29 protein-coding genes (1 of these 29 cut by a window edge) are annotated in these 48,774 nt (G+C 44.7%); 17 read left to right on the top strand and 12 right to left on the bottom strand.

The window, feature by feature from the left end; translation table 11 throughout:
• Together tkt and tal are read right to left on the bottom strand one after the other, a co-directional pair.
• Window positions 1–897, bottom strand: partial view of a transketolase gene (tkt, locus tag R7Z41_RS07310; RefSeq protein ID WP_042522667.1) — the start only. 1,095 nt of this gene lie to the left of the window's left edge; only the first 897 of its 1,992 coding nucleotides appear in the window; it begins with the start codon at window positions 895–897; its stop codon lies beyond the left edge, outside the window.
• A 125-nt stretch (window positions 898–1,022) separates the two neighbouring features.
• On the bottom strand, window positions 1,023–1,973 hold the full coding sequence (gene tal, locus R7Z41_RS07315) for a transaldolase (RefSeq protein WP_005373488.1): 951 nt from the start codon (window positions 1,971–1,973) through the stop codon (window positions 1,023–1,025).
• 466 nt (window positions 1,974–2,439) lie between these two features.
• Between tal and R7Z41_RS07320 the strand changes: the two genes are divergently transcribed.
• Window positions 2,440–3,441, top strand: coding sequence for a sugar-binding transcriptional regulator (locus R7Z41_RS07320; RefSeq protein WP_005387670.1), 1,002 nt, complete (start codon window positions 2,440–2,442; stop codon window positions 3,439–3,441).
• Window positions 3,442–3,606: 165 nt separating this feature from the next.
• Here the strand turns inward: R7Z41_RS07320 and R7Z41_RS07325 are convergent, their stop codons facing one another.
• The 5 genes from R7Z41_RS07325 to moeA all read right to left on the bottom strand — a co-directional run bounded on the left by R7Z41_RS07325 (window position 3,607) and on the right by moeA (window position 9,360).
• Window positions 3,607–4,437, bottom strand: a complete 831-nt coding sequence (locus tag R7Z41_RS07325; RefSeq protein WP_054701847.1) for a sulfurtransferase — start codon at window positions 4,435–4,437, stop codon at window positions 3,607–3,609.
• A 140-nt stretch (window positions 4,438–4,577) separates the two neighbouring features.
• Complete coding sequence (locus tag R7Z41_RS07330; RefSeq protein WP_054701851.1) at window positions 4,578–5,072, bottom strand: hypothetical protein; 495 nt, start codon at window positions 5,070–5,072, stop codon at window positions 4,578–4,580.
• A 12-nt stretch (window positions 5,073–5,084) separates the two neighbouring features.
• Window positions 5,085–7,190 (bottom strand): LruC domain-containing protein, encoded by a 2,106-nt coding sequence (locus R7Z41_RS07335; RefSeq protein WP_206970304.1) that lies wholly within the window; start codon window positions 7,188–7,190, stop codon window positions 5,085–5,087.
• A 175-nt stretch (window positions 7,191–7,365) separates the two neighbouring features.
• On the bottom strand, window positions 7,366–8,115 hold the full coding sequence (gene moeB / locus R7Z41_RS07340; RefSeq protein WP_047101236.1) for a molybdopterin-synthase adenylyltransferase MoeB: 750 nt from the start codon (window positions 8,113–8,115) through the stop codon (window positions 7,366–7,368).
• A gap of 9 nt (window positions 8,116–8,124) precedes the next feature.
• Window positions 8,125–9,360, bottom strand: a complete 1,236-nt coding sequence (gene moeA, locus R7Z41_RS07345) for a molybdopterin molybdotransferase MoeA (protein WP_047101238.1) — start codon at window positions 9,358–9,360, stop codon at window positions 8,125–8,127.
• Between the two features lie 287 nt (window positions 9,361–9,647).
• On the opposite strand from moeA, the gene folE reads away from it, so the two are divergent.
• A complete protein-coding gene (gene folE, locus R7Z41_RS07350) occupies window positions 9,648–10,301 on the top strand; it encodes a GTP cyclohydrolase I FolE (RefSeq protein WP_005373478.1) in 654 nt (217 codons plus the stop codon).
• Window positions 10,302–10,345: 44 nt separating this feature from the next.
• On the opposite strand, the gene R7Z41_RS07355 is transcribed toward folE, so the two are convergent.
• Both R7Z41_RS07355 and clcA read right to left on the bottom strand, forming a co-directional pair.
• A complete protein-coding gene (locus R7Z41_RS07355; RefSeq protein ID WP_005373475.1) occupies window positions 10,346–11,293 on the bottom strand; it encodes a TDT family transporter in 948 nt (315 codons plus the stop codon).
• Window positions 11,294–11,554: 261 nt separating this feature from the next.
• The gene (gene clcA, locus R7Z41_RS07360; protein ID WP_005373473.1) at window positions 11,555–12,958 is read right to left on the bottom strand and encodes a H(+)/Cl(-) exchange transporter ClcA; all 1,404 of its coding nucleotides are present in this window, start codon (window positions 12,956–12,958) and stop codon (window positions 11,555–11,557) included.
• A gap of 470 nt (window positions 12,959–13,428) precedes the next feature.
• Here clcA and R7Z41_RS07365 point away from each other — a divergent pair, with 470 nt between their 5' ends.
• Window positions 13,429–14,043: a hypothetical protein gene (locus R7Z41_RS07365; protein WP_080996737.1), complete on the top strand. Its 615-nt coding sequence runs from the start codon at window positions 13,429–13,431 to the stop codon at window positions 14,041–14,043.
• Here the strand turns inward: R7Z41_RS07365 and R7Z41_RS07370 are convergent.
• Window positions 14,024–14,437, bottom strand: a complete 414-nt coding sequence (locus R7Z41_RS07370; RefSeq protein ID WP_005387686.1) for a helix-turn-helix domain-containing protein — start codon at window positions 14,435–14,437, stop codon at window positions 14,024–14,026. The two genes, R7Z41_RS07365 and R7Z41_RS07370, sit on opposite strands and share 20 nt — an antisense overlap.
• Window positions 14,438–14,532: 95 nt before the next feature.
• On the opposite strand from R7Z41_RS07370, the gene R7Z41_RS07375 reads away from it, so the two are divergent.
• The 5 genes from R7Z41_RS07375 (at window position 14,533) to R7Z41_RS07395 (ending at window position 20,357) form a co-directional block, all read left to right on the top strand.
• Complete coding sequence (locus R7Z41_RS07375; protein ID WP_225477472.1) at window positions 14,533–15,441, top strand: aldo/keto reductase family oxidoreductase; 909 nt, start codon at window positions 14,533–14,535, stop codon at window positions 15,439–15,441.
• A 367-nt stretch (window positions 15,442–15,808) separates the two neighbouring features.
• A complete protein-coding gene (locus tag R7Z41_RS07380) occupies window positions 15,809–16,813 on the top strand; it encodes a response regulator (RefSeq protein WP_005373466.1) in 1,005 nt (334 codons plus the stop codon).
• On the top strand, window positions 16,813–17,250 hold the full coding sequence (locus R7Z41_RS07385) for a PAS domain-containing protein (protein ID WP_005373463.1): 438 nt from the start codon (window positions 16,813–16,815) through the stop codon (window positions 17,248–17,250). Before R7Z41_RS07380 ends, R7Z41_RS07385 begins: the two co-directional genes overlap by 1 nt.
• 86 nt (window positions 17,251–17,336) lie before the next feature.
• Entirely contained in the window at window positions 17,337–18,878 is a 1,542-nt protein-coding gene (locus R7Z41_RS07390; RefSeq protein ID WP_225477470.1) for an NAD(P)H-hydrate dehydratase, read from the top strand.
• 435 nt (window positions 18,879–19,313) lie between these two features.
• Entirely contained in the window at window positions 19,314–20,357 is a 1,044-nt protein-coding gene (locus tag R7Z41_RS07395; RefSeq protein WP_005373458.1) for a GMP reductase, read from the top strand.
• 618 nt (window positions 20,358–20,975) lie between these two features.
• Here the strand turns inward: R7Z41_RS07395 and R7Z41_RS07400 are convergent.
• Entirely contained in the window at window positions 20,976–23,120 is a 2,145-nt protein-coding gene (locus R7Z41_RS07400; RefSeq protein WP_206970295.1) for a TonB-dependent receptor, read from the bottom strand.
• A 142-nt stretch (window positions 23,121–23,262) separates the two neighbouring features.
• Between R7Z41_RS07400 and R7Z41_RS07405 the strand changes: the two genes are divergently transcribed.
• From R7Z41_RS07405 to R7Z41_RS07425, 5 genes are read left to right on the top strand one after another with little or no spacing between them, the layout of a single operon-like run.
• Window positions 23,263–24,222 carry an ABC transporter substrate-binding protein gene (locus R7Z41_RS07405; RefSeq protein ID WP_206970292.1) on the top strand — a complete coding sequence of 320 codons (960 nt, stop codon included), beginning with the start codon at window positions 23,263–23,265 and terminating at the stop codon, window positions 24,220–24,222.
• A complete protein-coding gene (locus R7Z41_RS07410; protein WP_206970289.1) occupies window positions 24,206–25,189 on the top strand; it encodes a FecCD family ABC transporter permease in 984 nt (327 codons plus the stop codon). Before R7Z41_RS07405 ends, R7Z41_RS07410 begins: the two co-directional genes overlap by 17 nt.
• Window positions 25,189–26,151 carry a FecCD family ABC transporter permease gene (locus R7Z41_RS07415; protein ID WP_206970277.1) on the top strand — a complete coding sequence of 321 codons (963 nt, stop codon included), beginning with the start codon at window positions 25,189–25,191 and terminating at the stop codon, window positions 26,149–26,151. Before R7Z41_RS07410 ends, R7Z41_RS07415 begins: the two co-directional genes overlap by 1 nt.
• Entirely contained in the window at window positions 26,151–26,954 is an 804-nt protein-coding gene (locus R7Z41_RS07420; RefSeq protein WP_206970273.1) for an ABC transporter ATP-binding protein, read from the top strand. The genes R7Z41_RS07415 and R7Z41_RS07420 overlap by 1 nt, the downstream gene beginning before the upstream one ends.
• Window positions 26,954–27,814 (top strand): (2Fe-2S)-binding protein, encoded by an 861-nt coding sequence (locus tag R7Z41_RS07425; RefSeq protein ID WP_206970268.1) that lies wholly within the window; start codon window positions 26,954–26,956, stop codon window positions 27,812–27,814. The genes R7Z41_RS07420 and R7Z41_RS07425 overlap by 1 nt, the downstream gene beginning before the upstream one ends.
• A 153-nt stretch (window positions 27,815–27,967) precedes the next feature.
• On the opposite strand, the gene R7Z41_RS07430 is transcribed toward R7Z41_RS07425, so the two are convergent.
• A complete protein-coding gene (locus R7Z41_RS07430; protein ID WP_065275203.1) occupies window positions 27,968–28,942 on the bottom strand; it encodes a peptidoglycan DD-metalloendopeptidase family protein in 975 nt (324 codons plus the stop codon).
• Window positions 28,943–29,195: 253 nt separating this feature from the next.
• Between R7Z41_RS07430 and R7Z41_RS07435 the strand changes: the two genes are divergently transcribed.
• From R7Z41_RS07435 to R7Z41_RS07450, 4 genes are all read left to right on the top strand, one after another.
• Window positions 29,196–40,310 (top strand): tandem large repeat, encoded by an 11,115-nt coding sequence (locus R7Z41_RS07435; RefSeq protein WP_318136344.1) that lies wholly within the window; start codon window positions 29,196–29,198, stop codon window positions 40,308–40,310.
• Window positions 40,311–41,077: 767 nt separating this feature from the next.
• Window positions 41,078–42,796 (top strand): hypothetical protein, encoded by a 1,719-nt coding sequence (locus R7Z41_RS07440; protein WP_206970266.1) that lies wholly within the window; start codon window positions 41,078–41,080, stop codon window positions 42,794–42,796.
• A gap of 1 nt (window position 42,797) precedes the next feature.
• Entirely contained in the window at window positions 42,798–44,033 is a 1,236-nt protein-coding gene (locus R7Z41_RS07445) for a TolB family protein (RefSeq protein ID WP_038893414.1), read from the top strand.
• Entirely contained in the window at window positions 44,026–48,717 is a 4,692-nt protein-coding gene (locus R7Z41_RS07450; protein WP_206970264.1) for an OmpA family protein, read from the top strand. Before R7Z41_RS07445 ends, R7Z41_RS07450 begins: the two co-directional genes overlap by 8 nt.
• The last annotated feature ends 57 nt before the right edge of the window (window positions 48,718–48,774 follow it).

Raw genomic sequence — 48,774 nt, forward strand, 5'->3', positions numbered from 1 at the left:
TGCGCCTGTTTCTTTCGCTGACCATTCTGCGTAGACTTCTTGCGGAATTTCAAAAGGACCGTGCTCCCAACCTAGTTCTTTGCGTGTTGCTGCAATTTCTTCAGCGCCTAGTGGCGCACCGTGACAATCGTGTGAACCAGATTTGTTTGGTGAACCAAAACCGATGATAGTCTTAGTACAGATAAGTGTAGGACGTGGATCCGCTTTCGCCGCTTCAATTGCTGCGTTGATTGCGTCAGCATCGTGACCATCGACTGCAGGGATTACGTGCCAACCGTAAGCTTCGAAACGCTTAGGTGTGTCGTCAGAGAACCAACCTTCAACGTGACCGTCGATAGAGATGCCGTTGTCATCCCAGAATGCAATCAGCTTGCCTAGACCTAGAGTACCTGCAAGAGAACATGCCTCGTGCGAAATACCTTCCATCAGACAGCCGTCGCCCATGAACACGTAAGTGAAGTGGTCAACGATGTCGTGGCCTTCTTTGTTGAATTGCGCTGCTAGCGCTTTTTCAGCTAGAGCCATACCAACCGCGTTAGTGATGCCTTGACCTAGCGGACCCGTTGTGGTCTCGATACCTGGCGCGTAACCGTACTCTGGGTGACCAGGAGTTTTAGAGTGAAGCTGACGGAAGTTTTTCAGATCGTCGATAGACAACTCGTAACCTGCAAGGTGCAGTAGAGAGTAAATCAGCATTGAGCCGTGGCCGTTAGACAGTACGAAACGGTCGCGGTCTGCCCACTCAGGGTTTGATGGGTTGTGGTTTAGATGAGAGCGCCAAAGAACTTCAGCGATGTCAGCCATACCCATAGGTGCACCTGGGTGACCAGAGTTAGCTTGTTGAACACCATCCATGCTTAGCGCACGGATTGCATTTGCTAGATGTTTACGATCCATAGTGATTACTTCTCGATATTTGATTTAAATAGAGGGAACTCGCCGAAACAAGTTCAAATAGAATTTTTTGAAAATAGTGCTGATGGTAAAAGCGAGTAGACGGGCTACTCGCTTTTGGTAAGCAATTAAAGCTTAGCTTCGATCATCGCTTCTAGTTTGCCTTGGTCAACGGCGAAGTTGCGGATACCTTCAGCCAGCTTCTCAACAGCCATTGGGTCTTGGTTATGTTCCCATAGGAATTCAGCGTGAGTCATTGGTGCTGGACGCTCAGCTGCGCCTTTAGAATCAACTAGTTTCTCAACTACTTCACCTTCAGCTGCTTCTAGTTCTGCAAGTAGAGCAGGAGCGATAGTTAGACGGTCACAACCAGCTAGTTCTAAGATCTCACCGATATTACGGAAGCTTGCGCCCATAACTACAGTTTTGTAGCCGTATTCTTTGTAGTAGTTGTAGATCTTAGTTACAGATAGTACGCCTGGATCTTCTTGAGCTTCGAAGTCACGGCCTTCTTTCGCTTTGTACCAGTCCATGATACGACCAACGAATGGCGAGATTAGGAATACACCCGCTTCTGCACAAGCACGTGCTTGAGCGAACGAGAATAGAAGCGTTAGGTTACAGTTGATGCCTTCTTTTTCTAGGATCTCAGCTGCGCGAATGCCTTCCCAAGTTGAAGCCAGTTTGATAAGGATACGGTCGTTAGTGATGCCAGCATCGTTGTACATTTTCACTAGTTGACGAGCTTTCGCTACGCTGCCTTCCATATCGTAAGATAGACGAGCGTCTACTTCTGTAGAGATACGACCTGGGATAGTTTTTAGGATTTCTTTACCGATGTTTACTGCAAGCATGTCACAAGTATCTTGAACTTGTTGAGCTTTGTCGTTGCTCTGTGCTTTAGCGTATTCGATTGAAGCATCGATTAGAGGTGCGTACTCTGCGATTTGAGCGGCTTTAAGGATAAGAGAAGGGTTAGTCGTTGCGTCTTCTGGCTGATACTTTTTAATTGCATCAATCTCGCCAGTGTCTGCTACTACAGTCGTTAGTTTACGAAGTTGCTCTAACTTGTTGCTCATAATCGATCATCCTATTTAAATGGGCTTAAGCGTGATTTTTGTTATCACAGCTTGTGCATTTGCAAGCGAGTTAGCTAACCGTCTCATCGCATTTAATGAGACATCTGCTCAGCCAACTACGGAAAATTTCGTTACCGAACAAATGCTATGAACATTTGATCGATAGCTGAGTAAATGATGTGTCCATATTTATCCTATCTATGCTGAAAGTCAATCGCTGAAATGGACTTATAGTGAACTTCATCAACGTTTTTTTACTGTGTGTTTAGTGGTTAACCCAAATAAACGTTTGCCCTTATTGTTCAAAGCTTGAGCGTTGTACGCTAGGGTAAAAAATTGTAGTGAGAAAATGTTATTGCGATGAGCAAATGTAGCGTTTAAATTGATAAATAACATATGCTAAGTCAATGAGCATATGTTCACTTATTGCATACAATATCGATCCTCTTAAAGGGCGAGAGAAACCATGAGCAGTTCTAATCAAGATATTTCCATTGAAAACACGGATTTGTTGACAGAGATTTCCGTCGCGTATTATCAAGACGGTGCGACTCAGGAAGAGATATCGAGAAAATTTGCCATATCACGCGCAAAGGTTGGGCGAATGCTCAAGCAGGCGCGTGATGAAGGCATTGTTGAAATTACCGTTAAATATCATCCGGTGTTCAGCGCCAAGATCGAACAACGTTTGATCGAGCGATTCGGCGTTAAGCGCGCGCTTGTTGCTCTTGATCAACCGAATGAAGAAGCGCAACGACTACAGGTATCGGGATTGGTGTCCAATTATCTCACTAGCACGCTCAAAAACGGCATGGTGGTGACGGTCGGACAAGGGCGCAACGTGTCGTCTGTCGCTCACCATATTGGTGTTATTACGCCGCGTGACTGTAAATTTGTGTGTGGTATTGGTGGTATTCACCCGCGTGGCGGTATGTATAACGCCGACCATATTTGTCGTCAGTTGGCGAAGAAATATGGGGGGACCTCTGAAACCCTTTATGCGCCGGCATACGCAGAAAATAGAGAACAGAAGTTGGCCTTCATGCAAAATGCAACCGTGAAACAAACGCTCGACCTAGCACGTAAAGCCGATGTTGCTTTGGTTGGTATTGGTGACATGAGCGAAAACAGTTACATGGTCGACTTAGGTTGGTTTACGCCTGATGAAGTGGTTCAGTCGAGACTTCAACAAGGTGTGGTAGGGGATTTTGCAGGTTATGACTTCTTTGATATTCACGGTAATGTAGCGAACACGGTAATGAGTGACCGAGTAATTGGACTTGGTATTGAAGAGTTTCGGCCGATCTCGGAAGTTATTGCGATCGCAGCTGAGAACAGCAAGCCACTCGCTCTACTCGGAGCATTAAGAACTGGAGCGATAGACGTGATCGCCACGAGCGTTAGCAACGCATTAACCGTGCTCAACTTAGATGAGCAAATGCACGGTAACGCGACATCTGAACGCTAACGGAAATAGTCGGCTTTTGATGTAGTCAGGCTATGAGGAGGGACAAATCACTCATAGCCAGTTTCTATTTCGAAATGACAAGTTTGGTTTAGAAGCTGCGTTTAGTTTATTGGAACACATCATCTTTAGATAAACGTAAGATACTTTGTTAAACAGACACTTGTCTTAACACTCGATAGGTAGAGAGTGGTCTGCACCCCATTCGGTCCAAGAACCGTCGTACACCGACAGGTTGTCCAGACCAATTTGATACGCCGCGAGTAATAAAATGCATGCGGTTACACCGGAACCGCAACTAAAAATAATCGAATTGTCACTATCTATCGTTAGTGCGCTAAATATCTGTTGCAACTCTGAATTTGGTTTAATGTGACCGTTGGTCAAGAGTTCTTGAAACGGTAAGCAAACCGAATTTGGAATGTGCCCACTACGTAGACCTTCTCGTGGCTCAGGCACTTCACCAAGGAAGCGAGCTTTGGCTCTGGCATCGATGATATTGGCACTTTTATTGGTTGAATGAGCAAGAACATCTTGTGCACTCAAAAAGGCATTTTGGTTGAGCTTGCCCGCAAAGTTGCCTTCTTCGCTTGGTTGCGATAGGGCACTTTCGACAGGAAATCCGGCTTCAATCCAAGCAGGAAGACCGCCGTTTAAGACTCGAACATTATCATGTCCCATAGCTTTGAACATCCACCAAGCTCTTGGCGCGGCTAAAGTGCCAGAGTTGTCGTAAACCACAATCAAATCTTCGTTGTTCAAACCGAGTTGTTTCGCATTTTGGTTGAAGCCTTCTTCTGTTGGCATCATATGCGGCAGAGAAGAACCGGGTAAGCAAAAGTCATTGTCGTAATCAAAGCGTAAAGTATTTGGAATCCACTTATCTTGAATCTTTTTGCCTTCAGAAGGGATTTGAAACGCAATACTAGCGTCGAGGAGCTTGACGTTAGGTTGGCCGAGAAGGCTATTGAGTTCATCAGTACTAATCAGTGCTTGCATTGTCTTTAGTTTGCTAGGTGGATAATCTTACTGTTTTACAACAAAAAAATCGCATGTTCAAAAGAACGATGCGATTTTTAAGCTTGAGATTGAAGATTTATGATGAAAGGTCGCTTTCGCTATGCCTTCAATCTATCTAGTTACATGGTCCAAGTGTTGTCTCCAGAAGTAATCACTTTCTGAATTGGGTCACTGCCGTCATAGAACCAAATTTCAACAAGTAGGCTACCTTGGCTATCAGAAACATTAAAGTCGACGTTTGCTGTACCGTTGTTGAGTGGAACCGATGCGACTTTGCTTGGATATTTTGCATCGTAGTTACCTGAACTGTTCTCGACAAACTCTTTGTACACGCTTAGGTGTGCACGTTGTGAAGAGAAACCACTGATGTCTACATTGAGCGTACCCTCCGTCACTGGGTTGTAGCTAAAGCCATCCGGTACTACTAGGTCCTGCATGGTTGCATTTTCTACAGTTACGGTAGTCTCTTCTACGGTTATTTCTTCCTGCTGGGTTGTGTCTTCCTCTGCAACGGTGGTTTGGGTTGGTGAAGGTGGTGTACTGTTACCACCTCCGCCGCCACCGCCACAAGCTGTTAGTGCTAATCCCATGATGATTGTGATAAGTGCTTTCATAATGTTATCTCCCTATGGAATGTAGCATTTGTTAGGTGTTGGAGCGGTGTGCCAATCTGTGCTTCGTTCGCCACCAGACTCAGCCCAAGTTTGGAATTGAGGGTATGCATCGACCATGTCTACACGCTCTAGCGGCCAATCCCAATCTTCTACTATCAACAGTGCCCAAGGTAAGTTGTTTGCTGTTTTGAAGTACACACCTTGCGCAGGGTCACTTGCATCGACGCCGACACCGAAGAGGTTTTGGTCATCAAACTGTTCTGTTGGTGCTTGGTCTGCTAAGTGAACTTCCCATTTACGACCTGGTTGGAAGGTAATCCCGTCGCCATGGTAAGTCCCCGGCGTTGCGAAGATGAACGGGTCGTATGGCATGGCTTGAATGGCTGAACGGTCAGATCCTTCAGTGAAGTACACATTCAAGGTAAAGGTGAGTGAAACGTTATCATCACAGCCAGACTCGGTACGGAAGTAGCTACAGCTGCTAGCCGCGTGTGTGCTTAAGTCTTCACTGATGATGAAAATGGCTTCATCAGAAATACTTTCCAAACCATTAGATGCTTGTTCTACACCATTGAAGGATAGCGTTGTTAATCCGTTTTCAATCGAGCTTCTCAATACACCCGGTAGTCGGATTGCGAAGCCATTTTTGTAACTTGCGCCGTAGGCCGCTAGGTCACCTGTAATCTGGATATTCTCAACATGACCAGCAAGACTGGTTTCAGTGATGCGGAATTTCACGACCACATCGTTCATGTCGTAGTCTGCGGTGTATGGCCAATTATCTTCATAAGCCACGGTGGCGTAATCTTCTGCACTCGGGAAATATTCCACTGAGTAGCCATTACCAGTGATGGTAATTGGGTAATCTTCCACCTCACCAGATGTCGAACCACCATCGTAGTTTAATCCGGTTTGTTGGCTAAAGCGGAATCGACTCCAGCTTGAACCTTCCGTTGCAGCGGTTGAAACGACAAACGGTAGGGGATTATTACCCGCAGACAGTAATTGGTCAGTAAAGACTTGTTCGCCTTCATCATCAAAGTCACCATCGCGGTTCCAGTCAAACCATGCTGATAGGTAGCCAGAAGTAGAAGCCGTCACATTCACAATTGAACTTAAGCCTGGGTCAAGTGCGGATACAAAACCAACACCATCTTCATCAGCGGTGCCAACAGAGTTGTCGTTTGCCTGACCGTCTGCATCACCATCTGGAGCAACAGAACCAAGCCAAGTTACACCGTCCACTTCGTGGCGAGGACCGTTTGACGCAAGCGTGGTGTGATAGCTGTCTGGAGCATCACCAAAATCAATTGGCTCGTCTTCGTCAATCACGGGAGCATTTGCACAACGTGCACCGTCATTTTGGCTTGAGCTTGGACCGTTGGATACAAACTCAACCGCAGGAACGATACCTGCTGCGATATTGGCTGCGTTACCTTCCGAAAGGTCAACGCGATAGATTTTGCCATCTTGGTTACGTGACACGTAGTAGTTGCCGTTTACATCGAAGTAGCCAGCACCAAATGTGCCTTTCTCACCTGTGTCACCTATCGCAGTTGCGCTACCGTTTGATGGGTTGAACTGATATAGCACACCAGAGTTGTTGTCGATGCCGTAAAGGGAGCCATCACCTGGATGGAATGCAAAGTCGGTTAGGTTCACTGTCGCTGTTGAGCTAATTTTCACGATGCTCAATGTCGCATTTGGATCAGAATCGAGCGGAGAAAGGTCAATGGAGAAAAGTCCTTTGCCTTTGCGGTACAAGTAGTAGACGTGGTTGTAAACGTCACCTACGTAAAACGTGTGGTCGGTAGGAAGGCCCGAAACATCAAGCGTCTCTGCTTGGAAGTCTTTACCAAGACGAACAATCTTTTTGTTTGTGGTGTCGTAGCCGTAGATATAACGGTCAGTGAAGTTAAAGCCTACACCGTTGATGCCCGAAGCCAAACCTGTGTCGTCCTCTAAAAGAGTCGTAGAGCCTGTAACCAAATTGACGCCATAGATTTGAACCGGGGTTGATTGGAACAGGTATGCTTGGCTTGGGCACGTATCAAATGGCGCCGCTTGTGCGTAAGCGCTCGCTATTAGAGACCCAAGTAGTAGTGATGTCCTTTTCATAATTCGCCCTCTCATTGGTTCGTGATATATGCAATGAAAGGAATGTGCCAAGTTTTAAGTTGTTGAATTTTATTGATTTAATATTTGTAAGAAGAAGGGTTGTAAATCTGATTGTCAAAATGAGAAAAAGCCCAACATCGAGTTGGGCTTTTTGGGAATGATTAGAGGTTTAGAACTAACTACAAACCGGACAGGTGGGCATTTTCATCAGATTCATTTCTCGCCAAGACATGCTGAGCGCGTCCAAAATCAGAATTTTGCCTTTCTTTGGTTGGCCGTAATCAGCAATCACTTTGATCGCTTCCATCGCCTGTACTGCGCCAACAATACCCACAACAGGAGCCATGACTCCGGCTTCGACACAACTTAACGCACCGCTGCCGAAGAGGGCACTTAAGCACTGGTAACATGGTTGCGCTGGGTCATCATAAGTAAACACGCTCACTTGGCCTTCCATACGAATAGCCGCGCCTGAAATTAGCGGTGTTTTGGTCGCAAAACATAGGCGGTTAAGTTGATTGCGCGTATCGACGTTATCTGATGCATCGACAACAATTGTGTGCTTTTCGATCAAGCTTTTTAGCTCTGTATCATCAAGACGTTTTTCGATGGTATCTACGATAATGTACGGGTTAAGTTCGCGTAGTGCATCAGCAGCCGATTCGACCTTCTTACGACCAATATCCGCATCGTGGTGCAGAACTTGGCGCTGAAGATTAGACAACTCGACGATATCATCATCAATCAGCGTAACTTTACCGACACCAGCAGTGGCCAAATATTGGCTTGATGCACAGCCTAAACCGCCAGCACCAAGCATCAATACTGATGCTTGTTTGAGTGCTTCTTGTCCTTCAAAGTCAAACTGACGAAGAATGATTTGGCGGTTGTAACGCAGCATTTCCTGATCGGAAAGAATATCCACAACGACTTCCTAGTAAAGGGTTGAGTTGAATAGTTGAATCTGAACCGTTTCGCCCACTTCAACTCGGCCGCGTTCACGTTCCAATACAACAAAGCAGTTCGCTAGGCTCATTGAGCGGAACGCACCAGAGCTTTGGTTGCCCGTTGTTTCAACCACAAACTTGCCATCTTCCAATGTGTAGATACCACGTTGGTAATCGGTACGACCTGGCGCTTTCTTAAAGGCGGTTTTAGTTGCTGCTGGAATAGATTCGGGTGCTTTCCATTCTGTATGGCCTGCAAGTTTTGCCAGCATTGGTTGAACAAGCACATACATAGTCAGAACTGCAGAAACCGGGTTACCCGGCAGGCCACAGAACCAAGCAGTGCTTAGCTTACCAAACGCGAAAGGTTTACCCGGCTTGATTGCTAGCTTCCAGAAACCGATTTCACCAAGTTCTTCAAGAATGTCTTTGGTGTAATCCGCTTCGCCCACACTGACACCGCCTGAGGTCACGACCACATCTGCCAATGTTTGCGCTTGTTCAAAGGTTGCTTTTAGAGTCTCTGGGCAATCTGGAATGATGCCCAGATCAACGGCTTCACAACCGAAGTTCTCGATAAGCGGTTTAATACCGTAACGGTTGCTGTCGTAGATCTGACCTTCGTCTAGCGGTTCGCCCAGTGGTTTAAGCTCGTCACCAGTAGAGAAGAACGCAACTTTTGGCTTACGTACTACAGTCACATGGCTGACACCAAGAGACGCAATCATCGGAATATCGCGAGGTGTCAAACGTGCACCTTTTGCCAGTACGATATCGCCTTGTTTGATGTCGTCACCCGTTGGGCGGATGTTGTTTTGCGGCTTCACGTCAGTTTGGTTGAACTGAATGCCAGCATCCGTCACTTCTGTGTTTTCTTGCATGATAACGGCATTACAACCCTGTGGGATTTTTGCGCCAGTCATGATGCGAACACAGGTACCTTGAGGCCATTCACCTTCAAAAGGTTGTCCTGCAAATGATTTACCTGCCAGAGGCAATACAGAAGATGACTCAAGATCTTGAATGCGAATAGCGTAGCCATCCATTGCTGAGTTATCGAATGGCGGTACGTGGATAGGAGACAAGATATCTTCTGCCAGTACAAAACCGAGTGCTTCAGCAAGTGGAAGAGAAAGCGTTGTTTGGATAGGTTTGATTCGCGATAACATTTTGTCCATCGCTTCTTCAATTGGCATCAAGCCAGGTGCGTCGCAGCAGCCCATTGAGAAAATCCTGTGTTCTTTTGTTTTGTGGCAACTTTACCATAAAAGGGGACTGAGTAAGAATGTCCACCTATAAAATATGGGTGTAATTATTCAAAAATCCGAGTATCCTTGTCAGCCATCCAAAAGGGGTAAAAAACCTGCGGAGCTCAAGAAAATCAGCTCAGTACCTTCATCTGATGTGACTTGGTGTAAAGACACGAACTGAGCAACTCAAAGCGAAAAGTATGAATGCAATTTTGATTGGGTTTGTACGAAGGCTGAAGTAAAACAAAAGAGGAAGTGGAATGTCAGGTCTTAGCGAGTCAGCGAAGTTAGTAAAAGAAGCGCTAGAGCAACGCGGTTTGGAAACGCCAATGCGTCCAAACAACGTAAGTCGTGAAGAGAAGAAAGAGAAGATCGAACACCACATGCGTGAGATCTTAGGTCTACTTCAACTTGACCTCACTGACGATAGCCTAGAAGAAACCCCTCACCGCATTGCTAAGATGTACGTTGACGAAATCTTCTCTGGTCTGGATTACTCCAACTTTCCTAAAATCACGGTGATTGAGAACAAGATGAACGTGAGCGAGATGGTTCGCGTGAAGGACATCACGGTGACCAGCACTTGTGAACACCACCTTGTGACCATTGATGGCAAGGCTGCAGTGGCTTACATTCCACGTGGCAAGATCATTGGCCTATCAAAGATCAACCGTATCGTTCGCTTCTTTGCCCAGCGTCCACAAGTTCAAGAGCGTATGACTCAGCAAATTCTTGTTGCACTTCAAACGTTGCTTGAGTCCGATGATGTGGCAGTGACGATTGACGCAACACACTACTGCGTGAAATCTCGCGGTGTGATGGATGCAACCAGCGAAACCACGACAACAGCATTGGGCGGTATCTTCAAAAGCAACCCAGCAACGCGTGCCGAGTTTCTGCACGGTTTACGTTAGGTAACCAAGCACTATTCTAAGAGGATGGCAAACGCCATCCTTTTTTATGCTTGTTTAGAAAATGACTTCATGATTTCTGGCCAATACATTTTGACGTAACCTGCCGATACCCAAACAACCAATACAGTCGCGATACTGAGCTCTAGAAAACCAAAGTCGTGTAGCCAGTGCCAGTGAGGGTGCGATTCGGCAAAAAAAGAGGTTAAGCGATGCATTGCGATGGCGCTGATCACGGAAGGAAAGGTTACTGCCGCGATAGAAGGTTGAAACTTCAAGCGAAGTAAGCGGAAGTAACATAAGTAGATCAATAACGTCATAGTGATGGCGATCCCGGCCAATGCGCCTGTCAGTATCGGATCTGGTAAGGGAAAGTTCACCAAGTATGCTGCTAATGACAAGTTTACCGGCGCGGCCATAATCGCGAGGGTCGGTCTTGCTCGCCTTGGTAGAGAGCCGAAAAACACTAAACGATACAACACGAGTGGCAGCATGAAGAAATAAATGCCGATGCACATCATCGCTAACGTTTCGGAGAATAAGTTGTGACCTAGTTGAGAACCGGCTAGTGAACTACTGATCAGCCCCACCGGATAAAGAAACCAACTCGGTACGATATTGGACATTTTAAAGTTCATTAGCTGAAAGCTAAAAAACAGCACCATCATAGTAAAATGCAGCAAAAGCGCCATAAACCAAAGTGGATAAGCGATGATAGGCGCTACAGCGGCAAGATAATCTGCAAGGATCAGTAACGCCATACTCATTGGTGCCATTAAACTACCACTCAGCGGGTGACGAATGTCGACCATGAATAATCGTGGATTAGCGGCATATTTTATGAGTACAGGGGCGAGTAAAAGTGCGCCGAGTGACGCCAAAAATGGGCGTATCGGTTCACCAATCTCAGGAACATAGAGTGCCCAAGCTTGCCCTAAACCTATCATACCTAGTGCCAACGCGGCTTGAGACGGCGGGACACTATAAAACTGCACAAGTCTTCTCCAGTTCAAATCTACTCCATTTGATTTTTGCCTGAATGAAACGAAACATGACGATTTGGATGAAATGCTCTATTTAAGTAGCGAATACTAACAAGTATGGAGAGGGGTTTCTCATGAAAGGTGGTGAGCAAATATCAGAGAATGATAATTTTGTGAGTTTGGTATCGAATATTTGGGAAAAGATGTAAAAATGCAGAGTTTATCGCTCCAAACCCTTCGATAGTCTGGAGCGAAGTGATAACAAAGAGAATGTTATGTTGATTGATTCTCCGGTAGATCCTGTTGGCGTAACTTTTCGTTTTTGATTGTGCGATGCAGCAGCTGGCTGTAAATAGGTTGTCCACCCAACAATTGAGCAATAATCACAGCGCCCAAACAAGTAATGATCAATGGCAGGATTAAGTAGTAGTTATTCGTCATTTCAATCACTAACAGAATACCTGTAATCGGTGCACGTACCGTTGCTGCAAACAGGGCACCCATGCCCGCAATCGCAAATACACCAGGCTCGATATCAAGCGCAGGGAGTAAGACATCAGCACTTGCTCCGAACGCATAGCCAAATAAGGTTCCCAGAGCAAGCATAGGTGCAAAGATGCCTCCCGGCGCACCAGAACCAAAACAGAGCAGGGTTGTAATTACACGACCAAAGAAAAGCAAAACTAAAATGGATACCGAGTAGTTACCGTTAGTAATGTCAGGAATAAGGCCGATACCACCACCAGTTAGTTGGGGTACGTACAAAAGAAGCAAGCCAAACACGCCTCCCAGTAACGAACCTACAATCAAGTAGCGCTTACGATCGTTTTTGTGAATTGCGACAAAACTGTCTTGTGCCACGGTAATCAGTTTATTGAAGATCACGCCAAACACGCCAAACAATGCGCCAAGCAATAAAAACAGCCATAGGGTTTGAAGCTCTGGCGACTGGTATTGCGGCATAGTGATAACGGCGTCTTGCCCGTTGATGGCGCGAAACACTATGTTCGCCATAATGGCAGAAATGATCACTGCGCGAATTGAGATCAAAGAGTAGCGAAACTGAGGTCGCATTTCCTCCACAACGAACATAATGCCTGCGAGTGGGGCATTAAAAGCCGCAGCCAAACCGCCAGCAGCACCAGAAGCGAGCAGGGAGTGGCGGGTATCGTCATCCTTTACCCGGAATATATCGGTCACCATTCGACCTACAGCACCACCCATTTGAACGGTTGGGCCTTCACGACCCAGCACCATACCTGAGCCAAGTGCGCCCATGCCGCCGAAGAATTTTACTGGTAGAACTCGCCACCAGCGCACTGGACGAATATTATCCATTGCCCCTTCGATTTCAGGAATACCAGAACCTGCCGCTTCTGGCGCAAAGCGGTGCACAAGAAAATAGCCAATAAAAGCTAAAAGTGCGCTAATGAGAACCGCTGCCAGCCACAACGGTAGAACATTACCAATTTCGCTTCTTAACCATTCTGTTCGTGTTTCAGAAACGAAATGAACGGCAAGCTCGAAATACGTACCGACAAAACCAGCCAACGTACCCACAATGGCGGCCATAATGAGAACAGAAAATGGTGTTGACCCTCGAGAGACAAACTGGTTAATCGCATCTTTCGGTACGTGCGCCAACACAGATTTCACAATTCTCTCGCGTTTGGTCATTAACAAGCTCTCCTGTTGCTGGGGGAAGGGACGAAAGAAAGTATACGCTTCGCAGAGTCTAGACCTAATCAATAAAGATGCAATTTAGCTTTTCACTATTGAGTGTTCGAAGTGTCGCGATATTATTCATTCACTCAGATTGTGCTATTGCTCTCATAATTTAGGATAAAAAACTTGTTTTTTGAGAAAAATGAACCATGCTTTAATTGTAAAGCAACATGACTGCTTCAGAAGGAGGGATGTGAGGTTTTACACACAATTTGGATGGATTCAAACCCTACGGTAAGTCCTCGTTTTATGTTCGGGATGCATCAATAGACATCGCCGATTCGCACACTCACGATTGAGTAACGAGGTAGAGGCGCACGAACATGTGCGCCTTCTTAATTTCTGCGTTATAACTTTCATCACCATAACTTTCATCGCCACCTGCCACTATTTTTCTCTTGAACATTTTCTTGCAGTTAGTAATGTCTTGGTTCGATGTCAACCAACTAGAGCAGTGCATGCGCTTTTATCTTCGACTCTTACTTTCTTTATGTTGTTGTTCGGTAACGTTTCCGGCACTTTCAACGCCGAGCTGGTGGCAAGACACGTTGTCAGCAATGCCATATTCCAATTTAAAAGAACGTATAGAAAAAAGTGGAAGCTGGTATGGTTGCGAAGTGCAGTTGCGAGACAACTCAACGTTTATCAACGCATTTTGTTTGGATGATTTTTCGTACTACCAGCAGCACTTGTATGGTGAAGTGATTTTGAGAAGAGAAAGTGCTCAGTTCTCGTTTCTTACTGAATACGAGTGGCAGCGTCTGAATGACTTACTTCTCAACTTAAGAAAGGATGGGTTAGTTTTACGCAGAGTCACTATCGGAAAAGAGCAATATGATGTCGTTGAAGCTCTGGAAAAGAAATCTTCCGAGCTTGTCGATAAAGAAGTTATTTTGTTGATGAACCGCTATCCACAAGAAACGATTCGAAGTTTGCTTTGGGTAAAACCGGACGAGTTTCTGACGCCATCACCGTCCTTAAATGTGCACTTGCGCAGTGATGGCGAAATTATCGAGGTCAAAGTGACTCGTTTTTAGATTCTTTATGGAGAGATAGGAAGGTCGCCATTGCTGATTCATCCAAAAAACCATCCGATTTTTTGTGAGCGCGCAGGTATTGATATCCTGCAATTAGCTTGCGGTGTAGCTCTTCTGCATCGTCTGACAACGGCTGATTCATAACGTGTTGAAAGGCAAGTTTGTACGCATCCATATCCACGACTTCAGCACGGCGATATAAATAACCGCATCCCGTTGCTAACCATTCGAGAGAGCAATTGGCGCGCATTGCAATTTGATTTGCTTTAGTTAGGCTAGGTTCACTGCCTTTAAGGTATTTGCGTATTAAAGCTTCAGACACATCGACGCGTCGAGCGAACCCGCTGATGCTTTCTTCTCCGATCAGGGTGGCTAGGCGTTGGGCAAAAGACATATTTCGTACTCCAGTTCGAATTGCGAAAGTTTACCCGTTGAGCCGGTACGAAAACAAGACTACGATGAATGCAGATCAATTGAAGGAGAAAACCCATGGTTGCAAAAGTAGTAACTGCACCAAAAGGCCCAGAGTTCTCAGAGCTGGTTCAAGGATATTGGCGTGCAGTTGAGTGGGGAATGACGGCTCAAGAGCGTTTGTCATTCCTCAAGCAACACATTGAGTTAGGCATTACGACAGTCGATCACGCCGACATCTACGGTAATTACGAGTGTGAGGCGTTGTTTGGTGAAGCGCTAGCTTTAGACAAGAGTGTTCGTGAACAAATTCAGATCGTGACGAAATGCGACATCAATTTGTGTGGCGATAAAACGCCAGAGCGTAAGATCAATCACTACGACACGAGCTCAGCACATATCTACCAATCGGTGAATAGCTCGCTAGAACGTTTGAATGTGGATGAAATCGACGTACTTTTAATTCATCGTCCTGACGTGTTAACGGATGCAGACGAGGTTGCAGAAGCATTTTCTGAGCTTCACAAAGTCGGCAAAGTGAAGCACTTTGGTGTGTCTAACTTCACTCCACGCCAGTTTGAACTGCTGCAATCTCGCTTAGGTAAGCCGTTGGTTACTAACCAAGTGGAAATCAACCCACTTAACTTTGAGGTTGCTCACGATGGAACGCTTGATCAAATGCAAATGTTGCGCACGCGACCAATGGCTTGGTCTTGCCTCGGTGGTGGTTCAATTTTTAGCGGTGAAACTGAGCAAGCTGTTCGTGTCCGTAACGAATTAGAAGCAATTCGTGAAGAAGTGGGCGCAGCGAGTATTGACCAAGTAATTTATGCCTGGGTACGTCGTTTGCCATCTAACCCTATTCCAATCATTGGTTCTGGTAAAATCGAGCGTGTGCAAACTGCAGTTAATGCATTGAACATCGAACTTACTCGAGAGCAATGGTATCGCGTATGGGTGGCTTCTAAAGGCCATGGTGTGCCATAGAATTGATATCTTATCGATGAAATTATTATTAAAGGCATCCTCTAGCAGGGTGCCTTTTTAGTTTTAGCGCGTTACTGTTTACCCATTATGGAAATGGAAAGAATGAAATTCGAGCAAAAATGGGCTTTGGATGTTAGCTGCAACTTTTTGCTTACTTTGGGTGGAGGAGTTTTACCCATGTTTGTTTTATGTCACTAAACAGCGAATGTGATGCTTGCTTTTTAGTCATTTTGTTCACTCATTCATTCATATTGCGTATGCTTATTGAATAATAAAGAAATAAAAAACTCGTCAGTTTTCTCGTATTACATGCTGTAACAATCTGTTAGACTCCGGCGCAGATTGTGGAATATAAAAAGGTGATTGAATGTCTTTTCCCGTACTCATCTGTGATGATTCAGCGTTAGCACGCAAACAGATGGCGAGATCACTACCAGCCACATTGAATGCCGATATTACGTTTGCTATCCACGGAAAAAACGCGCTAGAAGAACTCGAAAAAAACGAGTTTAAATTGATGTTTCTTGATTTGACCATGCCAGAAATGGATGGCTTTGAAACACTAGAGCACATGCAACGGTTGGGGGATAAAACTCCGGTGGTTGTTGTGTCGGGGGATATCCAACCTAAAGCGAAAGAGCGCGTGTTCGCACTGGGTGCAAAAGCGTTTATTCAAAAACCGATCGCCAAAGATGAACTCAAGAAGGCGCTTAAAGAGTTGGTCGAGCCAGAACCTCGTCCTCAAATTATCACGCCTGTCTCTATTGAGTTACCGATTTTACGTCGTCGCGATATTTACATGGAAGTGGCTAACGTTTCAATTGGTCGAGCAGCCGATGCATTGGCGCGTCACTTTGATGTGTTTGTGCAACTACCTCTGCCGAACGTCAATATCTTTGAAGTGAGCGAACTTCACATGGCCCTACGCGACTTGGCGTCGCATGACAACGTATCGGGTGTTTGTCAGGGATTTTGTGGCGAAGGTATTGCTGGCGAAGCGCTAGTGATTTTGAGTGATTCAAGCGTATCTGATCTCAAAAAGTTGATGAAAGTACCAGCAGACAGCGAAGAGCTAGAAGAGCTTGAGCTGCTAATGGATATTTCTAATATTTTGGTGGGGTCGTTCTTAAATGGTTTAGGCGAGCAGTCTGAAGTCCGATTCTTCCAAAGTCCACCGGTACTCCTTGGTCAGCACATCTCAATTGACTCGATCATTGAATCTACAACTGGAGCATTCAGCCGCACGATGACATTCGAAGTGAGCTACAACATTGAAGGAACGTCGATTCGTTGTGACTTGTTGTTTATGTTTGTGGACGAATCCTTGCCGCTGCTTGATAACAAACTGTCTTATCTAATGGAGGAGTTCTAATGTTGAATATGCCAGCAGAGTTTGAACAATTCCATTGGATGGTGGATATGGTACAAAACGTTGACATGGGCTTAGTGGTCATTGATCGAGATTACAATGTACAGGTCTGGAATGGGTTTATGACTCATCACAGTGGTTTGCAGTCTCATGATGCGATAGGTCGTTCTATATTTGATATCTTCCCTGAAATCCCACAGGAGTGGTTTAAATTAAAAACAAAACCAGTGTATGACCTAGGCTGTCGCAGCTTCATCACATGGCGACAACGACCTTACTTATTCTGCTGTCGCAATGTTCGACCAGTTACGCAGCAAGCGGAGTTTATGTACCAGAATGTTACGTTGAACCCAATGCGCACACCGACTGGAAAAATCAACTCGTTGTTTTTGTCTATACAAGATGCGACGGCTGAAGCTCTGATGTCTCAGAATCAATAGCGATAAAAAACTTTCTCAAAAGCCAAGGTCCGCCTTGGCTTTTTTGTATACTTATAATTGTGTTTCCCAATGCGTAGAACGTGAACATGGACTTTAATCTCGCCCTAAAACTCTACACCGCAGAGCAAGTAAAAAACGGTGAAACGCTGGCTGCGCAAATGGCTGGTGTTTCTATGTATAGCTTAATGCAACGCGCTGGTATGGCCGTGTATGAGCGCTTTTTACATCTGTATCCTAAATCAAAAAATATCTTAGTGATTTGCGGTAAAGGGAATAACGGTGGCGATGGTTACGTATTTGCATCTCTTGCGAAACAAGCTCAACTCAATGTACATGTTTTCCAAATTGGTGATGTATCTGCGCTAAAAGGTGATGCTTTGCGCGCATACCAAGATTGGCAGTCAATCGACGGTGTTAACAATGATTGGGATGAATGGAATACCGCATTGTTAGAGGCAGATGTGATCATTGATGCCATGTTAGGTACTGGTTTAAGCGGTGAGGTTCGTTCGGAGTATCGTCGCTATATTGACCAAATTAATCAAATTCATACCCCTGTGATTGCAGTCGACGTTCCTTCTGGTCTGTGTGCTAATACAGGTGCAGTTTTAGGTGATGCTATTCGTGCCGAGCATACAGTAACCTTCATTGGGGTTAAGCAAGGCTTATGCACTGGACAAGCGAGAGATCGCGTTGGCGAGCTCTACTTTTGTGGTTTAGGCGTCAATACTAAGTTTGATACTATCGAAGTAGAAAGTGCATTAGGTATTGATCATCAGGTTGTTTCAAGATTAATGCCCAAGCCAAATCCAACGGTCCATAAAGGTGACAACGGGAAGTTGCTTTGTGTTGGTGGCAACCAAGGGATGTCTGGGGCGATTCGTTTATGTTCCTCCGCAGCGATTAGAACCGGAGCGGGTTTAACTGCCGCAATTACTCACACGAGTAGCCTTATTCCACTGCAGGTTGGTTGCCCAGAAGTAATGAGCCAGAGCATCACCACTAACTTGCTCAGGGATACTGAGAACGACTTAACTAAACGCATACGCTGGGCTGACGTATTAGTGTTTGGTCCTGGCTTTGGAGATGATGAGTGGGCTTATCAAGCCTATCAATATCTGGCTCAAGAGCAGAAACCTAAAGTTGTTGATGCTGATGGCCTCAATATTCTAGCGATGCTGAGCCAGCGATGCGATGGCACTCTAGTGTGCGACAACCATCGAGTGATCACGCCGCATCCTGGAGAGGCAGCTCGACTACTAAATGTAACCATTCAACAAATAGAAAGTGACCGATACTCTGCTGCAAGACAACTGCAAGAGCGTTATGGCGGTGTAGTGGTTTTAAAAGGCGCGGGGACGCTTATTTACGATGGAACGAGAATGTACGTCTGTCTAGCGGGTAACGCCGGAATGGCGACGGGGGGAATGGGAGATGTGTTATCTGGAGTCATTGGTGCATTACTAGCCAAAGGTTTACCAATTTCTGTTGCCGCACGTTTAGGTGTGGTACTTCACAGTCATGCTGCTGATATAAACGTGAGTCAGAATGGTCAAATTGGTCTTTTGGCAAGTGATGTCGTTAGCACTCTTCGTACCGCTATCACCCAAGAGCTCTATCGAGTTTAATTAGATTTCATGCATTGCTGAGAAAATTCGTCGATTTTTTTGAGTACTTTTTTCGAATTAGCAGGGCATCTTAGTATTAGGTGATTGAGTTTTAGGCAGATTTGAGAGGTGATGCGTTTTCATTTTAAAGGGATGACGCAAAGGTTTGCGCAAGAGGTTAACTTAAACGTTTTCTTAAGTTGTTGATAATTATAAATAATGAGAAAAAATAACGACTTGAGGAGTGTTTTTGATATGCGATTATCAAGATGGTATCACAAAAAAAATTCAAATATCAGACTTGTAGGAAATAAATCACAGCCTATAATGCTGAAAACCGGAGCGTCTGCCAACGCTCCGGTTTTTTTGTGTCCGAAGAACAGTGAACTCGTCTGCCAACGAAATCACTACGCACTCTGAGATGACACATATACATATGAATCAAGGAATTACACAATGCGTATCGAACAAGAACTTAAGTTAGGTTTTAAAGATGTACTGTTTCGCCCGAAACGTTCTACCCTTAAGAGCCGTTCTCAAGTAAATTTAACCCGCGATTTTACATTCAAGCATAGTGGTCGTCAATGGTCTGGTGTGCCAGTAATCGCAGCAAACATGGATTCGGTTGGTAGCTTTGCAATGGCTAAAGCCCTGGCTGAGCATGGTGTAATGACCGCTGTTCACAAACATTACACGGTAGAAGATTGGGCTGAGTTTGCTAAATCAGCAGATAAAGTAACCATGAATAACGTTATGGTGTCTACTGGGACATCTGACGCAGACTTCCAAAAAACCAAAGACATCATGGCACTTTCAGATGAATTTATTTTCATTTGTATCGACATTGCAAATGGTTACTCAGAGCATTTGGTCGAGTATGTTGAACGCGTGCGAGCTGAGTTCCCAGACAAGGTCATTTCTGCAGGCAACGTGGTTACTGGTGATATGTGTGAAGAGCTAATCCTAGCTGGTGCAGACATCGTTAAAGTGGGTATCGGCCCAGGCTCTGTATGTACAACTCGTGTAAAAACGGGTGTTGGTTACCCGCAGCTTTCTGCAATCATCGAGTGTGGTGATGCAGCGCACGGCCTTGGTGGCATGATCGTCGGTGACGGTGGCTGTTCTTGTGCGGGTGACGTAGCGAAAGCATTCGGTGGTGGCGCGGACTTCGTAATGCTAGGTGGGATGCTAGCGGGTCACGAAGAGTCAGGCGGCGAAGTGATCGAGAAAGACGGCGAGAAGTTCATGAAATTCTATGGCATGTCGTCGAAGAGCGCGATGGATAAGCACTCAGGTGGTGTCGCTGGCTACCGTGCGGCTGAAGGTAAAACCGTATTATTGCCATACCGTGGTAGCGTTCACGGCACTATTCAAGACATCCTTGGAGGCGTTCGCTCAACATGTACATACGTAGGTGCAGCAAAGCTTAAAGAGCTAACCAAGCGTACTACATTCATCCGCGTTCAAGAACAAGAGAACAACGTGTTCGGTAAAGAGTAAATCGACTGAATGTAACAAGTGTAAAAGCAACCATATATTGATATTTGGTGCAACCATAATTTGATATTGCCTCTTCATAAGTCTATTGCTTTTTAAGTTTATGACATTTTTGAAGGGGCTATTTTATATCTGCTTTAGGATGAAATACCTAGCTAAGTGAGTTTGTTTAACACTTCTATCATGGCGTAGGTTTTTCCAACTTGAGCATTGTAATTTCTCAAACTTAACTAAGCGGCAATGAAAATACATGCTTAACCATAGGAGCCATCGTAATCGCTAAGTCATTAAATAGGCGAGGTCTTCCAGGTTGGTTCCCTTGCTTGATTTGCTTCCATAGCTGAACAGTCTCTTAATTAAAAATGTCCGTTAACAGCGGGTGATTAAAGCTTGGTTGTTGTGTTTCCAATTGGTTGTTCTGTAGCGAGACTGGCTATTAGCCTAAGTATATGAGTGAACTTAGCTGCTCAGCTCATGGGTTGAAGATTTAGTTGCCTGATTTAGGAAACAAAGCTAGTACCCGGCACTAGTTTGAATTTTAAGGTAATAAATCACGAATATAACAGTAGAAGTGAAAGACATGCGCTTAATCTGATTAAGCGCATTTTCTGTGTTTTAAGTTTAGTATTTCACTTCGTAGTTCAAGTGGAAGCGACGACCCGGTGCGTTGTAGTAACGTGAGTTGTTACGCTCTGATTGCGCGTACGCCGTCATGTAGTCTTCGTTGAATAGGTTTTCAACAGCGAAGCTTAACGTACCGAACGGAAGATCGTAGTCCACACCAGCGTTTGCAACGAAGTAGCTGTCTACTGCGTATTTCGCGCCAGAAGTGATTTCATCTTCTTTATCACGGTTGCCTGAGTAAACCAGCGTCATGTTGTAGCGACCGAATTCGTAAGCGTCGTAACTGATAACAGACGTTACTTTCAATGGTGCGATACGCGTGCCGTCTAGTGGTTCCCAACCGCTGTCTTCGTTAAGTTTACGCTCACCTTCTTGCCAAGAGATCGTGCTGTCTGTACGAAGGTTAGCAAGAATGCTGTAACCAAGCGTTGCTTCCGCACCCCAAACTTTTTCTGGTGCACGAGTACTTTCTAGCGCATCGCCGGCTTCGTTTACGTTCAGTGTCGAACCTAGGTCAGATTCGCTGTAGAACGCTGCAAGAGAGTAGTCCGCTCCACCAAGGAAACCGCGCACACCCACTTCGTAGTTGTCAGTAGTAATTGGCTTGATAGCACCTTCAACTGTTGAGCTGTTGCCAGAACGAATGTCACGTAGTGCTTCGTTCGTTGACATACCTTGCGCGAAAGATGCAAACAGCTGGTGGTTGTCGGTCAGATCGTGTGTCACACCAATGTTGAATAGGAACTTGTCAAAGTACGGATCACCGCCTTGAACTTGATCACCTGCATTGTTGTGCGTGTTACCTACCGTGAAATCATCCACGCTTAGGCGAACGTACTCGTAACGGATACCGTAAGAAAGAACCGTGTTATCGCTTACATCAGTAATGAACTGTGCGAATGGTGCGATAGCAAATTGCTCTACATCCGGTGTGTTGTTGTAGAAACCGACGCTGTTTGGCTGTTTGAACGACTGTTGTTCAACGTCCATACCCCAAGTCACGAATGCCCAATCAATTTGGCTAGAGATGTTGGCTTTCACGCCGAAACGATCAAAATCTGTCTCGTTGTGGCCGTATAGCGTTTGACCAAAGGTTGGAGAATTTGGGTTCTTGTCTTTCATCGCAAGCGTGAACGTCTCAGTATCTTGAGCCATCCAGTAACCCGTTACGTCGAGCATACCTAGGCTAAAGCCCAGATCTTGGTAACGTGCTTGGTAGTTAGCGAACGTACGTGTCACGTCATTTGGTTTCGCGCCATCTTTGCCTGCAACGCCGTTGTTGTAACCTGGGCCACAGTGAACCGCTTCTGCAGGTTTGCCGTTAGCTGCATCGCCATTCGCTGCACACCAGCCGTCGTTGTCAGTAATGTTACGAACGCCAACAGTCAAAGTCAGTGAACGATTTTCGTCGATGTTACGGTTCCAAACGCCGTTTACGTTTAGGTTGTCCATGTCATCTTCGTTGTTTACCGAAGGTAGGCGGTCACCGTTAGCATCGTAGCTGCCGCCACGTTGCTCGTAACCCAGACCTAAACGCCATTGATCTTTCTTATCACCGCCAGTCGCTTCTTGGTAAACGTTCCAAGTGAACGCATCGCTACCAAACTCTTGGAAGCTTGTGCCAACTTTAGTGCGATATTCTACTGCGCCTTCTTCTGGCATTTTGGTGATCACGTTGATGATACCGCCCTGTGCGCCAAGGCCGTATACCGCAGAACCACCGCGGATAACTTCGATACGCTCAACGTTTTGCGGATCAATCGCCGACAACTCTTGGCCAAAATCTAGGAAGCTGTTGTTTTGTGCAACACCGTCAATCAATAGCAGAACGCGACGACCACGGATTTGGTTTTGACCTTTGCTGCTCAGGTTACCGTGAACAGAAGTCCCCATACCTGGAACCAAGGTTGAAAGCACATCGTTGATGCTGCGGCTTTGGTTCAATTGAGATTGAAGTTGTGCTTGGTCGATAACGGTCACAGAGCGAGGAACGTCGTTAAGCAGCTGTTGAGAACGGCTTGCGGTAACAACCATTGTTTCCATTGCTTGGACTTGGTCGTTACTTTCCGCTGAAACGCCGAAAGGTGAAAGAGTAATTGCACTTACCACTGCAATATTTAGCTTAGATAGTTTGAGTTTCATAACTTCCTGCAACTAAAAGTTGTCTTTTATAAACTTGTTAATAAATTGATTTAGCTAGCGATTATTGAGCACTTTGTAATTACGTGGTAGTCTAGCACGCAAAGAAGTAATGTAAATATCAATAATTATCATTTGTAATTTAATGGGCAATTTTACAGCAGTCGTTATCATTTCAATAATTAGCCAAATGCTGTCTATTCAGCTTGCTTATGCAAGTAGGTTAAGCGCATCAGTTGTCGATGATCTAGACCATACTATTTCGACGTCGAATGTGACCCATTTCCCGCGTGTTGCAAGCGTGTCTACTTTTGGTGCAGAGCTAGTAATAGCAATGGATGAGAAGCCTGTTGGTGTATCCGATTATCCTGGTGGATTTCCTCCTTATCTTTCTGCTTTAAATGACGTGCCAAGTCTTGGTAATCGTTCAAGAACCAGCTTTGAAGCTTTGTACGATGCGAAGCCAGATTTGGTTGTTGGTTTGGGGCGAATGTTAGAGCCTTACTATCAGCGCTTCGTCGAAATCGCACCGCCTCTCGGTTTTGATTTGATTACTTTAGAAGACAGTTTTTCTGCGGTAGAGCGTGCAAGCATGGCAATGGGGCGAGAAGAGCAAGGGAAATCACTAAATATGTGTTTTCAGACTTTTCTTGATGAAATGCAATCAAAGCTCGGTAATAGACAGTTTTCTGGTTTATTTCTTACAAGTGCAGGCGTCACTCCGCGAGCATACTACTCACACTTTATGTCCGTTGCTCTTATGGAAAAATTGAATATCCGAAGTGCGAATGGTGACTCGCCGTACGCGACGAAAACGCCTTTTTCTGGGCAAGTGGGTCTTGAGTGGTTGGTGAAACTCGATCCCGATGTGATTTTTATGTACCAGAACGCCGAGCCACAATTTACCGAATCGAAAATTTGGCAAAGCCTAAAAGCGGTGAAGAACAATCGAGTTTACTTGGTTGATATGACATGGCGAGAGCCAGAAGGGCCACTTTCACGAATTTGGGTCGCGATGGATATCGCCCACAAAGTGTATCCCGATCTTTTCCCTGCGCCTTCTGTTGAACGAGTTTATGAGGTGATCAATGGCTCATGTTCTTAGGATAACCAAACCAAGTGCGGTGATGGTTCGCAGTTTGGCGACGGCTTTGCTGCTAACAGTGGTTTATGCGTCTTTGTCGAGTGGCATTTACCATTTTGATGCGCAGCAAATCATGGCGTTTTTGATTTCTGATTCAAGCAACCAAGCATCTTTAGTGTTTTGGGAACTACGTTTACCTCGCACCTTAATCGCACTCTTGGGTGGGGCGGCGTTGGCGGTATCCGGCTCGCTCATGCAAGACATCGTTCGCAACCCGTTAGCGTCTCCAAACCTGACCGGTGTGATGTCTGGCGCTGCGCTTAGCGTGTTAACGGCGACCATGTTCTTGCTGTCATTGCCAACGTTGTTTTGGGGGATTGTAGGTGGTTTGCTTGGCGGTGCCATTACCTTATCCATTAGTTGGAAACAGGGCGTCACACCAGCGCGTTTGGCGTTAGCTGGCATTTCCGTGAGTGCGTTTTGCCAAGCAGCGGTGACCTACATTCTTCTGTCGGATCGCGTAGACAGTGAGTCACTGTTTTTCTGGTTAACGGGCAGTAACGCAGGCGCGAATTGGTCGGTGTTTACGCCGCTTGTTTATACCGTCATTCCTGCGTTTATATTGCTTGCGGTGACACATCGACAGCGTGGTTACTTACTGCTGGATGACACCGTTGCTCGTGGTCTAGGTATCGCGATTAACCGTTATAGATTGGCGTTTGGTTTTGTCTCTGTCGTGCTTACTGCGGTTGCGGTTGGTGCATTTGGTCCTGTCGGTTTTGTTGGCCTTGTTGCCCCTCATCTCGCTCGCATGATGGGGTTGGGACTTGGCGGTGCAGCTTTGATTGGTGCGGCACTCGTTACCGCAGCAGATCTCCTTTCTCGAACCCTGCTTATGCCGTTGGAAATTCCGATTGGCGTCATTACCGCGACTTTAGGTGCGCCTTGGTTTCTTATGTTGATTGTTCGTGAGCTGAGAGGGAAATAATGAAAACGCGTTTCTTATTCCCTTGCTTGGCTTTGCTGGTGTTCGCTCCTGCACTGTTTATCGCTTCTAACCCAGAGCTTAGACAAGCAGGTGAACTGTTTATTACTCGCGGTACTTACCACCCATTTTGGTCGCTAACGTTACCAAGATTTTTGCTGGCGATTATGGCGGGTATGATGCTGGCAGTATCCGGCTTATTGCTGCAAACCACCCTCAAAAACCCGTTGGCAGACAGCGGTATTTTAGGGGTGAACGCTGGTGCTTCTCTTGGTGCTGTTTGTGCGATTTTGTTGCCCGCTTGGTTTAATTGGAATATCACCACAGAAAGCGCGTTGCTGCTGTTTTCAATGGCGGGTGGTTTGCTCAGTGCGATTCCTGTTTTGATCGTTAGCCGAATCGGAAATACCAGTCTCACTCTACTCACAGGTGTAGCGATCACGGCGATTCTTGGCGCGTTGAGTTCGGCGCTGATCTTCACTATTGGTCAGGGTAAAACCGACATCGCATTGCAATGGATGGCGGGTGGTATGTATGGACGAGGTTGGGAGCAAGTAAGTTATCTTCTGCCTTGGTTCTTGGCCTGTTTAGCGTTCATTGTTTTGGTGTATTTGCCATTGAAATGGGTACGCTACGATGACGCGATTTTGCGTGGCATTGGTATCAACGGTGCTCTGCTGCGTTTGGGGATTCTTTTAGGTACGGTATTTATTACTGCACCTGCCGTTTCAGCGGTTGGGCCGATTGGTTTTGTGGGATTGGTGATTCCGCACATTGCACGTTTGCTCAGTGCGAATGAGCCTTTGCGAACCATGTTCACGACGTTGATTTTCGGCGCTGGCTTCCTCGCGCTTTCAGATGTTTTAGCCAAACACTTACTGTTCCCAACCGAAATTCCAGCGGGCGTGATTACCGCACTGCTTGGTGTGCCATTTTTCCTCTTCTTGTTAAGGAAACACTCATAATGACCCTATCTTCAAAAGGGCTTGAAGGGCAATCGCTCACCTCAGGCTACAACGATACGATGATCTTGAGCGATGTGAACATCCGTCTTCAAGAAGGTAAGGTGACGGCGTTCATTGGCCCAAATGGGTGCGGTAAAAGTACGCTGATGAAGACCTTAACCGGTGCGATAAAAGCGAAAAAAGGCGACGTGACTTTTAAAGGCAAAGCACTTAACCAATGGAAGCTTAAAGATCTCGCTAAGCACATTGCGATTCTGCCTCAACATCCTAAGGCACCAGAAGGTGTCTTGGTCGAGCACCTTGTTGCGCTTGGTCGTGCTGCTCATCGCAAGTGGTATCAGGGCAACAGTGAGCGTGACCAAGAAGTGATTATTGAGTCGCTTGCTTCTGTCGGGTTGGCTGGTTACGAAAAGCGTGTAGTGAGTACGTTGTCGGGCGGTGAGCGTCAGCGCGTTTGGCTGGCGATGTGTTTGGCGCAAGAAGCTCAGTGGTTATTGCTGGATGAACCAACCAGTTATCTCGATTTAGGTCACCAACTCGAGTTACTTGAAGTGCTCGATAAGTTGAACAAGGAACGCAACTTAACCATCGTTTATGTTCTCCATGAACTCAGCCAAGCTGCGCAGTTCTGTGATGAACTGGTACTAATGAAAAAAGGTCAGATCTTAAAACAGGGGGCGCCTTTGGACGTGCTTACTCAATCGACCCTTGAATCGGTGTTTAAAGTGGAAGGAAAAATGGAAGTCATTGATGGCTACGTTTACTGTTTACCAAAAGCTTATGTTCGTGAGGAAGTGCGTTAATGGAAAACCTGTTTAATCAGTTTCGTACTTTAGTGTCTTTGCCTGAGAATGTTAAAACGCTGAGTGTCAGCGAGCAGCAAGCCATCTTGAATCGACACGAACCTTTCTTCCGCTTACGTTTTGCTGAACAGCCGAAAGGCATTAAAGCCAGTGAATGGTTTGAGCGTGAGTTTCCTGCTGTTGTGCAAGATTACGCAGATTCTATTGAGGCGAAATTGCCATTTGCCGTGCCGATTTGGCAGAAAGTGTTCAACGCGATTTTGCTGACGTCGCTGGTTGGTCACCGTGTGGTGTTTGATCGTGTGTTGCAGCTAACACTCGATGACCTGTATCTGAGCATTGGTGAAGACCATCGTGTCGCAAGCATTGAAGTGTCGAGTGCAATCCCTTTCTTTGCTCTTGAGGCTGGCAACGAAAACGCGATGCAAGTGGAGTCAGAACTGGCTTTAGATGAGAAACTTGCGCAAGTCATTACGACGCTCTCGGAGCCATTGGTGCCGTTGTACAAAAAGCAGAAAGTTAGCCCGAAAGTGTTTTGGGGGAATGCCTTGTACGCGTGTGATTTGGCGTTTTCTAAACTTGCGCATCAACCATTAGCCAATGACAGGTTAGATCTAGACGTGCAAGCGGCATCAAAGTGGCAGCAAAACCTATTTAACGCGGTAACACCAAAAGGCGGTGAGTTAAACACGGTAAAAAAGGTGACCTTTAATGGCTTTCAAAAGCTCTACGTGAGACGAGAAACGTGCTGTCTGAAATACAAAATTGAAGGCAAAGAGAAGTGCTCAACCTGTAACTTGCACGATTCAGAAATCCAAGAAAACATCATGCGTATGAACATGCTTGGGTTATTTCAGTAAAATCGATAAATTATCATTTTTTATTGACCACATGTAATTTCAGTAAAAGTCGCTTATTTGAAAAGGTTTTATGTGATTTAGAGCAAAGTTATGGTCTACTGTAGTTGCGGATAAATGGCAGTAGGAAGAATACACGAATCGAAGTGACTGTTGTTACCTATTTGACTGCTCATACCGTTGCCATTCCGCTGTTAACTCTGCTTTTTCTTTTCTCGCTGCAATCAGCATTTCTATATTTACGTCAGCGTTTGGGTGCCTTTGAATGTATCGCTCGTAATCAATTGGAATACCATTGATGTGCAGTTCAAGGTGTAAATGCGGCCCTGTTGTTCTTCCTGTGTTACCCGTTTTCCCTATCACTTGTCCTCGGCTGATCTTCTCACCAACATGGACGTTGCGCTGAGATAAGTGTAGGTAGCGTGATACAGAGCCATTTGTGTGGCGGATATTAATGTAGTTGCCGGCAAAACGGTTGTAGCGGGACTTTAAAACGATGCCATCAGCAATACTACGAATCGGTGTACCTACAGGTGTGGCATAATCAGTGCCTAAGTGCGGAGTCGTTATATTGGTCACTGGATGTGTTCGCTTTAAGTCATAGTCAGAGCTCACTCTGTAGTTTTTATCAAAGGGTGAAGAAAACATGAACTGATTATTTATCGACACACCATGCTCATCAAATACGTTACCGTGACCATCATTGATAATAAATAAATCAGTTTTACTGCCTAAATAGTAAAAAGAACTAATGTAAGTTTCGTTTTTACTATTTAATTTAGTTCTTAAGATAAAGTTATCACCTCTTTTAATAGAGTCAATAATATTAAACTTGCTTTTGATATGTGCTAATAGCAAGTTGATCTCTTTTTGACTCACTCCTGATTTTAATAATGAAGCGACAAAAGAGTATTCAACAACACCGATAGTGATTTTTTGCCTACGAGTATTCTTATTAATTGGTGGCTGCACATTCTCACTTTCGAATTCTAAAGGCTTGATGGTAGGTAGCCTATCCACAGGAGTGAGGAAGTAGTGAGAAAGCGATACGCTAATCAATATGATTAACGCAGTAGTGATAAGGGCTACGGTAGGAGCTTGCACACTCCTTTTTATTATTAAAATAGTCATTAGTTTTGTTGGTTTATCAATACTGACAGTTGTGCGTAGAGTATAATATTTTAAATAAAAACTAGCATTAAAGCATGAGTAATTCCTCTGTTTTCACTAAGTTAATAATTATAGGATGTAAAAATAATTTTAATAATTCAGTCAAAGTGACGGTTGGCTTGGTGTTTATGCCTATTTTGTTGGTGTTAATGTCACGTTGAGAAAATATTTTTCAATAATATAATCTCGGGAAAATATATTTTGCCAAATTACTATGTTCGCTAAAAATACGCTGAAATTAACATTAGGTCTTACGCTTACATCTCTTTTATTGAGTGCATGTGGTGGTGGTGATGGAGGAGACAACACACCGCCAGCTAGAAGCAAAGGAAGCATTTCCGGTATGGTGTTTGACGCCCCAGTCAATGGCGCCAAGATTGAGGTTTTCGAGTTCAAAAATGGAAACTTAGGTCGGAAGTTGGCTAACACAACGTCTGATGCCTTCGGAAACTATCTGCTAGAGTTTGAATCTTCGTCAATGCCTCTTTTTGTTGTTGCAAAAGAGGGGAGTTATACCGATCCGTTTACAAATGAAACGGTATCTGTGAGTAATGCGAAGACACTTAAATTTGAAGGTGTTGTGAACTTTAAAGAGGGGAGTGAGCAAAAGTTAATGCTTACTCCGCTGTCGAACTTGGCAGCAGGCTTGGCAAAGTACAAAATTTCCCAGGGGGCCACAGATGAGAGTGCCTTTTCAACTGCTTTGGATAGTATCAATAGCATGTATGGTTTTGACGTAAACGAGACCAAACCTATTGATATTACCAAAGGTGGGCAAAGCAGTTTTGCTAGTACTGGGCATCAATACGGCGCTTTATTAACAGCATACTCGTCTTACTCTTACGATCTTATAAAAAAATACGGCAACAGCGATAACGTCTACACTTCGATGCACTTCGCTGACATCCAATATCGGGATGTTATTGCAGATGGTGTTCTTGATGGTCTTGAAGTGAGCAAGACTTCAGGAGCAGTGACTCCCCTCAGCTTTGGACAGAAAAAGATAAACAGCGACGTTTACACACGTGACTTATCTCAGCACGTTTTGATCGTGGTAAACGACCCAAGTATCAATATTTCAGGTACTGATGCTGCCGACTATGTCGACTTTAGTAAGAAGCTTAATGACTTAGGTACATATGGCAGTACAGATGGCGTCATTCCACCGCGAGATGGGACGGAGATTGATACCACAGCGCCTATCGTGACACGCATTGACCGTGATGTACTTGCTGGCACCGATAAAGTTGATCTAAAAATTGTTGATGATATTGGTGTAGAAGACGTATCCGCCTTTATTCAGTATCAGATTAATGGCTCTTGGTCTGGTGAATTTCAATGTAACGACATACAAGATTTTGGAAGCACATTCTGTTCGGTTGAATTTGATGATTTTGAAGTTGGCCTTCGAGAGACCAACGTTAAAGTTAACATTAATACCAAAGAGATCGATAGTGTAGATATGAACCCTGCCACAGGGCTCTCAAACGTAACAGCAGCACGGTTAGTCTTGTATACAGCGGATGTACTGGGTAATGAGTTAATTCCAGGCAGCCATTCGGGTCTTCATATCAACTTTGAATGGGATAACGATGCGCCTGTTATCGATATTACATCGGCGAGTGCAATTAATAACCAACTTAAAGAATACGTTCTGAAAGGAGTTGTAAAAGAAAGCTCGCAAGAGATTAGTTCGGTCAGTATTTCATTTAAAGATGGCTTACATGAGGGCGTCACATGTTCTCCTGTCACTGTAGAGTCTGGAAATGCTTGTGAGTTTAGTAAGGCTTACCCAACTGATGAATTCCTATCTACGACGGTCTTTGAGGTTCGAGCGAAGGATAGCAAAGGCAATACGGGCTCTGCGCAGCATGCAGTAAGTCGTGACGATCAAGCGCCAGCACAGACGATAACCTATCCTGAAGGTACGTCAATGACGTACGTAAATGTGGGTTTAGATGGTGAACGAACCACTTACGATGGTATCTACTCTCAAGATACGTACACCCCAGACAATGTTCAAGCAAGCCGCGATTTCCTGAAGATTGACTATGCGTACGCAAGTTTAGGGATTCAGAACTCATTAAAAGGGATAGATTTTAGTAACTTCAACGCTAATTTATTGAAAGAGAATAAAATCCCTTATGTTCGTGTGAAAGTTTCAGACGTAAATACCGATACGGTTTTAGGCTCCAACGCTAATAAGCTAAAGCTCGTCGTCAAGTACTACGTAAGCCAAAACAACGATAACAACTACTCACTTCAGCAAGTTATTGACACAACCGCATCAGATGACGATTACATCGCGAAAATTCCGCACGAAACGGTGTTAGATAGCAATGGGCGAGTTGAGGATGTCATTTATTACATTCCGTTTGTAAGAGATATTTTGGGTGACAGCTTTAAATCGGTATCAGAAAACAGTAGTCAAAAGTTAGTCATTCAAACCGTCGATGAGTCTGATAACGAAAGCACTCCAAGAGAAGTATATTTTAGAAGTAGCTTTGACCTACCAACGATAAAAGTGGTGACACCATTTATTGGTGCGCGAGCTCAACTTGAAGGGTTGAGCCCAAGTGGTGAATTCACTTCACTTGCAAGTTGTACCACTATCCAGCAACTGGAAAGTGACCAGTCCATGGCTCTTGACGTAGCGAGCTGTGAAACCACAACTGACGTAGTGAATTATGATTTCATGCGTGTTCGTTTAATTGGTATCGAAGGCAGTGAGCCATACTATTACCAATGGAAAAGAGCTCCAGGGACCAAGAAAGTAACGGTTGACTTAAACAAGGCCAATATTGGTGTGTATTTTAAGCTCAAAGGTTCTCAAACTTACTATATTACTGAACTATCGACATATCAGACTGGTTTGTTTGATTTCCAGTGGGATCAAGTGACAGCGGGAGAGAAAACTTCAGAACGTGCGATTCAAATTCTCGATGAGGTGCGCTACGCGTTATCAGGTACGAATAACAACTCATTCTTTGGGTTTGACCCAACGGTTGTGTCTTATGCAACCAATGAAATGCTTACGACTAAAGCGATTCCAGACAAGCCATCAAATGACTATCTACACCGATTCCTTGTTGAAGCAATTGATAGTATTGCCGAGAGAATGCCAAGAAATAACTCATTAGATTTTGCATCTGCTATTTACGATGATTTTAGCTACGATGGAAAAGCAAATGGTGTAGGGGCAGGAGGAAGTCAAGTTACGCTCGATTCTTACACGTTTGGCGCCGAAACTTACCGAAAAGATCTGGCGCAATCCTATTATGAAATCATGGCGAGCAAATACGGTATTGAGACCAATATCGCGCAGCTCTATGCTGATGATATTTCGATGGCTAATCCTGACTTAAATGGTAAGAACATTTTTGATACAGAGGGTAGCAGTATCGATACCTTGCCTCCGCAGCCAAAATTAACCATTGAAAGCGGTAGAGAGACGATGGTTGGTAATAGGCTTTATATCGCTGGCGAGGTTGTTTCTAAAATTGTCCTAGACGATCCTTCTGGTATTGTAGGAACCGACGCTCACGGCCCGAAGTTTAGCACGATGTGGTATCAAGCCAATGAGCCAAATATTGAAATACCACTGGACATCAACATCGTAGAAAACTCAGACAGCAGCAATGCTTATCGAAAAGAGTACTTCTTCACCCTTAACTCCCAGTCTAGTGAACTAAAAGATATTATAGAGTTTGCCGTGGAGACCAGTGCTATGGACCCACATGGCAATGCGTATGGTTACAATGGTAAATCTCCGTTTATAGAATCGGTGTTTATTGATAACGACTTCCCTAAGGCCAGTTACCTTCCACCCAATGATGTCGATGGTAAACCTGTAGAAAACGGTATTTATTTAAATGCGAACAATACTCATGAATTAACCTTCAACGTTGAGGATATTGTTGGTGATAAGCTTGCCTCGAGGGGCCTTGTTTTCTACCAGCAAACCGGTGAAAAAGTAACATACACACCAGAAAACTTTGCAAGTAACTCGAAAGACGAGTTTAAAGTCAAACTATGTACGGGCGAGATTTGTTCAAATCAAGGCTCTACGATTTATCCTGGTGATGGAGATTGGTTAGTTGTTGCAGCAGCAGAGGACAACTTAGGTAACTCCGTTTCAGAGTTAACTAGCACCGCTCCGAGATTCAATATTCGTATCGACTCTGAAGCTCCTATTGTAAAAAGTGAGCAGGTTCAAAGCCGTTTAGGTGGTAATAACCAATGGACACCTGTCATTGATTGGGGGACGTTAAGCTCTGGCAATAACGTAAAAATAGATTTGCGCCGCGGATCTGGTCAGGCTCTGACATTAGAAAGCTGTGACCCTCTAACAGAGGTGTGTGACGTACCATACCTAGTTGGTGAACAGCCTGACGTCAAAGTCCAACTGGTTTCAAAAGCATTTGATTACGATGAATGGAATGAGTTTTACGTCACTGCGACGGACAACGCTTATCCTGCCAATGTTAGTACAACAGGGAAATTCACATTCCAAGTCGATAATAAAGGCCCTGAAATCATCCTAAATACACCTTGGGTTGAAGACACATTGTCCAAAGAGAACTACGTCATAGGGCGTGAGTTCAACGTGCGATTTAAATCCGTAATAGACGATTCAGACCTTGAGCAAGTCTCGCTGTATCAAAGTGGTAAAGATTCGCCAATTAAGACAATTGTGCCAACGGATTCATCTAAAGAGTTTGTCATGTCTCTGATCAAGAGTGACACAGATAAAATAGACATTTCTGAAGATGAAAAAACAACGTCATTGTATGTAAAAGCAACCGATATTTATGGTTTTGAGTCTAGTTCTAACACGCACAAGGTTATTCTTGATCGTGATGGACCAACATTAGGATTAAGTGGTTTCAATGCGAATGACTACTACTTAGGTAACTATGTCTTTGACCTAACGGCTCTAGACCTAAATGCAAACGGTGATGTTTCAATTAATGGTGTCAATCGAGAAAGCCTAGAGTATTGGACGTTTAGCGATCTGGAGCCATTACCTGGCTCTCCCGGTACAAAAATCAATGAGGATCTCAAAGTGAGCCTTGGTGATTTAGGTTCGGGTACACACAAGATTCGTTTAAAAGGGTCTGATGTTCGTGGCAACACAACCTTAACCAGTGATGAGCAAGATTTTACCGTCAAAGTGTACAACTCAATCCCGCAGGTGACGCTGGCGATGAGTTACACGGATGGAACGCCAATTACAAACAACACCATCTATCAAGATGGGAATATCGTACTTACGCTTGATATTGTTGATGATAGTGGCGTTGATCGAATTGACTCAACGTATAGATTTTCTGGTGAGCAAAACGGGACTAACTTTACGTTCTCAGAAACCGCAGATGGCACTTGGACCGCAACGTTGCTTTCTACACAAATTGCCAAAGATGGTAATTATGAACTTGATATCAAGGTTTATAACAAAGTTCGTTACCTTGATGAAAAAGACCGAAAGGTTGGAAAAGTAAACCAAACCTTTAGCGTACAGCGTGAAGGCGTGGTTCTAACAGTTGAAAGCCCGCTGGACTTCCAAAATTACTTATCTGATGGTGTTCTTGATGTCACCTTTACTACATTGAGTGCGGTCAAAGCCAAAACGTTAGAGTGTTGGGTTCGTGAAGAATACAACTCTCTAGATGCGCCACCAACTAATGAGCAACCAACTTCTGGCGTTATCAACGTATCGCAAGAACCTTACAGTTGTAGTGTCAATGTTGGGCAAAACATGACCAAAGCACCTGTTACTTTGATCACTAAAACCTTGGGTACAAATGGGCGTGAAACGATCAACAAGTTCAATTTCTCGATGGTGGATATTGATGCACCGACAGTCGTGGATGGTAACTCATACAGTTTTAAAGGAAGTGATGTTTGGTTTGATGAAGCTTTGAAGAAGAAGATGCTCACATTTGAGCTCTCTTTTAATGATGCTTTATCAGGCGTGAATACCGAAAGTTCAGATGAATATCCAAAGTTGGTTCGTAATCTTGGCAACAAAGCTTATACACCAACGACTTGTGCCAAAGGTGTTGGAAATATCAAGTGTACGTATTCTGAATCCTATGCCGATATTATTGATGGCCTGAGTACAACTCAAGAATACAAAATCAAGAACTTATCTGATTTAGCAGGAAACTTGACGCCAGAGCACGATCTACTGCTTGAATTACCTAAAGGTTCGGTAGTCGTCGAAATTACTGATCCGGTTGGAAACACAACCATTAATGGTCAGCAGCTTGTCGCCAAATTCAGAATTAAGCTGTATGAAAACTCTAGACTAGACAATGTGATGGCCAGATTTGGAACGGAATCCTACAACTATAAAGATAATCCGGAGAAGTTTGCACAATTAGAGGTGTGTGCAGATGATCCAACCTACAAGTGTTCAACATTTACAAGTGAACTTCCTAGCGATGCGGATGGAAAAACGATCAGGACAACGATTACTGCAACGGATGTGTGGTCGAGAGTCGGTGAAGCGACCGTTGATATTAAAGTTGACAATACATCTCCAAGTGTTGGCGATGAGATTATCGTAACTGAATCGCCAACAAATCCAGATAATGTTCGTTTTCGTTTCGACATAACGGACACTGGTAGCAGCCTGGCAAAAGTAAACTATTCGGTTTTAAACCCGAGCTATCAAGAAGAAAGAGTAGAGGATGGGAACGGTTCATCTACGTACTTTGAACTATCAAAATCTCAGTTAGAGGGGCGTGGTTCAATCACGGTTGATATCAAAGCGACAGATAGCGTCGGACTGTATTCTGATATCAGAAAAGTCATTGATATTAGTGTTCCTAAAGTCACAGTTGATTTCGATGGAATTACGAGTTTGCAGGGTGGGAAACTGTTTTTAACCAAGGCGAGCCAGCCGTTTACGGTATCTACGGTGGAAGGAGAAAGAGTGAAAGCTTCACAATATTCTGTGGAGCTTATTCCAAGCCTCGGTGATTCCTTGCGTTACTCAGGTGATGTTATCTCATCTAGTGGTAATGGAATGATGAACTTTGCCGTCGATAACCAAGGGGCATATACCCTTAAGGTGACGGACTCAGTTGGAAGAGAGAATACAAGCTTTGAATTACTAGGCAAAAGTTATGATGGACAAGTGATCGAGTCTATTGTTGATTATGACGCTCCAAGTATTTCGGGCTTAAGTGCTAATCAAACCTCTAAGGTGCCGACAAACGATAAGTATCAACTAGAAATTAGTGCATACATTACAGATAAAAATTTAAATCTCGTCACGTCAAAAGCGGTGAGTGGTGGCAGCACTGTGGCTCCTCAAGCGATTACTGAGCCAACAACCGAAGCGGGGCCTTATGTCATAAGCTACTTGTTACCGAAAGGCGATCATACGATCACGGTGGCAGCAACAGACAAAGTGGATAACAAGAGTGAAAGTTCTATTGACGCGCATGTGGAAGCGGCAACCGTTCCCGGGCTAAGTATCTCTACCGCCTCAAGCGCCCCTCTTTTTGGAGGTGAAGAGATTACACTTACGTTTAACTTTACAGAAGAAGTTACTAACTTTGATATCTCAGATGTCCACCTTGTCGCTAGTGATAACGGTGCAACAGGAACGTTAAAGCAAGATACGTGGTCCACTTCAGACAACGTTACGTGGACGGTTAATTACATCAGTCCAGAAAAGCAAGATAAAAACATAACAATACAGGTAGAGGATGATAGCTACCAAAGTATCAACACCATTCCTGGAAAAGGAAGCAGTTTAAGTATCGCGGTTGAAGGAACCTTACCAAAACTGACCAATGTGACATTTAACCCCGAGCATCAGAGCGTGGGGCAAAGCGTGAGTGTCTCGCTTGAGTTTGATAAAGAGCTCCAAGAGGCGACCGCTACGCTTGGCGGCAATCGCATTAGTTCTCTATCAGCAACGGCAGATAAAAAGGTCTGGATTGGTGATGTACAAGTTCCGAGCACCGCGCTGTTAAGTGTCGACTTGGTTGTTAGTCAATTTAAAGATTTGACTGGCAACATAGGTGAGGATAATACTGCTCACGAATTACCGATCACACCAACCTTAGCTATTACGCCAGTGGGCAATGTGGATGAAACGCATGCCGCCACGCTACAATTCGAAGGTACGTCAACTCGTTTTGATGGTCAGTCCTTGCGTCTTGAAGTGAAAGCCCAAGGCAGCGCGACGGTACTAAAAAGCAGCAGCGCGACAGTACAAGCCGGTGGCACTTGGACCAGTGACGCGATTGATATGAGTCATCAAACCAATGGCACTTATACTGTGATGGTGACGGGGATGAACTCAGCGGGGATTGAAGTGAGTGAAAGCCAGAGCTTTACACTGGCGCAGTCTCTGCCAACGCTGACTAACGTGACGTTTACGCCTGAGCACCAAGCCATCGGCCAAAGCGTGACGGTAACGCTAGAATTCGATAAAGATCTGCAGTCCGCAGCGGCGGAGTTAGGTGGTACAACGATCACTTCATTAATGGCAACCGCGGACCCAAGTGTTTGGACTGGTGATGTGGTGGTACCAAGCACGTCAGAGCTGAATGTGGCGTTGCTTGTTCGTGACTACCAAGACTTCTCAGGGAATACCGGTAGCCAGAACACGGCTTACTCCATGCCGATCACACCAACCTTAGCTATTACGCCAGTGGGTAATGTGGATGAAGCGCATGCCGCCACGCTACAATTTGAAGGTACGTCGACACGTTTTGATGGTCAGTCCCTGCGTCTTGAAGTGAAAGCCCAAGGCGGCGCGACGGTATTGAAAAGCAGCAGCGCAACGGTACAAGCCGGTGGCACTTGGACTAGTGACGCAATGGACATGAGTCACCAAACCAATGGCACTTACATCGTGATGGTGACGGGGACGAACTCAGCGGGCATTGAAGTGAGTGAAAGCCAGAGCTTTACACTGGCGCAGTCTCTGCCAATGCTGACTAACGTGACGTTTACGCCTGAGCACCAAGCCATCGGCCAAAGCGTGACGGTAACGCTGGAATTCGATAAAGATCTGCAATCCGCCGCGGCGGAGTTAGGTGGCACGACGATCACCTCGTTAGTGGCAACCGCGGACCCAAGTGTTTGGACTGGTGATGTAGTGGTACCAGACTCGTCAGAGCTGAATGTGGCGTTACTAGTTCGTGACTACCAAGACTTATCAGGAAACACCGGTAGCCAGAACACGGTTTACTCCATGCCGATCACGCCGACCTTAGCCATCACGCCAATGGGAAATGTGGATGAAACGCATGCCGCCACGCTACAATTTGAAGGTACGTCGACACGTTTTGACGGTCAGTCCCTGCGTCTTGAAGTAAAGGCCCAAGGCAGCGCGACGGTATTGAAAAGCAGCAGTGCGACGGTACAAGCCGGTGGCAATTGGACCAGTGACGCGATTGATATGAGTCACCAAACCAACGGCACTTATACCGTGATGGTGACGGGGACGAACTCAGCCGGCATTGAAGTGAGTGAAAGCCAGAGCTTTACACTGGCGCAGTCTCTGCCAACGCTGACTTACGTGACGTTTACGCCTGAGCACCAAGCCATCGGCCAAAGCGTGACGGTAACGCTAGAATTCGATAAAGATCTGCAATCCGCAGCGGCGGAGTTAGGTGGTACAACGATCACTTCATTAATGGCAACCGCGGACCCAAGTATTTGGACTGGTGATGTGGTGGTACCAAGCACGTCAGAGCTCAATGTGGCGTTGCTTGTTCGTGACTACCAAGATTTATCAGGGAATACCGGTAGTCAGAACACGGCTTACTCCATGCCGATCACGCCAACCTTAGCCATCACGCCAGTGGGTAATGTGGATGAAACGCATGCCGCCACGCTACAATTCGAAGGTACGTCGACACGTTTTGACGGTCAGTCCCTGCGTCTTGAAGTGAAAGCCCAAGGCGGCGCGACGGTATTGAAAAGCAGCAGCGCAACGGTACAAGCCGGTGGCACTTGGATCAGTGACGCAATGGACATGAGTCACCAAATCAATGGCACTTATACTGTGATGGTGACGGGGACGAACTCAGCGGGCATTGAAGTGAGTGAAAGCCAGAGTTTTACATTGGCGCAGTCTTTGCCAACGCTGACTAACGTGACGTTTACGCCTGAGCACCAAGCCATCGGCCAAAGCGTGACGGTAACGCTAGAATTCGATAAAGATCTGCAATCCGCCGCAGCGGAGTTAGGTGGTACAACGATCACTTCATTAGTGGCAACCGCGGACCCAAGTGTTTGGACTGGTGATGTGGTGGTACCAAGCACGTCAGAGCTCAATGTGGGGTTGCATGTTCGTGACTACCAAGACTTATCAGGAAATACCGGTAGTCAGAACACGGCTTACTCCATGCCGATCACGCCAACCTTAGCTATTACGCCAGTGGGTAATGTGGATGAAGCGCATGCAGCCACGCTACAATTTGAAGGTACGTCGACACGTTTTGATAGTCAGTCCCTGCGTCTTGAAGTAAAAGCCCAAGGCAGCGCGACGGTATTGAAAAGCAGCAGTGCGACGGTACAAGCCGGTGGCAATTGGACCAGTGACGCGATGGATATGAGTCACCAAACCAACGGCACTTATACCGTGATGGTGACGGGGACGAACTCAGCGGGCATTGAAGTAAGTGAAAGCCAGAGCTTTACACTGGCGCAGTCTCTGCCAACGCTGACTAACGTGATGTTTACGCCTGAGCACCAAGCCATCGGTCAAAGCGTGACGGTAACGCTGGAATTCGATAAAGATCTGCAGTCCGCCGCAGCGGAGTTAGGTGGCACGACGATCACCTCATTAGTGGCAACCGCGGACCCAAGTGTTTGGACTGGTGATGTGGTGGTACCAAGCACGTCAGAGCTGAATGTGGCGTTGCTTGTTCGTGACTACCAAGACTTATCAGGAAATACCGGTAGTCAGAACACGGCTTACTCCATGCCAATTACACCGACAATACACCTAGACGTTATCAACGATGTTACTGGAGTGGAAAGCGTGACAGTAAGTGGTAGCAGTGAACGATTTGAAGATGGTGAGTTCATAGATATCAAAGCAGTCGACGCTGATGGTACAGAAGCCACAGGCATGGCAACCGTGCTTTCAGACTCATGGACAACTGATTTAGATCTTTCAGGACTGAAGGAGGGGGTAGTGACGATTTATGTAAATGGTACCAACAAGCTTTCCGCCTCTGCCGAAGAGGCTCAAGCAACATTTAACTATGATCGTTTCGCAAGTACAGCCTCCTTAGGTGCTGTTTACAACCGATATTTTAGTGATAACAAAACTTTAAAAAATGCGGCATAAATAAAGCGAGCGTTTAGCTCGCTTTATTTCTTTGGGACTTTTTGTGATATTTATCAAAATAATTGCCTTTATTGATAAGTTACTCGAATTAATGAATCGTCTTAATACAAGGCTGAATAACTATAATAACTAGGCCAATGTTGCTTTTAGGTGTGTATGACGTGATTGTGATGGTCGCTCGGCAGGAGCTGTGGTGAATGTGTCGCGTTGAAAATCTTTTTAAATATTATATATTTATGCTCGTTTCTATACTCTGAGTATAGTGTTCTGCATGAGGTTGATGGGTAATACCTCGCCTCTTTAACTCGCGATGAAGCAAATTTAATCCTAGCAAGCTTCAGAGCAGTTACTTTTGTGAGTGCGTAATGCGCTCACCTTTTTATTTAAACTTCCTCAGTAACAGTCAATTTGTTGTTTGTTGCTGAGGAGGGCACCTCATAAACTTCTGAATTTCCTCGTGCTTACCTGAAGCGCACGTGACTACAATTTTTGTTAACTTCAGTCCATAAATTAAATTTTTTTAGATAGTAAGATTTTACCATTTTGACTGAGTGGGTGATGTTACTGGCTTTTACTGTGGTCAAATCGCATGTTTTGATAGCAAAAATCACCATTTTTTTAGTGTTTTTGATTTCGGGCGATTTTTCTATCTCGTTGAAAATAAATGGCTAAGTAAGTAGGATACGCAGACCAAATCGTACTTGTAAGCCTTATCAGCTTAATTGTCACCGCAGCCATATTTACGATGTTGGTTGTGGAGAATTCAAATGCATTTAGTTTGCAAATTTATACCTAGCTCGAAGCTATCCTCCAACGAGCTATCTTATGTTCTTACACCGGACGAGTGTATAGGACAGCTTTCGCGTTTGCGAAATTCAGATGACATCCTTAGAAACCTCCCTAAAGAATTGGCGCAAAAGATTTCCATCTCTGCCAAAAACACGACCAGCGCATTGCTAGCTGCGATAAGAATCGAATTGGGGAAGGGCAATTGGGTGTCATTATCTACCGTTGCTCGTCGTTCGCCATTGACGGACTCTCAGCTGCAAAGCTTCCCTAGACTTAAATCACTCGTTGACTCTGTATCTGCTTCGAATGAAAGCAAAGCTTTTAAAGCAGGATACAAGCAGGTTACCGACGATGTTGCTTTAGTTCGTAGTTACACGCATGTACCTTCTGAGCCAAGCCCAGATCAAAAAATCGTTGTCGAGTTTGCAGGGCAGTGGTCTAGTAATGCAGCATGTTTGATGTTGGGTAAAACGGACGCTCAAAAAGAAAAAGTGACTGTAGGCAAGGCCGATACAAAAAACAAACACCGCAGCCTCGCGACGTTTAAAGATCTCGAAGCTGAGGGCAAAACGCTCTATATCAAAATCCCTTGTTCCGACCAACCTCAGCCAATCTTGCTTAAACTCGCCGAAGACCTGCAACCCGTTGATAAAGAAACTCAGATGGATGAGTGGGACAACGTGTTGGTGCCAGTAGTTCCAGTTCATAAGAGTGATTCAGGGTATGTATCTATTGATCGCGGTTATATTTATGTCGTTTGGCAATCAGAAGTTTGGCGAGAAATCCAAGTTCAAAACGACGGACGCTTTTCTGATGTCGATCTATCACTCTACCAAAGCACTAAGTCCTCGCCTCAAAGATCAGTCGATATTAGCTTATATGACGAAGACTCCGAAGCATTTCTGTCAGGGGAAGCGTTTCAGTTGTACCAAGACGGTAAAAAAGTCTTTGAGGGTGTGTTGGACGAATATGCTTGCGCCCGTGTTTTTGGTCTTACTGCAGAAGAAGTTGAGGTAGTGGTCGCGGGTTGGCCCAACGAAGGCGAAACATACACAGAATTACTTCAAACCGAATTGAGTCCATTTAAGGCTGGAAGTAAAACAAAGAGAGAGCCGCTTGGTGTTCCTTTGCCTCATATTTGGCTTCCATACAAAATAAACGGCAGCGTACAAAGTGATGTTGCTCTTTATTATTCTCGGGCTCAACTCAATACTCAGCAACTCAATGAATTAAAGAGCGGGAATAACGAGAAAGCGATTAAAGTAGACCTCAGTGATTATTCTTTTGCTCATAACTTTGATGCGAGCTCCGAACCTGTGATTTCGCTGCCGAATCTAGATACTCAAGCGCCAAGCAAATCAGATTACAATATCATCAGCCAAAACGAGCAAGGTGTTGCTGCTGCTGTTGTTAACTCACCAAGTGAAGGCATTGTAATAACGTATAAAAGTAACCCTCAGTGCGATCAACCGGATGATTTTTTCCAACTGACGTGTGTTGATGAGACATGGAGCCAAAAGATTTTTTTGCGCGAGGCTGAGTTTGTTGATCAGTATTGTAAAGAAGTCGTGTTTAGTGGTTGGTTACCAGAAGTTAAAAGGGTCAATCTAACCCGTCATTGCCGATCTCATAACTCAGATAAAACGGTCTTAATGTCAGTAATTTATCAAGACATTGAACTCACGGAACTATTATAAAATGAAACGAACAACGTTAAGTATCATGCTTCTGTCGACAGCTATGTTATTAACAGGCTGTGGTGACGAAAGTAATCAAACTTCGAATACTGCAACAACACAATCCGTAGAAAAAGAACCCGCTCAAAAGGCTTGTTATAACGTTGCTCAAGCGACATCACTTGAACGTAAAGAAGTGATAGGACCACGCTGCCAATGGCAAAGTGAGCACAACTTTATTGTTTACTCTGAAGATCTGTCCAAGCCAGAATATCCAGGCACGGTTCCTGTCAAACCGGGCTACGCGGTTCGCCGTGCAAAAGAGTGGCCTCGTGAAGATTTATCTGATGCAAGCTCCTATGACAAACCTCGTATTCAGTTTTGGTGGAATAATGTCAGCTCTCGAGACCCTCTCGTAAATGAATACGAAAATGGCTACAAAATTTGGAGCATGAAAATTGATGGGACAGATTTACGCTTAGTCACAGATGATATACCAAGTACAGCGTCACCACAGAACTATGTCACGAGTCGTTCCCCCAATAATCGTTATGTGGCTTATGCCTATAGTTTTGGTGGGCCTTTGATAAAGGCGATCTTTGACTTAGAAACGCAGCAGACCATTCAACTGGGCAGCGCGAGTACCAAGCCATATCTGGTCTGGGCGGATGATTCTAGCTACATCTATTTCTCAGATGGTTTTAAACGTTTTAAATACACACTTGCGACGGGAACCAAAGAAGAGGTAGATGTACCGTTGTCTGAAGATACGGTCATTGTAGATGGCAAGTTAATCAATGCTGCGGGCTTGGGGGTGGGGGTTTATGACGCCAAGACACTCAAACGCTTATACACTATTTTGCCTGAAAAAGAGTTTGAAGACTCCGTCGATATTGAGAAGCGCATCTACCGCCAAATTGCTATCAGCCCCAATGGTAAATATGTATGGGGAATAAACTCGTATCGTAAGGTGCTGATCAACGTACAGGATAAAACTTGGCTTGCGTTTTCTAATGACGGAGATGAAAAGAAAGTTTATGCGGAAGTTGATAACATTAGTAATAACGGTAATGAGACACAAACTGGCACAGCTTTAATAATGATCAGGCGTTATGGGCCAGATTACCGATATAAGATGAATGGCGAAGGCGCACAAGGCTGGAAAGTGGTTCAATCGGGTCGAATTGCAAAAACACCTGTACTTTACAACGCTGATGCTAATGGTGGGCGTTTTCTGGAGGTAGATAGCGATGAGTAATGACTTTAAGCATTTACCGACAGACATCTATTTGTTTGGTGTCGATTTTCCTAATGTTGGAGATGCACAGAACCCTCGATATAAAGCACTCAATATTGAAAAAGACCTGACCTCATTGGAAGAGTTGAAAAATGTTCGCCCTATGTCACGGCTTCCCATTGCCATAAATTTAGGTAAGGAAAGCGCAGCCCTTTGGGCGACAGACGATTTAGGCCGTTTACATGTGCTGGGTGATTCAACGCAGAAAAACCAAAAAACCAATATCAATCAGGTTTTGGCACTGCGTTCGCCAGTACATGAATTAACGCAGAAGACGTATAAGTTGTCTTTTCCCGAATGGTCAATGCTGACAGAGTTAGCGATTGGTGCGCAGAGTAAGGCTCGCCCAATAAAAAAGGCGTGTGCAGACCTTGCCTCTATCTTAGAAAAGCTAAGGGGGTATGGCGGTGATCAAGCGCTTAACTCGCTTGAAAAAAAAGTGGAATACGCTGTCACAGAAGTAAAGCGTTCACAACTTGCGCCTAAATATGAAGCGGGCACTCAAGCACTAACTGATGAGCAAGTTACATATAACAAATGGTATGACTCTGTTCCTGAAGATAAGCCAATTCGTGGCTTTATCGTGCCGACTTTTTCATTTCTCGCTGTAGCATTCTCAACACAAGAGTATGCTGATGCAATTGTTAAAGTCACTCGTTTTGATGAGGAGACCGGACAGCATCTCAACCTGCAAGATGAAAAAATCATAACGCAAGCACAACTTGATGAAACCAGCGTTTCGCGTCGTCCAATAGCTTTGTTTCCGTTGGCGTCGGACGTTTTTACTAATGGCATGTACACCATTGAGGTGATTTTCGACCAGAAGCTTGGAGTTGAAATTCCCGAATTTGCGCAGAATGCCACCAATGTAACCAAAGAGTACGATGATTTCGGTATCGTTACTAAAGTCAGTTACGAGCTACGAGAGTACATCACGCTTAGCCAAACGACACCGTTTGGTAAGATTGCGGTTGTTGCGGGCGACATGATCTCACTTGAAGAGTCTTTGATATACCAATTTCCTACGCAGTTTAAAGCTCTACAAGCCTTCCGAATGGGGGAGCTTGAAAACTTAGAGAATAGTGGAACGACCGCCAGTATGAGTGCTGCACTTTGGGAGATTGGCACAAAAGTTACACCAAGTTTGGTCAATGCTGGCATTAATATTCATCAAAACCCGTCAAGTAAACATGACGTGATTGGAAGTTTAGCAAATACGTTTTGGGGGCAAGTAGACAAGGGCGCTTTACCCCCAGCCATGATTTCTGCATTAGAGTTTTCATTTGGGGTATCGGCGACTGCAGCAGCTTACCAAACTCTTCAAGATTTACGCCAAGCAGCATCGGAATCTGAGCGTGCAGCTCAAGTGGGCTTAAAAACGCTTCTCAAAGAGAAAGGGTTTGATAAAAGTAAGTTCTTTACTAAGGTTATTGAACCCGCGAGAAATGGTAATGCCCACGTTGTGGCGGGGAGTGCTGCTAGAACGTGGTTGACAGGTAACGGCAGTGTCAAAAGCTTTTTGTCGCCCTTTGCTGGTGCTGGGCTCAATGCAATTAACACTTTCTATGAGATAAAAGAGATCACTGACAAAAGCGAGCAATTACGCTTAGCAGAAGAGAAAGCTAAACTCAGGAAAAGTTATTTTGAGCAGGTATCACGCGATTATCTGAACTGGGTACCAGTCTGGAAAGAAAGTCTGAAGAGTGGGGAATTACTACTTAAGCAAATCATAGATAAGTTAGGCGACAATGTAACGTTTACTGACAGCATTCCTAATGACGTTGCTGAAGACAGTGCAATGTTTGTTAAAGACCATAAAGGTGCTGGTTTACGCTTGGTTTTTCCTTTTGATAACAACCAGGTTCAAGCCCCGCACTTGTCATATCTATCTGCTGTCGATAAAGAATTATCTAAGATTCCAAATGCCGTTGTTGAAATCGAAGGGCATGCCTGTCAAAACGGTGATTCAGAATATAACCAAAACCTTTCGCAACAGCGAGCGCAGCATGTTGCTGAGTTCTTTTCTTCAGTCAGTGATATTCGATTCTTTGGCGAACGTCGACCAATAGTCGAGGTACCAAACAACGAAATCAAACGCGAAAACGCGCAACTTAATATTAACCGACGTGTTGAAGTTCGAATCTACCTCCAAGAGTTTGCGGCGAGAATTCCACCGAGTCGACTCGGCTTTAAGGCTATGGAGCAAGCGCGTTTAGCTCAGTTAAATGCGAACTTGGGAGAAGAAGCAATTGCAAAAGAGCTCAAGCTAGCTATCTTCGAGATGATCGTTGGTATGGCTTGCTATGTTCCTATAATAGGGCAGGCAGCAAGAGGCTTTTTCGTTGTCAAAGAAGGCGGAAAAATGCTGATGAGTGGTGCCCAGTTGCTTGACTCTGCACTCTTTGATTATTACTTGTCTTCTTACAACGAGGTTAGAAAAAGCGTATCTGCAATTGAACAACTTAGCCATGAAACCACAGAGATTATTGATTCATTGGCTGAGATTAATACGCAATTGACTGAGGTGTATTTTACGTCATCAGATGCGTTAGTTGAGCACTTAGGAAAAGCTACGGGTGCAAAGGAGCTGATTAAGCGCTATCAACGCCGTGCACTTGCTATTAATGGTTTGGTGCTTTTGATTCAAAGAGCTTGTGCTGAGGGCGAACAAGAGTTCACAGAACAGTGGCGAATATTAGCTATCGATGAATACATTCAGCGATATATTGAAACCGATGGTTGGATATTAAACACAGAGTTAAAAGAAAACTTGTGCAACTTGTGGATCCAAGAACTCATGCGTCGTGAGGGACGCAAGCAATTAGTTGAAAGTTACGGTGAAGAAATAGCTGAACAAATCATTACTCGTAACAAAGCCAACTATATTGCTCCAAAAAGGAAAGACGTTTCTGGGGCGTTTAATGTCGCGTTTCCAGTGCAAGACAAGCTCTATAATCGCGATCAACAACGAGGCTTAGTGGAGTTTGCGACACAGTTTAATGTTGAGTCTAAAAAATTATCAGAAGAGGACCTAGGGTTCGTTAGGTTATTAGTCTCTGAGCCTCATGACAACTCTAAATGGGTCACCTTTGATGAGTGGGAGAAGGTACGATTAAAAGCAAATAAAAAGGTGCGATTATCGCCTTTCCACCGTTTGAAGTGGCAAATGGTGTTAGGCAAACAAAGTCTGAAACAGATGACGTCAAATGTGTTTCAGTGTGAGATGTCTTATCAGCGCACTGACGGTTTACTTAATACCAGTGGACCTAAGTTTAATTTGATGTTCAAGCCGATGAAACACGAGGAATTTAGTGTAGATCCCAAAGGTGAGTTGGCCGAATTTTTTGAGGCGGAAAAAGCAGACGGCAAAGTCCTTATTGGTTGTGAGTTTGAACCGTATTTTTACTTTGGCGATGATGTCTTCTCTGGAGTGAAGCCTTTGATCGCTAAGCACGATTTAGTCGATTATAGCGGATACTTATCTCAAGTTGCTCTCGGTCCGATTTTTGGGCAGGTGATAAAAATTGACTCCCAACAAGATGTACTCAAAGAATATGTAAACAGCGGTGGCTTCAAAAATATGACCTATGAGTTCACTCTATCTGGAAGCAACTATAAGCTACCAGTACGAGTGGACAAGACAGTCGGACGATTTATTACGTCACCTAGACAGATTCCTGTAGGAGTCGATACAAACCATAACTATACACTCTCTGCTAAATCGGGCTTTATTGCGAACGGAAATAGTGTGTCAGAGAAAGATTTGTTAACGCTAGATTTTGTCTTACATAGTAAAGTTCATAAAGGCCCGACAAAGCCTGTTATCGATGACATTAAGCACAGTGCGATTGCGGTCAACTACGGAAATAAACGACAGTTTATGAACGAAGACAGTATGTTCACTACTGCTGATGAGCTCAAAGGTTTTGATTGGACTTCGAATAAGTCATTCGCTATGGAAGTTATGCTTATTGGTGGCAAGCACAGAAAAGAGTCGTATGAGGGACAAAACCTCGAATGGCAAAGTGTTCCAGTTTCACTAAAGCTATCTACTACTTTTGATAATGAAGCCGTATTCGGATCTGAAACTACCGCTGGTCCTGAGTATCTAAGTAACCTTACTTATATTGGGATACTAAAGAAAGACGGTTCTAAATGGACGCTAGATGACAGCGATGTGATTAACAAAAATATAGACGCAGATTTTGTCTCTGAGGCTCTATCCAACATAGACATGGATGAAGATTTCGATGGTAAGGTGGTCTACGCGTCTCGTTTCGAGTTCGCATTTAAAGCGCTGAACGGGCAAGAAATCAAGGGGCTTCGACCATTTGGACCCGTTGTCTCGACATCTGGTCGATTCCAAGAAGCAGTTCTAAAGGTGTCCTCTCTAGTACAACGTAATACAGCGGAAAAAACGCCGTTTAAACTTGAAAGCTTTGAGATGTCGTTGGGCAGGCAGTACAAAAATGTAGATGAGTTATCTTATTTTTCTGATTGTGAAGACCCAAGCTATAAAGTTGATAAAGATATGTACATCAACTGGGCAAAACTGAAACCTGAAGAGCGTACAGAACGTTTGGTAACTTGGATTAGAGACCCATACTTAGCAACTATCATTGAAGCGTCGATTCTCAATAAATAAAAAAACCGCCTTCGGGCGGTTTTTCTTTTCTTATCAATGGAAACTGAAGTAAGATTT

Origin of the sequence: Vibrio sp. 1457 (assembly GCF_033340195.1) — a bacterium.
Classification (GTDB): Bacteria; Pseudomonadota; Gammaproteobacteria; order Enterobacterales; family Vibrionaceae; genus Vibrio; species Vibrio alginolyticus.

Coding starts and splice junctions, on each gene's coding strand:
- R7Z41_RS07435 (WP_318136344.1), top strand. CDS start 29,196: ATGTTCGCTAAAAATACGCTGAAATTAACATTAGGTCTTACGCTTACA.
- R7Z41_RS07335 (WP_206970304.1), bottom strand. CDS start 7,190: ATGAAAAGGACATCACTACTACTTGGGTCTCTAATAGCGAGCGCTTAC.
- tal (WP_005373488.1), bottom strand. CDS start 1,973: ATGAGCAACAAGTTAGAGCAACTTCGTAAACTAACGACTGTAGTAGCA.
- R7Z41_RS07420 (WP_206970273.1), top strand. CDS start 26,151: ATGACCCTATCTTCAAAAGGGCTTGAAGGGCAATCGCTCACCTCAGGC.
- clcA (WP_005373473.1), bottom strand. CDS start 12,958: ATGACCAAACGCGAGAGAATTGTGAAATCTGTGTTGGCGCACGTACCG.
- R7Z41_RS07405 (WP_206970292.1), top strand. CDS start 23,263: ATGGGCAATTTTACAGCAGTCGTTATCATTTCAATAATTAGCCAAATG.
- moeA (WP_047101238.1), bottom strand. CDS start 9,360: ATGGGCTGCTGCGACGCACCTGGCTTGATGCCAATTGAAGAAGCGATG.
- R7Z41_RS07415 (WP_206970277.1), top strand. CDS start 25,189: ATGAAAACGCGTTTCTTATTCCCTTGCTTGGCTTTGCTGGTGTTCGCT.
- R7Z41_RS07445 (WP_038893414.1), top strand. CDS start 42,798: ATGAAACGAACAACGTTAAGTATCATGCTTCTGTCGACAGCTATGTTA.
- R7Z41_RS07390 (WP_225477470.1), top strand. CDS start 17,337: ATGGACTTTAATCTCGCCCTAAAACTCTACACCGCAGAGCAAGTAAAA.
- R7Z41_RS07425 (WP_206970268.1), top strand. CDS start 26,954: ATGGAAAACCTGTTTAATCAGTTTCGTACTTTAGTGTCTTTGCCTGAG.
- R7Z41_RS07370 (WP_005387686.1), bottom strand. CDS start 14,437: ATGTCTTTTGCCCAACGCCTAGCCACCCTGATCGGAGAAGAAAGCATC.
- folE (WP_005373478.1), top strand. CDS start 9,648: ATGTCAGGTCTTAGCGAGTCAGCGAAGTTAGTAAAAGAAGCGCTAGAG.
- R7Z41_RS07325 (WP_054701847.1), bottom strand. CDS start 4,437: ATGCAAGCACTGATTAGTACTGATGAACTCAATAGCCTTCTCGGCCAA.
- R7Z41_RS07380 (WP_005373466.1), top strand. CDS start 15,809: ATGTCTTTTCCCGTACTCATCTGTGATGATTCAGCGTTAGCACGCAAA.
- R7Z41_RS07400 (WP_206970295.1), bottom strand. CDS start 23,120: ATGAAACTCAAACTATCTAAGCTAAATATTGCAGTGGTAAGTGCAATT.
- R7Z41_RS07410 (WP_206970289.1), top strand. CDS start 24,206: ATGGCTCATGTTCTTAGGATAACCAAACCAAGTGCGGTGATGGTTCGC.
- R7Z41_RS07365 (WP_080996737.1), top strand. CDS start 13,429: ATGTCTTGGTTCGATGTCAACCAACTAGAGCAGTGCATGCGCTTTTAT.
- R7Z41_RS07440 (WP_206970266.1), top strand. CDS start 41,078: ATGCATTTAGTTTGCAAATTTATACCTAGCTCGAAGCTATCCTCCAAC.
- R7Z41_RS07375 (WP_225477472.1), top strand. CDS start 14,533: ATGGTTGCAAAAGTAGTAACTGCACCAAAAGGCCCAGAGTTCTCAGAG.
- R7Z41_RS07395 (WP_005373458.1), top strand. CDS start 19,314: ATGCGTATCGAACAAGAACTTAAGTTAGGTTTTAAAGATGTACTGTTT.
- R7Z41_RS07330 (WP_054701851.1), bottom strand. CDS start 5,072: ATGAAAGCACTTATCACAATCATCATGGGATTAGCACTAACAGCTTGT.
- R7Z41_RS07430 (WP_065275203.1), bottom strand. CDS start 28,942: ATGACTATTTTAATAATAAAAAGGAGTGTGCAAGCTCCTACCGTAGCC.
- R7Z41_RS07385 (WP_005373463.1), top strand. CDS start 16,813: ATGTTGAATATGCCAGCAGAGTTTGAACAATTCCATTGGATGGTGGAT.
- R7Z41_RS07450 (WP_206970264.1), top strand. CDS start 44,026: ATGAGTAATGACTTTAAGCATTTACCGACAGACATCTATTTGTTTGGT.
- R7Z41_RS07320 (WP_005387670.1), top strand. CDS start 2,440: ATGAGCAGTTCTAATCAAGATATTTCCATTGAAAACACGGATTTGTTG.